Here is a 57671-nt window from a genome sequence, read left to right as displayed (position 1 = left end):
ACTGAAGTGATTACCGTATCTTTTTTTACCTCCTGTGCGTAAGCAAAGTTGCCTGCCAGTGACGATACTAAAGCCAACACTAAAAATTTGTACACTTTCTGCATCCGGATTCTATTTGTTCTTCAACTGGCTGATGTATTGTTACAGCAGTCTTTGCAATGGTTTTGGGTTATCTAAGCGGGGCAAATTAACGGGAATTATTAAAAGTCTTTGTTAAATCAACCAGCTTATTTTACTATTAAATGAGATTTGGATTGTTATTGAGCCAGTGTTGCCTCATTCTGTACCTGATTACCTGTTTTTCCAAACCTGCGTTCTCTGGATTGAAAATCGAGGATGGCTTCATATAAATGATCTTTTCTGAAGTCGGGCCAACGGGTATTGGTAAAATAGAGTTCGGCATAGGCCAATTGGTATAACAGGAAATTACTTATCCGATATTCACCACTAGTGCGGATCATTAGCTCTGGATCAGGGAATTTGCTGGTAGACAGGTATTGCTGTAAAGTGTCCTGGGTAATTGCCTCTGGGGCTATTTTACCGGACTGAATATCCATTCCAATCTGTTTAACGGCATTTACCAATTCCCACCTGCTACTATAACTCAATGCCATCACGAGGTTTAACCCGGTATTAGTTGATGTCATTTCAAGCGCCTCATCCAATGCTTTCTTTGCAAAATCGGGTAACATTTGCATGTCGCCGATTACATGGAGGCGGATATTATTTTTGTTAAGGGTGGGTACTTCTTTGCGAATGGTATCCACCAATAATGCCATCAAGCCCTCTACTTCCTGTTCGGGGCGGTCCCAGTTTTCGGTACTAAATGCATAAAGGGTTAGATAGCCAATGCCTAATTCAGCACAGCCTTCTACAATATTGCGTACACTTTCTACACCATGAAAATGGCCATATAATCTTTCCTGTCCTTTTTCTTCTGCCCAGCGCCCATTTCCATCCATAATAATGGCAATATGTTTTGGCAGGCGTTCTTTATTTATTTGTGCAATAAGTGCTGACTCCATGGTCGTTCCCTACGGTATTAAGGCTGCGAAATTAACAAAATCAATGGGTTGAGCAGATTTAATTACCAGGAAATCTGCCTGTTTACCCTTTTTTCGGCCCAAAATAGCTTATCGGGTGGTCGCAGTAGGACATTTATACGACTGTAAACTGAAGGAAACCCCTACTTTGAAGGTGGCGAATGCATCTTTTTGAGGGCTATTCCCCCTTTGTCTGCCCTTTATACCAATAGAACCCCCTGTTTCATAGCTTCTGTCTTGCAGCAGAAAAGCAGGTGAAGGAGAGCCATCGGGTAATGGTGGGAAGGCATCTGGGGCATATAAGCCACTAACATCATCCAGGTAGTCGGTATTGGTGAAACGGTAGGTAAATTCACCAAAAACGTTCATTTGCTCGTTCAAGGCATATTTAAAGCCAACAGTAAACGGTATACTGATAGCTATTGGATTGTATGGTTTAAGATTTGGGTACAAAGAACTACCCTGTCCTTCAGTGCCTAATGGCCTTAGCTGAATTTTTTCGCCATTCAGGTACGCATAGGGATCATAAGAGAATACGCCAACCCCTAATCCGACATATGGCGTATAATGATATCCTTTAAACCCTGGCTGAAAGCGAAAAAAGTTGAAGTCGCCAGCTACTGCCAGTTCCCAGACATTACTGTTAAAACTCAGGTTTCGCCTACGCTGAGCGGCATTATCACTATAAACGTCTGAATATCCGAGCATGGCATAATCTGCCGATACCCGAACACCTACATAGTTGTTGATTTGTTTACGAAAGAATATTCCTGCCGCTATTTTAGGTCGGTTAACCTTGATATTCGGGTTTAGGTCTCCAAAATAATGGGCGGCACCCACTGAAACACCCACTTCTCCCTGGTGCACAAAGCTTTCCATAAGCTGTGCATTTGCCTCGTGCAAACCAATAATTAACGCTGCTGTAATGATCGCTTTTTTAAACATAGGTCTATCGGGTGCTTACATCTCTGTAAAATAGCATCAAAAAATGTTACTATAAAAGTTAATTTCTCTCGATTTAGCTTAAAGATTTTACTACAAATAACCGGCCAAATCACCGTTTCTCCTAAAAGAATGGAAAAGATTGCCTCATTCAAATAGCAGATAATTAATTTAACTCTATTGCTGCCCACCCTCCGGACTTTCCGTTTTTCGGACTTCCAGACTCCCCTCAATTCCTCTTATCCAACCCCCAGGTCAACTTACTCCTCAAAGTAGATAAAAAGCTGTTTTCATTCAATCTGACAAGACTTACCGTAAATTTCTCTTTTCTTACTGCCAGTTGAACTGATTTTGACACAATTTCCCGTCTGGCATCAAGTGCACAGATAAAATGATCAGCCCTGCCTTCAATTTCAAAAGAGATCACGTTATTATCGGGTACAATAATGGGTCTTACATTCAGGTTATGTGGGGCTACAGGTGTAATTACAAAACTTGCCGATTCCGGAAACAATATTGGACCATTACAACTGAGGTTATAACCACTTGATCCGGTTGGTGTTGATACAATGAGTCCATCCGCCCAATAACTATTTAAAAATTCACCATTCAGGTAGGTATGAATTTTTATCATGGGAGATATATCGCGCTTATGAATAGCAAATTCATTGAGCGCGTAAGGCGCGTCACCAAAAAGTGATTCATTTGAGTCGAGGTGTATCAGGGTCCGTTTGTCGACAACAAAAGTTCGGTTTAAAAGAGCGTCTACAGCACTACCCAGCTCTTCCGGACTGATACTGGCCAGGAATCCCAGCCTTCCGAAGTTGATACCCAGAATCGGGATTCCTGTATCGCGCACCAGCGTAACAGCATCAAGAATGGTACCATCGCCTCCCAGGCTGATTAAACAATCTATTTCCTGGTTAAGATCTGAGGAACTATAGAAAGGAATCATTTTTTCTGCCAGGTTCAGCGGTATTTGCATACTGGCAATCAGGGGCTGGTAAATATATATTTTGGCATCATATCGTGCCAGTTCATCGAGTAATATCAATAAGGGGTTACCCATATCAGCATCGAGGCCACGACTGTAAATAGCAATTTTCATGATTGTCTGTTAAACGGGTATCCGATTTAAAAATCATTTCTGCTCTGTAAATATAAGCCATTGCGACCCAGTTGGTTGAAGCTGTATTCAATTTTAAATACAAAATCATAGATCGAAACAATATCCAGTCCAATACCCCAGGTTCGTAAGAGTTTATTGTTCAGGGTATTGGACATTACCGGGTTGGTATTATATCCATAACCAAGATCGCCGTATAGTTTTAAAAAGAAGCGAATAGGTATTTTATCATGTGTTTTACTTGGAAATGGGTTCCGAAGAATAAAACCATATATTTTTTTATGTAAACTGGTTTTTAATATACCGGCCGCAACCCCATCCACCACATTATATTCTAATCCACGCAGAGTACTAAAACCATATCCGATCAGTTTTTGGTTAAAATAAACATTATTAAATGGCAGTTTTAAAACACCAACACCTTCCATGTGGAGAAATCCATTTTTGCCGATAGGCTTGGCAAACACAGCCCTTGCACTTGTAAGCCATAAATTGCTTTGTTTATTTAATCCACGTTTATAAAGATTTCCTTCAAATTGAAAACCATTAGATGGATATGGGATGTAATCAACATTATAATATTTGTACTGGTAATTAAAATCTATGTATTTAAAACTAGCGCCTCCTCCAGGAAAATAATTAGCATTGAGTTTTAGAATTGTGTCTGCCAGTTGCTCATTATTATAAGATACTTTGAAATAATGTCTGTTGCGAACGTCTGGTCGGTAAGAATAGGTAAAATCTAATCGCGTATATTTTCTTACAATATATTCCTGACGGCTAAATAATTGCTTGTTATCTCCCGTTGCGTAATTCAGCTCTTTTTGAGTGCCTCGACTAAAGCCAATATTAAAACCCTTTTTTAGTTGCTTATCGATGAATGGCCTGTCGTAGCGAACCGCTAATTGTTGTGTGTAACCATTGATAAACCAGATATCGAGGTTATCGTTTCTTCCACTTAGATTGTTTTGAATGAATTTTAGTCCATAGTTTACACGTTCCAGGCTTCTCTTCTGATCAACCCACCACTGATTAAAGTTTCGGTCAACCAGTTTAAAATAGGGAAGCGGGAAAAAATACCAGCGTTCTTTTACCTCCACGTTGATGATTAATACATTCCCTCTTTTGGCAGCTACATATACGTTTACATCAACAAAAAGTAAGGTGTTCATAACTTGCTGTTTGGCCTGGACCAATAATTTTTCCAGATCGTCTGCAGCAATTTTATCTCCTTTCTTAAAGGGTATTTCACGTAGAATTATATACGCTTTCGTTTTTTTATTGCCCTGTACCTGTACTTCACCAATTGTTTGAAAAATACTTCTTGAAGCTACCAGTTCAGAAAGACTTCTTTGTGGAATAAATGCAGAATCCGTTTCCTGACCATACAGCGAATCGGTTATCAGTAATAAACAATAAAAGAAAATCAGCCTCATGTACATCACCGGGTATTACGGTCAGAATTTGTAAAAATAGGGGAATCGGTACTTACAAAGTAATACTGTGTATTGAGGTTGAAGTGGCAAATGGGTATTTCATTATAAATTTTAGCCACAGATTCACAGATTATTATTGTTTAATCTGTGAATCTGTGGCTAAATAATCAACTTTTAATTAAGCTATTTAATACAACTTAATCAGTCTAAACAAATGGCTGGCTGATAGATGGCGAAGGTTGTGAAAACCATTTAGGACCCGATTCAGTCATATAAACACAGTCTTCATGTCTAACACCAAATTCTCCCACAATAGAAATATTGGGTTCAATACTAAAACACATACCAGACTGCAACAGCAATTTATTTCCTTTTACCATATTACCCCATTCATGCCCATCCATGCCAATACCATGTCCTGTACGATGCGGTAAACCGGGTAGGTTATAACCCGGACCGAAGCCCGCGTCTGTAATAACTTTTCTAGCTGCTGCATCTACTTCCTCACAAGGTTTGCCTATTTGCGCAGCTTTGAAACCTGCACTTTGGGCTTTCTGTTCCAGATCCCAAATTTCCTGCTGACGTTTGGTAGGAGGTGCGCCGAACACGATGGTCCTGCTGATATCAGAGGAATATCCTTCTACCCTACAGCCACAATCCATCAATACAATATCTCCTTTTTTGAGTTGCTGTGGTTGCGTACTACCATGCGGAAAGGCGGATGCTTCTGCAAAATTTGCCATGGCAAAATCGCTGCTGCCACCCAGTTTATTCTGCGCCCTTGTTACAATTTCTGAAAATTCACCAGGTAACATTCCTTCATACAAACTGCTGATGCCAATTTTTATGGCAGCAACTGTTATATCTGTTGCTTTCTGCATTAAAGCAATTTCTGCCGGAGATTTTATGAGTCTGCACGGTATGGTAACCGGGTCGCCACTCACAAAATTAAATTGCGGTGCGAGCTTACGTACCCCATCCATGATAAAAAACCTTAGCGATTCTTCAACTGCCAGGTTACCACCTTTGATACCCGCAGATTGTAATGATTGGATGATTAATTGATAAGGGCTTTCATCCTCCTGCCACGCATATACCTGTTGCCCAATTTTTATCAGCTCCCGTAAACGGTTTTCTTCAAAACCCGGGCATATATAAAACACTTCACCTACAGCCGGAATTATTGCCACCATGGTACGTTCACTTCTTCCCCAGCGAATACCGGTATAATAAAGCATGGCAGTACCTGCATCAATGATCAATGCTTCCATTTTATTTGCTGCCAATAGTTTTTGCGCTTTTGCAATGCGCTGTTTTCGCTCTTCAACGGTAATTGGCTGGATATCTTTTGTCATGGGTTCCAGGTTCTCAAGCAGTTTACCCGGATCACTTTTGGTAGTTGAATTTGTTGAACAGGCGTTTAATCCTATTACTGCGCCAGTTCCGGCGGTTACTACAGACAGGTTAATAAAGGCTCTTCTTTTCATGTTGAAATTATGAGCAATCAAGTTACAGGAAGAATCTCTATCGACTGTACAGAATATTGATCGATGGTTCTTATATCTTAGCCTTTCCCTGACGGGGAATTGGGCTTCAAGCTACATGCCTCAAGCTACAAGCAATTATCCTCCAGGAAATCTAACTGCGAACTATAGTGTCTCGTATGATGGAACACGGATTTTCATGATTTTCAAGATCTATCATGATAAATCTTGAAAATCATGAAAATCCGTGTTCTATTAATAACAGTAGTGCAAGAACAGCAATCAAATATTTTTATTTAACCAGCTAATTTTAAATTATCTAATTCGAAGGCCCTCAGATTTATTTCATCAAAAGCAGAAAGTTAAATAAGCAACATCTCGCCCTTGGCGAGACTAGCAGCTAGAGGCTAAAAGCTAGAAGCTGGTTCTTAGCCATCTTAATCCATACAAGTAAAATCAGGAAAAGAAATCACATATTAAGGTAGGCCAATAAATGGTTGTAGTTTTCTTTCAGTTCATTGGCATATTGTTCTTCACCAAAATAATAACGCACTATATAATCATAGCGTTGGAAAGTGGCCACTATATCAGAAACCTCCACTTTATTAATCTTAATGGTAACAATTACAAGTCCCGTATCGCTTTCGGGATAGGTGTTGAGTTGTGTGATATAGGCGTCATTGGTTTCAACAAGGCGGCTGATTTCTCCAAAAGAAAAATGGCGCTTATCTGTTTCCAAAACAATTACACCACCTTTTTCTTCATTGCCCAGAAACTTTGAAGCATGCATCATCAAAGACTTAAGCGGAATAATACCAGCAAGTTCTTGTTGTTCTGTAATTACCGGAAGTATATTTAATTCGTTTTCTGCCACCAGTTTGAGGGCCACTAAGAAATGTTCTTCACCTTTTACAGATATTTTTTTCAGGGATTGCTCCAGTGAAGCCACCAGACTCTCTTCATCGGAATCGAGCAGATCATCTTTTTCAGCCAGACCAGCATATTTTTCTTCGCTTAATACGGGTATTTGCAGGAGGTCATAATCTTCCATTAACTGAAGTGCGAAAGACACTTTATCGAAAAGATTAACAGCCGGAAATCCAGTATTGATTAGTTGCGATGCGAGCATAAGAAATCCTCCTCTGACAATATATACGTTTCCTTACCTGTTAAGGTTGCGGAGCGGCACTTATTTTATGCAAAAATCCATCCAGTATCTGGTTAAATTCAGCCGGCACTTCCATCATTGGAGCATGACCACATTTATCTACAAAATGCAACTCGCTGTTTGGAATGAGTCTGTTGAATTCCTTTCCTACAAAAGGTGGTGTAATAGTATCGTTATTACCCCAAATTAATAATGTAGGTTGTTTGATCTGGTTTAACTCTTCACCAAGATTATTTCTTATTGCACTTTTAGCAAGTGCAATAATTTTAATGACTTTTATACGGTTATTGGTTATCTCAAACACTTCATCAACCAATTCTTTGGTGGCAGTATTTGGATCGTAGAAAGTAAGCTGGGTTTTCTTTTTAATATATTCGTAGTCACCCCTTTTTGGGTAGCTATCTCCCATACCGTTTTCAAAGAGTCCACTACTTCCCGTAAGAATTAACGATTTGATCTTTTCCGGATGCTTCAAAATATGCACCAATGCCACATGTCCGCCAAGAGAATTACCCAATAAATGAATACCGGTATACCCCCTCGCCTCAATAAATTTTTGGACATGCTTTTCAAGTCCGCCAACAGATGTATGAAAAATATCGAGGTCAAAAAGTGGCAACATAGGTACCACAACCTTGTATTTTGGTCTGAAATGTTCAATCAGATCCCTGAAATTACTCAGTGCGCCGAATAAGCCATGTAATAATAACAAGGGTTCTCCTTCCCCTTCTTCGATGAACTTAAATTTATCCTGATGTTTAATCTCGTAATTCATTGGGTTCGTTTCTTAAGCAAGCTTATGGCCAGCACAAATAAAAGAAAAAGCATTCACATATTGAGAAACGATCAAACCGGTTCTCAGATTGTCTTCCTTTCTCGCTAAAATACTGATTTAACAGTAAAAACGAATGTTTAAATAGTTGCAGATATTAAGGCGCTGCTTGATGCGCTTTACCTGCTGATTCAAAAAAGGAGGAAAGGCGCTCAAACATATCACTAAATAAGGGTATAAGTTTACCTATTCCATCTAATGTTTTTGGCCCCAAGGGTTGTATATAGGGATAGGTTTTTGATGCTGTGATGGTATTGGTATCGAGTAAATGCAATTTTTCAGCAAAAAACAACAAAACACTTAAAACCAGCATATATAAAACCCCATAAAGTGCTATCCCGGCCAGTTTATTTACCCATCCCAACAATACCAGTTCAGCCATTTTTTGTAAGGCTACAGCCCCTAATCTGATCAGTATAACCACTGTTATCATTACCAGAGCGAATGAAATAAACGGAAGCCAGGATTTCGAAACAGATATATGTTCTCCTAATCTCTCTGCAACAAATACCGATAATTTCATCGCCGCTGCCAGTCCCACAATAATAGCAACCAATGAAAATACAGCAACAATCAACCCATTGCGGTAGCCTTTGAAAATGGCAAATACCATACAGATGATGAAGAGAATGTCGATAATCATTGGTAAAGTTGTGAATTGTCTGTTGTGAATTGTGAATGGTGAATGTATGGTATTTAGTAGTGAATTAACTAATCAATAGATCAACCATTCACTATTCACCATTGACCATTCACGCCCCCTATCCCGCACTTAATAATTCCTTCACCACCGCAGAAATTGCTTTGCCGTCTGCTTGTCCGGCTAGTTGTTTGCTCGCTACTCCCATTACTTTGCCCATATCTTGCGGACCAGCAGCGCCAACGCTTGCGATGATTTCAGCTACTATTTTTTTCAGCGCTTCCGGTTCAAGTTGTTTGGGAAGGAATTGTTCTATTACAGTAATTTCTTCCTGTTCCTTCTGGGCGAGATCAGTTCTGTTTTGTTGCTGAAATATTTCCAGTGAATCTCTTCTTTGTTTTACCAGCTTCTGCAAAAGTTTCAATTCACCTTCTGCTGAAATCTGTCCATTGGCACCTGGCTCCGTTTTAGCCTTGATGATTTCTGCTTTTATAGCACGTAAGCCACGTAATAAAGCTTCATTCTTTGATTTCATGGCTTCTTTCATTCCCGCCATTACTTGTTCTTCTAAGCTCATATCGGTAAGTTTTATTTGTTTTCTTTCAGTTGACTATCACGGAATTTCTTATAGAAATCCTTGGCAAAATTTTTCATATCGTCTACCATATCCTGTTGTTGGGTAGCACGCAGGTAAGTATCTGCCATACCCATTAGGGTCTGGTAGTAAAAATCTGCCATTTCATCTACCATCATATCCTTGGTCCAAAGATCAATACGTAGTGCCGATTTATCTGTTGCGTCCCAAAAGGCAACCATCATTGCTCTTGCGGGTTGTGCAACGGCCGCTGTGCTGTCGGTAGCCTTCCATTCGATGTGCTGAGGTACTTTATCATCGTCTAAATGTACGTCGATGCTTATTGTTGATTGATGCATAAATATCTATATATAATGAGGCGCAAAAATAAGATTAATCAGGGAATAGCCTTGATACTGTCTGGGAAATTGGCTGCAAGCTGCAAGCCAGAACTGACCGGAGAAAATGAGCTGCGAGCTTCTAGCCTCTAGCCGCTAGCCTCGATTGGTGCTTGTTTTAGGCTATCTGCTACGATTTGAATAAATGACAGGGCTTGCGAATTTGTTTTGTAAAAACCCTACTTAAAATAAATATTCAACTACCATATTTACGCTTGTGCATGGTTAAATTAAAAGCAAAAAAAGGCTAGTAGCCAGCAGCTAGTGGCTAGAAGCTGTTTTTTTTCCCTGACAACAATGGAATAGCCTTGGTAATTACCTTGTTTGAGTTGCCATTTGCAGCTGCTGGTATATTTTAGTTGCAGTATCATTCCAGTTAAAATCTGCTGCCCTTTGTAAACCCTTTTCTATAAAAGCCGTTCTGAGGCCCTCATTCCGATAAATTGAAATCAATTCTTTCCCAATCGCATCAGGATCGGCCGGATTTACCAGTACGGCTGCTCCCCCTGCCACTTCCGGTAAACTACTTGTATCAGAACAAATAACAGGCACCCCTGCCTGCATGGCTTCCAAAACAGGCAAACCAAAACCTTCGAACCAGGATGGGTAAACCAGGGCATAGGCCCCGGCCATTAGTTTATATAATTGCGTTTCGGATAAATAATCTAGCAATACCACATCATCGCGGTATTTATATGTTTTTAATTTCTCAAGCAGATCATCATATTGCCATGCCAGTCTTCCGGCAACCAATAATTTCATATTACTATGTTGCCATTTTTTGAAATGAGAAAATCCTTTCAGCAAGTTCAGCAGGTTTTTGCGTGGGTGAATACCGCCTACAAATAAGAAATATTCTCTTCCATCAGCATAACCATCTTTAACGGCCATTTTTTCTTCCCAGCTTATGGGTACAAACCCTTCTCTTGCCGCTCCGGGAATTACGGTAATCTTTTCGGAAGCTGAAGGATAAGTTTGAATGATATCTTTTTTTGAAAATTCAGAAACAGTTACAAGTTTCTTTGCTTTCCGAATAAAGGAAGGAGTAAACCAACGGTAATACAAACGTTGATACCAGCTTATGTATTGAGGATAATGTTTAAAAGCCAGGTCATGAATCATTAATACCTGCGGAACACTGGTTGTTAAACTACAAAACCCATAAGGCTGAAACCAAACATCCGCCTTCCATCTTTTTACCGCTGCGGTAGCTTTTATATCGTACCAATATTTAAAGTTCAGTGGATGTCTGGCGGCTGGTGTTACCAGAATCCTGGTAACATTATCATTTATTAACCCATCATCTTCCCATGGTCTGTCGTACACCAATAAAAACGCATCTTCCGGGTGCGTTTCTATGATTCTCCTGATTACTTCAACGGTATAATGACCATACCCTTCCAAAGGATTATTTTGCAGGAATATGGCGTTAATAGCGATACGCATGTAGTCGCGAAATTATGTCTTAATTAGAATGAAATCTTACCTTCTATTTTTGAGCACTACTGTATACCAGCACTGGCAACTAAAATCCTAATCATTGCTTTGCTGCCCATTGTCCCATTTTCTTTTCCAACAGTTCAAGTGGTAAGGCGCCGTCTTTCAGCATAACATCATGAAAAGCATTTATCTTAAATCTGCTTCCCAATTGCGCTTCATATTTTGTTCTTAGCTCCCTGATCTTTAATGCACCTATTTTATAACCTAATGCCTGACCAGGAATGGCCATATATCTTTCAATTTCTGCAACGGCTCCTGCTTCACTGATTTGTTCATTTTCCATCATGTACTGTATGGCTTCTTCGCGGGTCATGCCCTTTTCATGCATTCCTACATCCACTACCAAGCGTATTGCACGATGCATTTCATCGCCTAATGCTCCAATGTACTGATAAGGATCTTTATAAAGCCCCAGTTCATTTCCAAGACTTTCACAATATAAAGCCCATCCTTCTTCATAAGCATTATTAACCGTAAAGCGTCTGAATTTGGGCAGCTTTGTATTTTCTTGTTGCAAGCTAATCTGGTAATGATGACCTGGAATAGCTTCATGCAAAAACAAGCTTTGCATTCCGCTGGTTGTATTAAAAGTAGTGGCATCCAGAATGGGCACATAAAAAATACCTGGTCTGCTGCCATCTGAAGTACCCTGTTGATATTCTGCACTTGCACTAGCAGCCCTGAATGCTTCAGTCTGTCTTATTTCAAAAGCAGTTTTTGGGGTTTTACCAAAATACTTAGGCAGATTGGGTTCTATAATTGCCTGAATCGAATGAAATGCTGCAATGATTTCTTCCGGTGTTTTATAAGGAGTAAACTGTTTATCCGTATTAATAAATGCAAAAAATGATTTCAGGTCGCCTTTAAAGCCAACTGCATCTTTTGTTTTTTCCATTTCAGCACGAATGCGTTTTACTTCTGATAAACCGGTCTGATAAATTTCATCCGGACTTAAACTGGTCGTAGTTTGTTGTTTTACTAAGAACCTGTAGTAGTTACTGCCATCAGGTATTGCAGCAATCCCTGTTGTTGCCCTGGATGCTGGTAGATATTCCTGTTGCAGGAAATCCGCCATTCTTTTAAAAGCAGGTGTTAACTGCTCTTTAATAAGTACATTAAATGCAGTTGCCAGCCTTTTTTTGTCAGCAATATCAAATGCTATAGGCATCAGGTTAACAGGCCCATAAAACAAACTGGCAGCAGGTGTGTCTGTAATGACTGAACGAAATTGGGGAATCATTCGCTCCACTAAAATTTTGGGTAACACATATCCAGTTGCTATCCCTTTTTTAAAATAAACAATCGCGCTATCCAGATAAGCGGGAATTACCGATGCACGCTTTAACCAGTTATCGTAATCAGTAACCGTTTTAAAGGGTTGATAAACCTGTCCACTTCCCATTTGCATCAAAACCAGGTGAGGACTGGAAAACTGATTCAGGGGCATGTAGTTGTCTTTAAAACCCAGAGCGGTAATATTTATTCCCAATTCTCTTTTTAATACATCATAACTCAATTGGTCATTGGTATTCAGTTTTTCGCGATCGAATTTGGATAAATAAATTAATTGTTCTGAATAAAACTGCTTTAACCTGGAACGATGACCATCGGTAAAGTCAATTAACAGTTGATCATTGTATGCTTCATTTCCATTAATGGTGGCCACAATCGGAAAAAACTGCAAACGGGTTTCATAATAATTATCCAGGAAAGCTGCCAGTTCCTTATTGTCTTCTCCGGTTACATTGCTGCTGCTAAGCTGACAGGAAGCAAGCAGTAGCAGCGCAGCGATTGAAGAAAGTAAATATTTCATACAAATTGTTTTTGAGATAATTGCGAATCAAGGTTGAAGGGGGCTGGCTTATAGACCATAGTCAATAGTCAATAGTCCATGGTCCATAGGAAAACAGATTAGTGTACTATATGCTATGATCTATAAGGAATAATCCATAAACCCTATATTGTTCTTCAACTTTTAATTCGCGCCAACAACCATGGTCTAAGCCCCATACCCATAAAAACCCTTACCTGTTTTCCGGCCCAGTTCTCCGGCTTCTACTTTAGCACGTTGTACAGGAGAGGGCGTTAATCTTTCCGGCTTGTTTAATGCTTCCCAAACTATTTGACTCACACCATAATTGATATCCATGCCTATCAGGTCCATCAGTTTAAAAGGCCCCATTTTAAAGCCACTAGCTTCCATAAGCTGGTCAATACTTTCAATATCGGCCTGTTCCTTTTCTATAAAACGCATGGCCTCAAGGTAAAAATGCCGGGCAACCCGGTTAACAATAAAACCGGGTGCATCCTTGCACAATACAGGTGTTTTTTGCATTTGTTTGGTGATGGCAATAGTTGCATCGATGGTTTCCTGTGAAGTCTGGTTTGCCTGAATAACTTCCACCAGTTTCATTAATGGAGCTGGATTAAAGAAATGCATCCCAACCACCCTTTCCGGATTTGGAATGCCTTCCGCTATGGCTGAAATTGAAATTGATGAGGTATTTGTAGCAAATATGGTATCCTGATTATTGATGTCTGCCAATTGCTGAAAAAGACCCAGTTTGGCTTCCTTTTTTTCAATTATGGCCTCAATTACCAGATCTGCCTTGCAGGTATTTATTGATGTAGTAAACTGCAATCGGCTCAGAATAGTCGTTTTTTCTTCTGCATCTATCCTTCCTTTATCAACCAGCTTACTCAGTGAAGCCATAATCGATTGCCGGCTTTTTTCAACTACAGCTTCATTTAAATCGAATTGTATGGTGTTGAACCCGGCCTGAGCAGCTACCTGTGCAATGCCGCTACCCATGGTTCCGGCCCCGCAAACACAAATTGTTTTAATTTCTTTCATAATATAATTCCTAAGCTAACTGCAAGATACTTACATCTTTTCCACTTTAACTAAGCTACATAAGTTCCTGCTTTACAGATGTATTACTTTTATACCATGCAAAAGCCTTTTCAACAACTCGATTTGTTTGGTATGCCCATTGAGCCGGCTCCGGTTAAGAAAAAGCCGGTTGTGAAAGAGAAAGCGGCGGAAACAGTTGTTCCTGTGATACAGGAACCCCAACCGGTTTATGAACCAGCACCTGTTACCGTTATTGAATCGGCTCCTAAGGTAGAAGAAGTAGTTGCTCCCAAAAACGATCCGGTAGTATTCGCAGATGAGCGGATTGTAGTTAAAATAAAGGTCAAACCTGCACCAAGCCCTGTTGCTGAAGAAACAAAACCCACAGCTCAGGTAACAGTTGCTGAAGCAAATAAAAGTCTACCGGCGAAAAGAGGAAGAAAATCATTTAGAGAAATAGATACTGAAGTTGACCTGATAGAAATACCCGATGAAGAAACCCTTAGTCAGAAATTATATTACCCAATTAGTGAAGTAGCTGGATGGTTTAAAGTGAATACTTCTTTATTGCGGTACTGGGAAAATGAATTCGATATTCTTCAACCGCGTAAAACACGCAAAGGAGACAGATTATTCAGGGTTGATGATATTAAAAACCTTCAGTTAATTTATTTTCTCTTGCGCCAGCGCAAATTCTCTATCGAAGGAGCCCGCAATTACCTGAAGCAAAATAAGGGTCAGGCAGACGTACAATTACAACTTGTGCAATCACTCACCCGATTCAAATCATTTTTACTGGAACTCAAGACCGGATTAAATAACTAGCACATCAAGCCTGTTTTACAACAACCGATGTGTTTGAGGCAGCCAATGCAACATTATGCTCTTCGAGCCATGTTATAATCTGCAGATTCACTTCCTGTCTTAAAAGGTTGAATGCATCTATCGGTTGTGCCACACTTGTAAAAAACTCAATCGTTACGACATGTGCATTCTTTCCCGTTTCACCGAGGAATACCACTTTATTTTCAATTTCCGGTTTGGTAAGTATTTGTTTGATAGCATCTGTTAATGCCTGTAATTCTGTTGATGTTGCAGCAAGGTCTATCTCAAGCCTTAGTTCCGCTTTTCGCTGGGTACGTAAACTCAGGTTGTCTACTATACTGTCTACCATCTGTTTATTGGGCACAGATATATAGGTTTTTTCTGTTGTTCTGATGCGCGTACTTCTCAACCCAATTTTTTCGATATTGCCGGTAAAGCCATTTACTTTTACCAGATCCCCCACTGCAAAGGGTCGATCAAAGAAAATGATGAAAGATGCAATCAGGTTTTCCATGCTCTCGCGGGTTGCCAATGCCACAGCCGCACCAACGATACTCAGTCCGGTTAATAAATTACCAATACTCTTATTAAAAGAAAACTTCATCATCAGTAATACCCCTATAATGACAAGTATTACTTTGAAAAAATCCTTGAAGAAAATGATTAGTTGATTGTCTGTTTGGTCTTGGGTAAGATTTGCTTTTTCTTCCAGTACCGTTGCAATAAAATCTATTATACGGATACATAATCGTATAAAAACAATGACCATAATGGCATTAGCAATCGATTCTAATAACTCTTTTGATGTTATCCGATATATCTTAAAATCCAGCACTCCCGGAAATTTTAATTTATCGATGGCGATGATTGAAATTGATAATAAAAGAAATAAACCAAGGGGTTGGACGACCAGATCAAGGAACGATTTCCGCGCTGTCTGGTTTTTTTTATTGGCAATCATCTTAAAAAGCTGATGTGCCAGGTAGCGCGACACAAAGCGCTTCAACACAAGCATTACCAGGATGGTGCCTATTACGTATAAATATGCCTCAACTGTATTGTCTAATATTTTTTGCTGTAAAAAACGATCCATAGTTACAAATTAAACGCATTAGGGTTTCCAATGCTGAAGGGACATAGTAGTTCCATCAAAACTTGCATAAGTAAAATTACGTATCCAGTCGCCAAGGTTAATGTAGCGGCTTTTATCTGTGAGTGCAAAATCGATGGGATAATGCCTATGACCAAATATCATATAATCGAAGTATTCCTGTTCTAACAGACTTTTACAATAGATGATTAGCCATTCCTTGTCTTCACCCATAAAATGCTCATCTGCACTACCTGTTTTCTCCCTGCTTTTTCTGCTGAAATAGTTGGCGAGACCTATGCCCCAGGTAGGATGAAGTTGGCCGAAAAGCCATTGACACAATGGGTTTCGGAATATTTTCTTCAGGAACTTATATCCATGATCACCAGGTCCAAGTCCGTCTCCATGACCGATATAAAACTGTTTACCGTTCCATTCAAAAACTTTTGGATGATGGTATACAGGTATATTCAGTTCCTGTTCAAAATATCCGCTCATCCACATATCGTGGTTGCCTGTAAATACACGAATATCGATACCGCTATCGCTAAGTTCTGCAAGTTTTCCGAGCAAGCGTACATACCCTTTGGGTACTACTTTTTTGTACTCATACCAAAAATCGAAGATGTCTCCTACGATAAATATAATCGCAGCATCTTTTCGAATTTCTTCGAGAAATGCAACTACTTTTTTTTCCCTTTCCAGGCTTGCCGCATAGTTGGGTGCCCCGAGGTGAAAATCGGATAGAAAATATATTTTCTTTTCTGGAGTAATCAATTGCATCCGTTGAATAACTAAAGCTTTAGGATTTTCTTTGTTGCTGAATATAAACCAGCAGATCGCCACACTCAATTTTTGGTCTTCCAGCTACCGACCCATTATACCAATATATCCAGGCCTCTATTTGTTGGTTGTTTAGGTGAACAATCGTTTTATCTCTTCTATAAAGTTGTGGTTCATCAGGTTCGCCATTAATTCCTTCGTAATCATCTAATTGCCCGATAGCCCAGGAAAATTCTTCTTCTTTTTGAATGGTATATAATTCACCAATAATCCAATCTTCCTTATCGGTAGGAACTGCCGCGGGGTATTCGCCCATATCAAACAGTTCGCCATTTACTTTTGCCGTTCCCTGCAAAGTAAAATAGCGACTTATATATGCATAAGCGGGGTGCTGAAAACCACTTCTTAATGAACCGTAAACAAATAAGGGTAATATTTCCGTAGGCATTGTTTATCCGTTTCGTTGTACTAAAAAACAAAATACTTCTTTTGGACCATGAACCCCAACAACTAAGGTTTTTTCGATATCTGCCGTACGGCTCGGTCCGGTGGCCAAGGTAATCATAGAAGGAAGTTGTTGACCATATTCTTCCTTTAAAGAAAAAAGGGCCTCTTCCACATCATATACTAATTGATCGGTATAGGCAATACATATATGTACTGGTGCATAAACGCTCACCGTTCTTCCGCTTTGCTGCGCACTTGACATTACCATACTGCCGGTTCTGGCAACCAGATATTCACATCCGGTAATAGATGCATCACAAGATTCAACATCTGTTGCTGTCATAGCAGTAAAACCTGCCGATTGTAATTGTTCCTTCAATTCCTCTTCCCTGCAATACAATGCTTTCCATTCTCTGCGAATAAATAGCATGTTCAATTGAGAGGCAAGTTCTTTTTCATTTTCACAAAAGGCAAAACGCCCTTGTAACTGGGTAAAGTTTTGCGCAAACAAAACTTCCAGGTCATCTGTTGCAGGCTGGAATACGGTAGTAGTTTCTTTTATCCTTTCAGAAAAGGGAACAGGCACTGGTTGAGTCAGTGCCTGTTTTATTTTTTTCAGGATATTATCTTTTGCATTTGTAGACATCAGGCAATAACCGTTGTATCTGTTGAAATATTATCATCGGAAGCAGGGCTTTCTGAGGGAGCCTGAGCAACAGGTGTTGTTTCTGTAGCTACAGTAGATTCCTCTTCCACTTCCAGGATTTTCTTTTCTTCGAATGGTCGTTTACCAATCAATTCTTCCACATCACTCTTATGTAATACCTCTTTTGATAAAAGTTCTTTCGCCAATTTTTCTACTTCTTCTTTTCTTTCCGTTAACAACTTAATGGTACGCTGGTATGCTTCATCAATGATACCACGAACTTCTTCATCAATTAATTTTCCTGTTTCTTCACTATAAGGTTTGGTAAAGGTATTTTCAGCAGCAGGGTCATAAAAGCTAACATTACCTACTTTATTATTCATACCATAAGCCGTTACCATGCTATAAGCGATGCGGGTAATCTGTTGAAGATCGTTTGCAGCACCTGTTGAAATTTTACCAAAAAATATTTGTTCAGCCGCACGTCCACCCAGGGTCATACATATCTGATCCATCAACTGATCTGTATTATAAAGATATTGTTCCGTTGGTGTGTACTGGGCATAACCAAGTGCAGCGGTACCTCTTGGTACGATGGTAACTTTCAATAAAGGATACGCATGTTCAAGGAACCATCCGCACACTGCATGACCAGCTTCATGATAAGCAATTACAGATTTTTCATGTGGTGCAATGATTTTATTTTTCTTTTCCAGTCCACCGATAACGCGATCAATAGCATCCTGGAAATCGCTCATATCAACCGCTTCTTTACCTTTCCTGGCCGCAATCAATGCTGCTTCATTACAAACGTTGGCAATATCGGCCCCTGCAAATCCTGGTGTTTGTTCAGCCAGTTTGTGCAGATCGAGGGTTTCAGATATTTTGATTGGCATGAGGTGCACTTTGAAAATCGCCTCACGTCCTTTTACATCCGGACGGTCAATAGAAATTTGTCTGTCGAAACGACCCGGACGCAACAGTGCACTATCCAATACATCTGGTCGGTTGGTAGCAGCAAGAATGATAATTCCTGTATCGCCACCAAATCCATCCATTTCTACCAGTAGCTGGTTAAGGGTATTCTCTCTTTCATCATTGCTCATAATGGCATTTCTTCCGCGTGCGCGGCCGATCGCATCAATTTCATCGATGAAAATGATACAAGGCGCTTTTTCACGGGCCTGTTTAAAAAGGTCACGAACACGACTTGCACCTACACCCACAAACATTTCTACGAAATCGCTACCACTCAGACTAAAGAAAGGCACTTGTGCCTCACCGGCCATTGCTTTTGCCAGCAATGTTTTACCGGTTCCCGGAGGACCAACCAACAAAGCTCCTTTTGGTATTTTACCACCTAATGAAGTATATTTTTTAGGGTTTTTCAGGAAATCCACGATTTCCATTACTTCCACTTTTGCTTCATCCAAACCAGCTACATCGGCAAATGTGATGTTCACTTTTGCGCCCTTATCAAATAAAGTTGCTTTTGATTTGCCGATATTGAAGATACCGCCCGGACCACCACCACTCGATGGGCCGCCCATTTTGCGCATGAGTAATACCCAGGCAATCACAATGATGAACAGTGTAAATATGGTGTTGAATAAAGGCCCAAACCATTCAGGGGCTTCTACTACCGTGGTATCAACTTCGGCAATATTATTTTCCTTGGAGAATTGATCAAGCCTTTCTTCAAATGCTTTCCAGTCTACCACTTTGAAAGAAAAAATAGGCACATTACCAATTTTCTTAGGGTCGAGCTTTCCTTTGAATTGTTTTACGTAAAAATCTTTGTTCAATCGATCTTTCTTTACGTAAACATGTACCTGCTCTTTGTTCTTTACAAGATCAAGTTTCTGTACATCGCCCTGTAATAGGATATTGTCCCTGAATTGCTTCTCTGAAATTTCTTTCAAATCGGGAGCGAAATTGAAGATCTGGGCCGATACCAGCACTATGATAATAATAGCGTAAATCCAGTAAATATTAAATTTGGGGCCTTTACGTTGCCCATCACCTTTTTCCATGTTTGATTTAAATTGCTTGTTTTCCTGTGACATATTCCTCTCAGTATAATGACGTTTCAGCTTCCCGAATATTCAGTGAAACTGTATTTTTTTTATTCATGCATTTGTGAGGCTGCATCGCTCCACATGTCTTCCAACTTGTAAAACTTACGTGCATCCGGATGCATTACATGAACAACAATGTTTACATAATCTATCAAAACCCACTGTAATGCCTGTCTGCCCTCATGTTTGTAAGGAGCTTCTCCGCAAACATTTTTCACCTCTGCCTCTACCGAATCGCAAATGGCTTTGATCTGGGTAGTACTCGATGCCTGACAAACCACAAAAAAATCAGCGGCCGCTTCAGGTATTTTCCTAAGGTCAAGGCTAATAATTTCTTCTGCTTTTTTATCCTGTACAGCCTTAATAATCGTTTTGAAAATTTTAGAATTCCGGGTAAGCCTCGTTACCGAGCTTTTAGTGCGGCTTTGTAAAACAGAAAGCGGTTCCAATAATAGATCTTATTTAAAATTTAATAATACTCCAGACAACCAGTCCTTAGATAAACTTATCAGGTTTAAAGGGCTTGTTGGCTTAACGGTGGTAACTTCGTCAAAAATAGTAATTCTTTGGCATCAGTGAACGTTAAAGCAGCAATTGGACAGCCGTTCGTGGAATTATCTGAAACAGATAGTACCAACATCTATGCCATGACCCATATTCAACACAATTTGGCATCGCATGGTTCGGTTTTCTTTGCACATAAACAATGGGCAGGCAAAGGTCAGCATGGGAAAAGCTGGATAACCGAATCCGGGCAAAATATCATCATGTCCGTGGTTATAGACCCCAACCCCCTGATACACACCCAACAATTCCACCTAAGTATTGCCATAGCACTGGCATGCTATGATTTTTTTAGTCGCTATGCCGGTGATGAAACTGCTATCAAATGGCCGAATGATATTTATTGGCGTGACAGAAAGGCAGGGGGCATTTTAATCGAAAACCAACTAAGGGGTCAGAAATGGCAGTGGTCTGTATGTGGAATGGGTATCAATATTAACCAGGTTATGTTTAATCCGGAACTTATAAATCCGGTATCACTTAAACAAATTACGGGCAAAACATTTGAGCCAGTTACATTAGCCAAAGAACTGTGTAAGGATATTGATAAACGTATGACCCAATTATTCGAACTCCCTTTTGCAAATTTACTTGCAGACTATAACCAGCATTTATATAAGAAAGGATCAACCATTCAACTCAAAAAAGACAATAGTCGCTTTTCCTGTACTTTATCAGGTGTAAATGAACACGGCGAATTAATGGTAACAGATGGCCCTTCAGATCGTTTCCAGTTTGGAGAAGTAATGTGGGTTATTTCAAAATAATTACCCTTTTATGGAAAATATAAAACTCACCCAATATTCTCATGGCGCAGGTTGCGGTTGCAAAATAGCACCGGTAGTACTCGACAGTATGTTGAAAACCAATAGCCCTGGCCCTGATTTTCCCGCTTTACTCGTGGGCAATGCCAGCAAGGATGACGCAGCAGCCTACGATTTGGGTAATGGTCAGGCACTCATCAGCACCACCGATTTTTTTATGCCTATCGTTGATGATGCTTTTGCTTTTGGAAAAATTGCAGGCGCCAATGCCATCAGCGATGTATATGCCATGGGAGGAACGCCTATTATGGCTCTTGCAATACTGGGCTGGCCAGTAGATAAACTACCAGCCGAGCTTGCTCAACAGGTAATTGAAGGTGCGAGAAGTATTTGTGCAGAAGCGGGTATTCCTCTCGCCGGCGGACATAGCATCGATTCTCCTGAACCTATATTTGGTTTATCGGTAAATGGCTTGGTCGATATTTCCAATCTTAAACAAAATAATACCGCTAAAGAAAATGACCTTCTCTTACTTACTAAACCCCTTGGAGTAGGTATACTTTCTACTGCACAGAAAAAAGAATTACTGACATCAGATGATCAGGCCCTTCTGTTAAGTTTATTGATGCAATTGAATAAAGCAGGGGCGGCACTGGGAAAAATAAACGGAGTTCATGCCATGACAGATGTAACCGGTTTCGGCTTACTTGGTCATCTTATAGAAATGGCAGAGGGCAGCGGGTTATCTGCAGAAATTAATTATTCGAAACTCCCCATCATAGAAGCTGCAAAAACTTATCTCGCACAAAGAATTGTACCTGATGCTACTTATAGAAACTGGAACAGCTACAGTAATAAAACCGGCTTTGGCACAGGCGTTAATGTAATGGAAGCCTTTAATGTATTACCAGATCCTCAAACCAATGGTGGATTATTAATAGCCGTTGCACCCGACCAACTCCAAGCAGTTCAAACCGTTTTAAAGGAATATCAGTTGGAAAAATTCATCGAACCCGTGGGAAGGTTAACTGCAAAGCAGGAGAAAACAGTATTGGTGAATCTCTGATCAGTTATTTGGGTTGAAGCCATACAGGCACAAGCATCGCATTCAAACCGGCATCGCCCGGTTTCTCTATTGCTTCCAGCGGTACGGGAATTATTTTTACCTGTTTCCCGAATAATTTTTTTTGTTCCCTGGTTAAAGATGCCATCGCAGCTTCTCCCATGAATATTAATTGGTCGCCCTTGTTGTTTTTACAGGAAAAACTGTTCCCCATAAATAATGCCAACTGATCGAGCTGAAAAGGAATGATCCGGTAACCGGTAGAAAGAAGTAATTGCTTTATGGCTATTAATTCAAAATCATCCGTAAATGCTTCTTCACAAAGCAGCACATAATCTTCTCCAAAATGCATGAGCATGTTGGTATGTAACGGTGTTTTCCCCATTACATCTCTTGCACTGAATGTAATGGCTTTGTATTTATGTGCTGAAGCAAATTTTTCAAGAATAGCGGGATGGGTTCTTGGTGATAAGGCCGCATAAATGAGTTTGTGTTTGTGATCCATTACCATACTGGCCGTTCCCTCCAGAAAAAAACCTTCTACCTCATATTCACTCCAGTCTTCCACATCTTTCAATAAATATTTTTGTTGTAGTAGTTCAAGAATATCATCTCTTTTCTCTTCCCTGCGTTCTCTTCTGTGTATGGGCAATACCAATACAATTCCTTCGGGCAAGGTAGTGAGCCAACAAGCAGGATACAAGGCTCCAATGGTAGAATCAGCGGTCTGGTTAAACGATATTGTTGTTACACCATGCTTCTGTAATAACTCATATAAGGATTGAAATGCCCTGGTTACGGGCTTTCCCATTTTTGCATTGGGTTTTATCAGGATAACTGTTGTTGGTAGTGTTGCCATACTATAACAGTTTATCGATTCTTTTTGCAAGCTGGTGATCAAGATCGGTTACAATATCACCTGCATCATGCGTGCTGAGCCATATTTCTACTGTATTCCAAACATTGCTCCAATATGGATGGTGGTTCATTTTTTCAGCTTCAATAGCTACCCTTGTCATGAAGGCAAATGCTTCGGAAAAATTTCCAAATTGAAACTTCCGGTATAGCTTGTTGTTTTCTTCTGTCCACATAGTCGAGTGTTTAATGTGAATGGTCAATGGTGAATAGTGAATAGTGAGTAGTAATTGGTGAGTGATGAACTCTCTGTTCACTATTCACCATTGACCATTCACAACTCACCCCTATTATCAGAACACCATATTGCCTTTATTCTTAATCTGCTCGTTGGTAAGTTCTGCGACCAACTGTACTCCTGCCAGGTTTTTTACGGATTGTTTGATCCAGTTACATTTATCATCATCTACCAAATCACCTTTCATGAGCCATAAAAAATCCATGTGCTTGAATTCAGGCAATAAATATTCTCCATCAAACTGATTATGGTAGAGGTAATGAACCAAAAAACTATTGGGTTCTTTTGATTCATAAATACTGAAATAATAACTTCTCTCCTTACGTCTTAAATGTATCTCCAACCCGGGATTGAGCCTGAACTGATACCCCAACAAATTATTCAACTGAAGACAGAACTGGTAATTCTTTACCGGCGCTGTAATACCGAGCAACCGCGTATCATCGAAGAAATCTTCGTTCAACTCCTCAATGTTAAGTCTCAGCTTAGTTGTTGCCATAATATTGGGGGTAGTCCATGGACCATGGTCTATGGACTATGGTCTAAAATTCAACATCAAATACCATCTCTTCATTACCACGTTTAATCCTTAGTTGTGTCTTATCTCCTTTCTTAAAGTTACCTATTGCCTGCATATAACTCATCACATCTACAAATTTATATTCACCTAGCTGTAGCAATATATCACCTGCTTTCAAACCAATTTTTTCACCCTGCTTCCCCGGAGTGGCTCCATCTATACGCATTCCTGTTCCGGTATATCCATAATCTGGAATAACACCGAGAGATACAGTAAGTTTACGGGCTGATCCTGTCTGTGGCTCTGCCGTTTTTAAAAAAGTCAGTTTACCTTTTGTGTCAACCTGACCAATGAGTTCATAAATCAGTTTTACAATATCGCGCTGTGCTGTATAATTAATCTTATCAGCATCATCTGTTATTTTATGGTAATCCGGGTGACTTCCCGTAAAGAAGAATTGTACCGGAATATTTGCCCTGTAAAAGCTGGCATGGTCGCTAGGTCCGCCACCTGTACTATCGAATTTAGTTAATAAGGTAGTTTTTAATCCCTTCCATACTTCTGCCCAAACTGGTGAAGTGCCATATCCTCCTACATTCAATTTATGCGAGGTATCATATCTTCCCACCATATCCATATTAATCATATAGTTGGGGGTTATGGATACCGTAGGATTTTCAAGCCAATATTTACTTCCCAATAAACCCAGTTCTTCTCCTGAAAAGTGGATGAACAGGTAATTATTATTGGAAGGTGCTTTTTCTTTCAGTAAACGGGCCAGTTCGAGTAAAGCTGCTGTTCCGCTGGCATTATCATCGGCACCATTATGTATGGCATGAAAAGTATCGAGGGCTGTTTTATCTTCCCCATAACCCAGGTGATCGTAATGCGCACCTAATATTACTGTGTTAGCGGCTTTATTGTCGATATATGCGAGGATATTCTTACCCTTTCTTTTCTTTTCTGACATCGCCACATTTACTGAAACATTGATGCTTGCTGCTTCATCAGAAAAATAATGTTTCATACCCTCTTTGGTAATATATACAACGGGTATAGAAAGAACATCAGATTTATCGTTTTTATTGAATTGGATATTATCTATTATAGAAGAACTATTGTATACAAATAATGCAGTTGCTCCCTTTGATAATACCAGCTCAACCTGTTTTTTTATTGCCGCTTCCACATCGAAATGCGGATTGTTTTTTTGTTCTTCTAAAATCTCTTTAAGATCAAAAAACCATGGCTGGCCTTTTTCACTCAATATCATGGCAGGTTTGCCCTTTACTTGCTTATTTGGACTAAACGCGAGTGGGAAATAATCTTTTTGTATTTGAAGAGGCTTTTCATCCGCAATAAAACTAGTTGCAGGATCTATTTGCTTTCCTTCGTTGATTTCAAAGGATTGTTCATAACCTTTAGATCCTTTTGGGGATATACCAATCAGTTCATATTGTTTGATGATGTATTGAGCAGCCAGTTCTTCTCCTTTACTGCCGGTTAATCGTCCTTCCAGTTGATCGTCGGCCAGGTAAGACACATGTTTTTTCAGGTTGTCGACCATCACTGCATTTGCCTTTTCTTCGGCAATTCTTTTCTTTCTTTTGCTCTGCGACCAGGAAAGAACGGGTACCAACAATAACAAAATCAAAATTTTCTTCATAATAACTACTTAGCTGATGCAAAAGTACGTTGCGGATGAGGAGTATAATAACCCGATTGGTAAATAATGTTTAATTTTATACAATATAGTAGTACCTAACGCTCAATTCTGTTCCCGATCTCGTAACTACACCCTAAGGTTTGCCATTACTTTTGCACTCATCATTTGAGTAATAAGAATTTACATATTGCCCTGGTAGGTAACCCCAATAGCGGGAAGAGCTCTCTGTTTAACAGCCTTACAGGCCTTAACCAGAAAGTAGGAAATTTTCCGGGAGTAACAGTTGATAAGAAAACAGGCACACTTACACTCGATGATCGCACAACTGCTTCTTTGATAGATTTACCCGGTACCTATAGCCTTTACCCCCGCCGTGCAGACGAGTGGGTAGCTTACAAAGTGCTGATGGGTGCCGATGCTGAAGTAAAGGCAGATGTGGTATTACTGGTAGCAGATGCAAGTAACCTGAAACGCAACCTGCTGTTCTGCAGTCAGATCATCGATCTTAAGATTCCGGTGGTAATGGCACTTACCATGAATGATATTGCAGCTAAGAAAAATATCAAAATAGATATCAGTGGACTGGAAGCGGATCTTGGGATACCAGTAGTAGCGGTTAATCCACGTAAAAACCGGGGATTAACTGAACTGAAGAAAGTATTGGCCCAGGTTGCCAGGATGGGAGCTCAGGCACCTGCGAGAGATTTTATTGAGAACAGAAAGCTTGCACCGTTGGCAATTCCGGCCATACAAACAGTTGATGATCAACTGAGCGATTATGCCGCTGTGCATTATCTGATAAACCATGAACATTTTCCATTAAGTAATAGTGTACAGGAGAAGATTGGACAGATTGAAAAGGAGCATAATTTCAACCCTACCAAGACCCAGGCAGAAGAAATCATGCAGCGATACACCCGTATCAGGCAGTTGATGCAACAAAATGTTATTGAGCCCGGTCCATTAGAGAAAAAATTATTTACCGATAAACTTGATAACCTGCTGCTTCACCATGTTTGGGGTTATGTAATTTTATTGTCGGTATTATTCCTCTTGTTTCAAAGTATTTTCTGGCTGGCTGTTTTCCCGATGGATGCCATTGAATGGGGTTTTGCTTCCGTAAGCGGATGGCTTGGCGCCCATTTACCGGAAATATGGTGGAGCGATCTTATTATTAATGGTCTTGTTGCCGGATTAAGTGGCATACTGGTATTTGTACCCCAGATCATGATTCTTTTTGGTTTAATAACCATTTTAGAAGATACAGGCTATATGGCCCGTATTAGTTTTTTAAGCGACCGGCTCATGCGGAAGGTAGGCCTGAATGGCAAAAGTGTAATGCCCATGGTTAGTGGTTTTGCCTGTGCCGTACCAGCCATTATGAGCGCAAGAAATATCGAAAACAGGAAAGAAAGATTACTCACGATACTGGTTACACCTTTAATGAGTTGTAGCGCACGTCTCCCTGTTTTCACCATCCTGATTTCTTTGGTGATAGATGATAAATATTACTTTGGTTTCCTCAGCTTGCAAGGACTGGTAATGATGGCCCTTTATTTACTGGGCACTGTGATGGCACTTATAGTGAGCTATGTAATGAAATGGTTCATTAAAATCAGTGAGAAAAGTTTCTTTATCCTCGAACTACCCATTTACCGTGCCCCCCGCTGGAAAAATGTAGCCATCACCATGGTAGAAAAAGCAAGGATATTTGTTACCGATGCAGGTAAGGTAATCATGATCATCAGTTTACTACTTTGGTTTTTGAGTAATTATGGACCTGGTGATCGTATTGAGCAAACAGAGGCTAAATATGCAACACTGGTTCAGCAAATACCGGAAAAAACAGATTCACTGCAAAGACTTGCTTCTACCGAAAAATTACAGCATTCCTATGCTGGCGTATTGGGTAAATGGATTGAACCTACGATACAACCGCTTGGCTACGACTGGAAAATTGGTATCGCTTTGATTACTTCTTTTGCAGCAAGGGAAGTATTTGTAGGCACGATGGCAACTTTATATAGTGTTGAAGAAAGTGATGATAGCTCACTACGCGAAAAACTACAGTCTGCTAAACACGCCGATGGCTCTAAAGTTTATACGCTGGCCGCTGCTTTATCATTAATGGTATTCTATGTACTTGCCATGCAATGTATGAGCACACTTGCCGTTGTTAAGCGCGAAACCAAAAGCTGGAAATGGCCTATATTTCAGCTCGTGTACATGACTATCCTTGCCTATACTATGAGTTGGGTAACCTATATTATTTTCAGTTAGTACACGGCAGACCATGGTCGATAGTCCATAGTCCATGGTCTATATTTCCTTTGTACAAGATATATTGACTATGGTTTAGCTATGCAGGGTTTTTACCGTATAGCCTTAGGTGTTTTTACGGTGTTTAGTCTAATACTGAAAAAACTCTTCCCATGGACTATGGACTATGGACCATGGACTAGGCCCGCCGCCCCCCTTACTTCAACCCTTGATTCGCTTAAATTGTCTACTTATAGTATTCCCATAATAATGCAGACAATTTTCTTGTTAATTCCCAGGCCTCATTACTTCTGCCCCAGCTTTGGTCTTTATTGTTTTTAGTGCAGATACAAAATACATATCGGGCTCCATTACCATTTACATAAATAACTTCACTTCTACTCGCATTAACCGCTCCATTTTTACTGGCTACAAAAACGCCTGCAGGTATTACAGACAAGCCTTCTTCATCCCAATAATTTCTTCCCAATAGGCGCAACATTTTATCGTTGGTTGAATCAGCTAATAAATTTCTCAAAGCAATTCGTTCGAACAGGGTAGCCATTTCTTTTGGTGTGGTTTGTCCCCAGCCATACAGTGTTCTATTCGATTCTCTTCCCGGTGTGCGGCTGTTTACCCTGGTATCTTTAAATCCCAAACTATCCATAATGGTATTAATGCGCGTACCTGTACCTGCAAGACTTTGCAGCCAAAGACTGGCCGTATTATCACTTGTAGTGAGCATGAGCATCATTACTTTGCTCAATTCAATTTTTTCATTGGTTTTAAATGAACCTAATATATCAACACCTTCGTACAGCAGAGAATCTTTATAAGTCAGACTTTGGTGGTAATCCAATTCACCTTTTGATATTTTATCCATAATGCCAATCAATATGGGCACTTTAACCATACTGGCTGTTGGAAAAATGGAGTCTGCATTTATCGCAGCTGTTTTGTTTTTCTTCAGATCGTGCACATAGATGCCGATATCACCTTTAAAATCCTGTATGAGGTGCGCTATTTTTTGTTGTAGTTTTTTATCTGTACGTTGTGCGATTGACTGGTAGCAACAAAAAAGTAAACAGAGAAGCAGTACTCTATGCATAATTGGATATTGATGTAACAAGATATAAATTTTCTATCCGCAACAAACTATAGATTTAAATCTTTATTCACCCCAGGCAGCAATGATTTCTTCCGCATGTTTTTTGGATACTGGCTTACGTATTATTTTTCTAACCTTACCTTTTTCATCTATCAGGAATGTGGTGCGGATGGTGCCCATGAATTCTCTTCCCATGAATTTCTTCAATTGCCATACACCATACTGCTCATGAATTTTGAGCTTTTCATCTGCTATCAGAGGAAAAGGGAGCTGGTATTTGGTTTCGAACTTTTTATGTGATTTTACGTCATCGCTGCTTACCCCGATCACCTGAATCCCGTGTTTTTTTAATAACAAATAATTGTCCCGTAGATTACATGCCTGATCGGTACAGGTAGGTGTATTATCGTGTGGGTAGAAATACAACACGATTTTTTGTCCCTTGAAATCATTCAGCGAAACTTTATTCCCGTTCTGATCAACTCCCTTAAATACCGGAGCTTTTTTGCCTTCCTCAGGTAATGCCATCACTACAAATTTTGCGCAAAGTTAGGGAAGTGGATGGCAGATCGCAGAAGGGGGATTTTTGATTTTTGAATTTTGAATTTTGATTTGATTACCGCTTGTAGCTTGCGGCTTGAAGCTCTATTTCCCTGGACACAGATGGTTTTTAGCTAACCCACTCAGACTAACACCCATTCGTAAGATCGAAAAATAATACCCATCATAACCTTTGCTTCCTTACATTTGCACAATTTATTTTTTCGTCCCTATGCCTAAAGATCAATCCATCAAATCCGTACTCATTGTAGGTTCAGGCCCCATTATTATCGGACAGGCCTGCGAATTCGATTATTCAGGTTCCCAGGCTGCCAGGAGCTTACGTGAAGAAGGTATTAAAGTTATTCTGATTAATAGTAATCCGGCCACTATCATGACCGACCCCATGATGGCCGATAAGGTTTACCTCCTGCCTCTTACAGTAGAAAGTATAGAACAGATATTAGAAGAAAACCAGATAGATGCCGTTTTACCTACCATGGGTGGTCAAACAGCCCTCAACCTCTGTAAAGAAGCGGATGAACTGGGTGTTTGGGAAAAATATGGTGTTCGTATGATTGGTGTAGATGTGGCAGCCATTGATACCGCTGAAGACAGGGAGAAATTCCGTCAACTGATGGTAAAAATCGGAATGGCCGTTGCACCTAGTAGAGTAGCCAATAGTTTTCTTGAAGGAAAAGAGTTTGCACAGGAAATTGGATTTCCCCTGGTTATCCGCCCTTCTTTTACCCTTGGTGGTACAGGAGGTGGATTTGTACATAGCAAAGATGATTTAGATGCTGCTTTGGAACGCGGTTTAAAAGCATCTCCAATACATGAAGTACTGGTTGAAAAAGCCGTATTAGGCTGGAAAGAATATGAGCTGGAACTCCTGCGCGATCAAAAGGATAATGTAGTAATCATTTGTACTGTTGAAAACGTTGATCCAATGGGTGTGCATACCGGTGATTCAATTACTGTTGCACCTGCCATGACACTCAGCGATACTGCCTTCCAGGAAATGCGTAATAAAGCTATGCTGATGATGCGCTCACTGGGTAATTTTGCAGGTGGATGTAACGTACAGTTTGCTTTGAATCCCGAAACAGAAGAATTAATTGCGGTGGAAATCAACCCGCGCGTAAGCCGTTCTTCAGCCCTGGCTTCAAAAGCTACCGGTTATCCTATTGCTAAAATTGCTGCAAAACTGGCCATCGGTTATTCACTGGATGAACTGGAAAACCAGATCACCAAAACCACTTCTGCCTATTTTGAACCAGCACTCGACTACGTAATTGTAAAAGTACCACGCTGGAACTTTGATAAATTCAAAGGCGCTAATGATACCCTAGGTTTACAAATGAAAAGTGTAGGTGAAGTAATGGCCATTGGCCGCAGTTTCACCGAAGCTATTCAGAAAGCCTGCCAGAGTTTGGAAAATGAAGCCGTAGGATTGGGATATTATGGTAAAAGCCTCATGAAGAGCGAAGAACTGGTAGAATATATTAAAACCCCGAAATGGGATCGCATTTTCCGCATTAAAGATGCTTTGATGCAGGGATCTACCGTTAAGTCTATTTCACAGGCAACCGGTATCGATCGCTGGTTCATCTATCAGATTCAACAGATTTGTGTGATGGAAAAAGAAATCGCCAACTATAGCATTGATACTATTCCGGAAGAATTATTAAAAGAAGCCAAGAAAAACGGCTTTAGTGATGCTCAGATTGCAAATATCCTCCATGGCGACTGCACGGATGAGCAGGTATATGAAAAAAGAAAAGCCCTCGGCATTACCCGCGTTTACAAAATGGTAGACACTTGTAGTGCAGAGTTTGAAGCTAAGACACCTTATTTCTATAGCACGTTTGAAGGATAGTTTCGTGAATTGTCAATGGTGAATGGTTAATAAATTATTGTTTAATTGACCATTCACCATTGACAATTCACACCTCACTAATTGCTCAATATCCCTTTTCTTTGCAAAGACTTACAAAACAATACACAAGTATGAAACTTAAAGACATCCAGGTGCTCAATGAAAAAGAAACCCGTGGTGGTTTTGGTGAGGGCATCCATGAACTGGCAAAAGAGAATGAAAATGTGGTAGTATTAACTGCTGACCTTGCAGGTTCTTTTAAACTTGGTCCGTTTATCAAGGATTTTCCTAATCGTTTTATACAGTGTGGTATTGCAGAAGCCAATATGATCGGTATTGCAGCCGGTTTAACCATTGGTGGTAAAATACCTTATACTACAACCTTTGCAAATTTCAGCACGGGACGTGTTTACGATCAGATTCGTCAGAGCATAGCTTATAGCGATAAGAACGTAAAAATCTGTGCCTCTCATGCAGGCCTTACCCTGGGTGAAGATGGCGCTACACACCAGATACTGGAAGATATTGGATTGATGAAAATGCTGCCTGGTATGACCGTAGTTGTGCCTTGCGATTTCAACCAGACCAAAGCTGCTACTAAAGCTATAGCTGATCACCACGGACCAGTATATCTTCGCTTTGGTCGTCCAAAATGGCCCAATTTTACTAAAGAAGACGGAAGTGATTTCGTTATTGGTAAAGCGCAGAAAATGAGTGAAGGATCTGACATCTCTATTTTCGCCTGTGGTCACATGGTATGGAAAGCGATTGAAGCGGGAAAAATACTGGAAGAAAAAGGAATCAGTGTTGAACTCATCAACCTGCATACGATCAAGCCTTTAGATGAAGCGGCAATTATTGCCTCTATCAGTAAAACCAAATGCGCCGTAACTGTTGAAGAACACAATATCATCGGTGGTATGGGTGACGCTGTTGCGCAAGTAGCAGCTAAACATTGCCCGGTTCCAATTGAATACATCGGCACCAATGATACTTTTGGTGAAAGTGGTAAGCCTAATGAACTGCTGGCTAAATATGGTTTAGATACACCTTTTATAGTTGCTGCTGCAGAAAAAGTAATGAGCAGAAAATAAAATACTTTCAAACTCACAAAAAAAGGCACTCTAAAAAAGTGCCTTTTTTTTGTGTAACTAAAATTACATTACTTTTTTTTATATTTGATTATGAGATTAATATTCCTGTTTACAACCATACTCACCTTCCTTTCCGGATATTCCCAAAATAAAATTGAATTGTCAGAAGGAACCCTATTGATAAACAACAAGCCAATTAGTAACCCAGCCAATAAAGCAATGATAGATGATGCTATTGGAGCAAAGGGAAAGTACCGGTTTCTGATAAGAACACATGAGCAAGGAAAAAAACTGGAAAACGATACCAAACATCACATGTTGATATATAAGGAAGAAGCAGTAAGTGTTTCATTATCCGCCCCAGGATACCAGGTTGAAGAAGTACTGATTCAAATGAGCATAGAGCCCAAACATGATTTACCGAATCGTTTAAGGAATAAAAAACATGTATTATACCAGGGGGTGGTACAAATAGGAGATGCAAAATTAACCCCTGAGCTTACTTATGATAATATTGATAGACTGTTCAATCCAGCAGATATTATCATGAAAGGGAATAGAGTTGTTAATAAAAAAACTGTGCCCTATGCCATCATTAAACAAAATGACTGGCTGATTGAACTGATGTTTAGTTATGAAAGTAACCTCATTAAATTCATATCTGTAAAACACTGAGTTTATCAGGGTGCTAATCGGTTACGCAACCATTGCGTATTTTCTTTTTTATACTGAAACCGATCGTGTAACCTGCTACTTCTTCCTTGCCAAAATTCAAATGAAGTTGGAATAACCCTATATCCTCCCCAATGGTCTGGCCGCGGTATTTCATGACCTTCAAACCGCTTGGTGTATTGAGTTACATTGGTTTCAATAATTGTTCTGTTGGCAATAATTGCGCTTTGTGGCGATGACCATGCACCAATTCTACTTCCTTCGGGTCTGGATAGGAAATATTCGTCGCTTTCCTCAGCACTAACTTTTTCAACCCTTCCTTCAATTCTTACCTGCCGCTCCAATTCCTTCCAGAAAAAAACAAGTGCAGCATGAGGATTGTCCAACAATGCTTTCCCTTTATTGCTTTCATAATTGGTAAAAAACACAAAACCATGCTTATCATACCCCTTCAATAAAACGATTCGTGCAGATGGAATACCTTCTTTAGATGCAGTAGCCAATGTCATGGCATTTACTTCTTCTACTTCCGCAGCAATAGCATCATTCCACCATTTATCAAACTGCTCAAATGGATCTGCCGCAACATCGGCCTCATCAAGTGAGTGTTGCTTATAATCTTTCCTGATATCTGCAATTGCGCTTTTCATAATATTATGTTTCTACTGCAAAAATACGACAGGATGGGGAGAAAGATGCTAGCCATTAGCTATTGTTGTACAGGGAGATTGGCTTCAAGCTGCAAGCTACAAGCCTTGACGGTCGCTTGCGAATTAGAAAATTTAAAGTCAGTTGCTTAAAGAAATATGTGATTGCTGTAAATGCACTATCTCCTATTAATAGAACACAGATCTTCATGATTTTCAAGATCTATCATGATAAATCTTGAAAATCATGAAGATCTGTGTTCCATCATACGCGACACCTACAGCTCGCAGTTTAATTTCTCGGGACAGCAATGGCTACTACCTGCTAGCAATTATTCTTAAATAGTTGATTTCTATGTTAGTGAAAATATACTATCAAGAATCACCTGCTTTTCCAAAAAAGAAAAGGGTATTTACCAAGTTTTGGTAAATACCCCAATCGCTAGCAGCCAGAAGCTAGCGGCTAGCAGCTAATCTGCTATATCAATCTTCTTAGCCTCATGCTTACCCGAGATAAACGTGTAAACGGCCGGAATAACGAAGAGGGTTAATACAAGGGAGAACATGATTCCACCCACAATAACAATACCCAGTGGCATTCGGCTGGTAGCGGCTGCACCTATACTCATTGCAATAGGTAGTGCCCCTAAGGCTGTTGCCAAACTTGTCATCAGGATAGGACGCAAACGTTGAGCCGATGCTTCAATTACCGCCTCCCGTTTCTTTAATCCAAACTCTCTTTTCTGGTTGGCAAACTCCACGATCAAAATACCGTTTTTGGTTACCAGCCCTATCAACATAATCATACCAATTTGAGAGAAAATATTCAGTGTCTGATCAAACAACCATAAACTGAGCAAAGCACCTGCTAATGCTAATGGAACCGTTAACATGATCGTGAAAGGATCTTTGAAGCTTTCAAACTGTGCAGCAAGTACAAGATATATGAGCACCAATGCCAGTCCGAATGCAAAGGAAGTATTTGAAGAACTCTCGGCATAATCGCGGGAAGCACCACCTAGTGCTGTTTGAAAACTTTCATCCAGCAACTTATCACCGATTGCCTGCATTGCTTTTACACCGTCACCAATTGTTTTACCCTCGGCCAGTGATGCTGAAATTGTTGCGGCTTTAAATCTGTTGTAATGATAGAGGGTTGGTGGATTTGAATTCTCTTCCAGCTTAACCACAGAAGTAAGTGGTATATTTTCTCCGCGGTTATTTCTAACATATAAATTTGAAATATCACCCGGCTCCTGTCTGTCTTTTAGCTCCACCTGAGAAATTACCTGGTATTGTTTACCATTCATGATAAAATAAGCAAGCCTTCTTCCACTGAATGCACTCGATACTACATCCGCCACATCGGAAATGGAAAGTCCAAGGTCCTTTGCTTTAATCCGGTCGATGGTGAGCTGTAATTCAGGTTTATTGAATTTCAGGTTTACATCAACGTTGGCAAATGTTTTATCTTTTTTGGCTTCATCCAAAAACTTCGGGATTACTTCTTTGATCTTCTCAAAATCAAGGTTCTGCAAAATAAACTGAACAGGTAATGATCCGCGTGAGCCTAATCCAACAGATATTGTCTGTTCCTCCACTGGAAAAATTCTGGCATTATTGAATTGAGGAAGTTTTTTACTGATGGCTTTTACAATATCACTCTGGCTTCTTTTTCTCTTATCTGGATCAACAAAAGAAATCCGTGCAGTACCACTGTTGATACCCCCATTACCAAAACCAGGAACAGCAGCAAAAACAAAACTTTTCTCGGGTATAGAATCAGAGAGATAATCAATCAGCTTATTCCCTACATCTACCATATAACTATAACTGGCGCCTTCCGGACCCGACATTTGGAATCGTATACTGCTCCTATCTTCCAAGGGAGCCAATTCACTTTGGAGATTAGAACCTATCACATAAATTCCTCCCAAACAAACGAAAACAATTACCCATGCCATCCATCGAACCTTAAGAAATGCGGTAAGCATTCTTTTATACCCATTTTCCATGCCACGGAAAAAGGGTTCGGTTTTTTCATAAAACTTACCATGACCAGCATCTTTCTTATTCAGGTAAACATTCAGTACGGGTGTAATGGTTAAGGACACGAACGCAGATACCAATACCGCTGCAGCTACAGTAATACCAAATTCACGGAACAGGCTTCCTACAAAGCCTTCCAGGAATATTACCGGCAAGAATACCACTGCCAGCGTTATGGATGTTGAGATTACCGCAAAGAAAATTTCCTTACTGCCTTCCAATGCTGCCTTACGAATCGGTAAGCCGCTTTCAAGTTTTCGGAATATATTCTCGGTTACTACAATACCATCATCCACCACCAGACCCGTTGCAAGCACAATACCCAACAGTGTTAATACATTCACAGAAAAGCCTGCGATATACATGATGAAAAAAGTAGCCACCAGTGAAATTGGAATATCGATAAGCGGGCGTATAGCTATCAGCCAGTTTCTAAAGAAGAAAAAGATTACCAATACTACAAGGCTGAAAGAAATCAACAATGTTTCTTCTACTTCTTTAATTGACCGGCGTACATTTTTTGTCTGGTCAATCAAAGTCGTTAATTCAAAATCTCCTTTCTGGCTTTTCTGAATATCTGCTATACGTTTATAAAACTCATCAGCAATCTTAATATAGTTTGCCCCTGGTTGTGGAATAATGGCTAGTCCAACAGCATTTACCCCATTTAATCGCCAACTGAATTCTTCTGATTCGGGGCCTATTTCAACTTTTGCCAGATCACTCAAACGAATAATTCCTCTTGCATCTTCAAAAATAATCAGGTCGCGAAAATCTTTTTCTGATTGAAGTCTACCGAGCGCCCTTATGGTCATCTCTGTATTCTCTCCATAAATTTTTCCGGATGGAATTTCTACGTTTTCTCTGTTTAATGCATTGCGAATGTCTGCAAACGAAATATTATAGGCATTCAGTTTATCAGGATCTATCCATATTCTCATTGCCGGACGTTTCTGTCCGAATATATTTACCGCACTTACTTCCGGAATAGTTTGTAATCTTTCCACCAGTACATTCTCTGCATAATCGCTTAGTTCTAATAAACCTTTTGTACGACTTTGCACGGCCATTAAAACGATAAAATCACTGTTGGCATCTGCTTTACTTACCACTGGTGGCGCATCAATATCTTGTGGCAGGTTACGGGCGGCCTGACTCACTTTATCCCTCACATCATTGGCTGCAGCTTCGAGGTCCTCTGTAATATTGAATTCTACCGTGATATTACTCGATCCATTGGAACTTGAAGAAGTAATGGTTCGGATACCCGGAATACCATTGATTGATTTTTCCAATGGCTCGGTAATCTGGCTCTCAACAATATCTGAATTGGCCCCGGCATAAGCAGTACGTACGTTTACAATGGGAGGATCAATTGCAGGATATTCACGTACCGATAAGAAAGTATAACCAACCACACCAAACAACACGATGAGGATATTCATCACCGTTGCCAGAATGGGGCGCTTTAAGGATAGTTCTGAAATATTCATGGTTTAGCCACGTTAATGAGTGAAAGAAAAGATGTTTGCTGCATCAACCACTATGGTTGATTACCCGCAAACTCTTCAATCTGTTTTACACTCCTTACTTTTAATGATGAATTAGGGCGAACAAATAGTACACCAGATACCGCAATACTATCACCTACCTGTAATCCACTTAACACTTCTGCCAGTCCATTTACACGTAAGCCAGTTACAATATCTGTAAGTTTTCCTTTGCCATTTTTTACAACCACCACTTTTTTGGCTTTAGCATCTGGAATAATTGCATTTGTTGGAACCAGGATACTGTTGTTTTGTCCACCGGTTTCCAATAAAACTTTTACGAATCCACCAGGATTAATATTTGCTCCATCAAGCTGTGCCCTTACTTTAAGGTTCCGTGTGGTAGCATCTATTTGAGGTTCTGTTGCAATAATCACTGCTTTCTTTAATACATCTTTTCCAGTAGTTTTTATGTTGACAGTTTTGCCTTTTCCTATCAGGTCTGTATAAGCTTCGGGAATGGTAAAGTCAATTTTTACCCGATCGGTTTGCTGTAGTGTAGCCAGAACAGTGGCAGGTGTTACATAGGTACCCGGACTTACCATTCGCAAACCCAGTACGCCGGTAAACGGCGCCTTCAAAACGGTTTTATCAATTTGTGCCTTGAGGATATCCAGGTCAGCTTTGAATGTATTTACCTGATTGAGCACTGCATCGTAATCAGCCTGGTTAATACCGCCGATAGATAATAGTTTGCGAAGACGTTCTTCATTTTTTTGTGCAAGCTCTAACTGAACTTTTACTTTTTGGGTACTGGCTTGTAAGTCTGCGTCGTTTATGCGAGCCAAAACAGTTCCCTCCGTAACCTTTGCCCCTTCCGGAATATTGAGGTAGGTTAACCTACCGCTAACTTCAGGCTGAAGATTGGTTGATTCATTGGCTACTACTGAACCATTCACTTCCACAATATTTGAAATATTGTTTTTACCTGCAATGATAACATCTACTATGACAGATTGGGGACCGCTATTCTGTTGACGAGGTTCTTCTTTTTTGCTTTTGCAGGATATCACAAAAAACCCGGCAAGCAGCAAAGGATACATTCTTTTCAAGGCATAAGATTTAAAGCGGTTAAAGATAAAACTAATTGGACTCTGTTGTTGCTTCCTGGGATGAATGGATGGGAAGAAATTAGAAGCTGTAAGCCATAAGCCTCAGGCTGCAAGCATTAGCCATTGGCAAGAATCATTTGCAATAATACACAACATCATATCATTACGTTATCTGCCGATATGGATTCGACTTTCACCGAATTTTGCGTCTGATGACCCAATCAGACTGCTGGTACTGGTAAAGAGCAAGATTATATTTCAGTTGTTGTTCTCCGAATTTCAGATTGAGGTGAACACCGGCACCTTTTTCCTTTCCTTCACTTTTACATCGAATGGTGATATGGTTCCATTCTTCCTGTCCCAGGTTAATCCTGAAATGATATGGCTTTTTGCCGGGTACTATATCATCTTCAATAAGCTTACCATTTAACCAGATACTCAAAGTATCCTGATCTGTCAATCCATTCTCTACCAGGTTACCATACACGGCAATTTCTTCGGTTACAAGGGTATCTAAAATGGGGTTCGGTTTATAATGTAATCCAGGTGATAATTTAGATTCATCCGTTTGGGCATTTTTCTTCAGAAATTTATGCCACAATTCTGGATTTATACCAAGGAACTCTTCGGATGCAGAAAAGTAAAAAGTGCCATACCTTTTTCTGCCAAAAGGATCTTCCCAAATCCCATAAAAAATATATCCGGAATCGGTTTGTTTAAAATTGCCACGCAAATCAAAGAGATCTGCTTTTCGTATGGTTTCATTTACCAGGACCGATTTAGCCTGCAAGTGGTATTTATAATATTCTTTGGGAGTCGGACGAACATAAAACTCATACATCGTTATCAGACTGTTGTCCTCACTATAAGAAGTAAGCTGCGCAAGCATCCGTTCGTCTAGCTGAGCAATCTCGAGCTTGGCCTTGGTTTCAAATTCAGGATTCCCGTTAATGTACTGTCGTCCAGACCGGGTACTTTCGTTTAATACTTTTCCGTTTCTTAAAGTATTATTGATTGAGGGCAAAAAAGTTTGAGTAGCACTGAACCCATTTTGACCGAATATAACAACCCCTCTCCAAACGCCTGTTCTATCTTGCGTTACACCTTTTAATGCAATTAGCATGATTGCAGAGAGAAAAAGTTGTTTCATATTTATAGCTTAATAAAAAGGCTATTCATCTCTCCTTCGCAAAGCACCTCTCCAGTTATACCTTAATGATTTATACTGCTCATAACATTTTCCAATATAATAACCCAATTCCAGATCATTCATCTGGGTTAGTAATTCATAATCCGGGCGATACCTTTTCATAAAACTATCAATTTCCGGAGAATTAAGGAAGGTTATTTCCCGCACGAATTTTTTACTAAAACGCCTGTCTATATACTTAGACTGTTCCTGTTCCAATAGCCTATTCTGCAAAAATTCCATATTGCGGTTTCGGCGGGTACGGAACATATTGATCAGCTCTACTAGATCAAAACCAACCGTTAACCCTCCTGGATTATAATTGGGATTATTACTCAGGCGTAAAGTGGGTTTTTTAAAATCAAAAGCTTTGGCATAATCGCGCCGGTTCTGGATTGAATCGAGTTTATAATAATTATTACGCACTTTAACTTCAGGTAATTCATTGGCACGTACATGAATCATTACATTGAAGTTATCCGTATTGACGATTGTATCAACTGGATATTTCATGGTTGATTTACCAATCAAAGAAAACCATATAGAGTCAGTTGTAGGAACAACAATGAGATAGTGACCCATTGAATCAGTAATTGTTCCGCGCCCTGAAGTACTCAATACAGCTACTGCTTCGAGTGGCCTTCTGGCACTTAAGTCATAAACATTACCCGATATAGTGATAAACTGCGCATATAGTTGACGGCTACTAAAAACCATGCATGCAGTAAAACAAAAGAGTAGAATTAGTAGCTTTTTCTTCAAACCCAACAATTGAACTGTAATATTAAAACAGGAATAGCAGATTGCCACAAATTGAGCAGGAATTAACGAGGTTTTTGCAGGTATGGGGGAGGACCATAGTCGATAGTCCATGGACCATAGAAGGAAGTTTTTCTATGGACTATCGACCATGGTCCATGGACTATCTTCAAAACTTCACATCAATAATATAAGGCAACATCGTGCGCCAGGTAGGCCAGTCGTGGTTGATGTCGGCTCCCCAAACATCAAGATCGTACCAGATACCTTTATTGTAGAGAATGCCTGCAAATCTTTTTGAAGCATTGGGATCTTCATAGGAACCACTGCCGGTATAGATATGTATATGATGGCTGGCTTTTATTTTTTCGAGGTACCAGGGATCATTTAGTGTGGGAAGATAATGTTCTGGACTATTATAAAAAACCTGTTCATCCCAAAAACCTTTGGTATATTCTGTAAGATCATATACACCACTCATGCTAATAGCACCATTGATAATATCTGGTCTTTTTAGAAAAAGATTCATAGCGTGCAAAGCACCAAAAGATGCTCCACAGGTATAAACCATGGTTTCATTACTTGTATTGGTTCGGATAAAAGGAACTACTTCATTAAAAACATATTCATTAAACTGGTTATGTCGAATGGCTTTATGTGATGGTTCCATTTCATTATTCATCCAGCTCTCCTTATTCATGCTGTCTATGCTGAATACACGTAGTTTACCGCTATTGATATAAGGAGCCAGCGCATCAATCAGTTGGAAACGTTCGTATTCAAGATAATCAGCGGCTGCAGTAGGTATAAGTAAAAGCGCAAATCCATAATGTCCATAAGATGCAATTGGCATTTCTTTGCCCAGAGCCGGGCTGTACCACGACGAAAGATGTCTTTCCATATACCAGGGTTAATTTAGTAGATAAGGGTATTAAATACCATCAATCGTTATTCAATACAGGTTTTCCTTATTTCTTTCCATAAATCGCGATAACATTGAGCCGCATAACTACTGGCCGCAAATGTTTCCAGTGGCGCAGCATGTACGCCCATTTTTTCTACATCGCTCAGGTATGGTATATAGCTTTTCAGGAAAAACTTGTCTTTATAAAATTCATTCATCACTTCATGATGCAGGTTTTTCCGGTGGTCGACCATGCTGAAAAAGCATTTGATCTTACCACGTTCAAGGTCGTTTTCCTTGAAATAATTATCTACTGTTTCATATGACCTGATCGACAAAGTAGTCGGAATATTAGGCATCAGCACCCAATCGGCCGCTACAAATATTGCATCATGTAATACGGAAATGCCTGGTGGACTATCCAATATCACAATCGCATACTCTTTTTTTAGTGGGGCAAGAAGGGATTGAACTTTTCTGCGCGACTGCTTCATTTCATTCAATAGAATGTCTGCATGTCTTGCAGAGATATCTGCAGGAATGATATCGAGGTTTTCATATGTAGTGGGCTGAATGGCATCTGCCAGTTCCATCTCACTGTTGAGCAGTTTTTTCGACTCGTTTTTTACCGTTGCACTGGCACCCAGATAAAAGGAAGAGGAACCCTGTGGATCAAGATCCCATACCAATGTCTTATATCCTTCTTTGGCAAATAAATATGCCAGATTGATGGAAGCAGCCGTTTTGCCTACCCCACCTTTCAGGTTGTAGATTGCTAATGTGACCATCCTCTAATATACGTTTTTTTACAAATTGGGCCGGTAAAATGCCACGAATAGTAGGTTTTGGGCTTGCAAATGCACCAAATAAGCCGTGTGGTATATTAGTGAATAAGGTAACCAAGCAACAAACAACCCGCCACTATAAAGGGTGCCGGTATCCGTTTTAGTTGTAGCAGGAAGAACGTAAGCGCTATGATTAGTATATCGAGTATGGCTATATATCGGCCCTCAAAAATGGATATTAGAAAGGTATCTTTCATCAGGTAAAAAGTGGCGCCCGTCATAATACCCACAACAGCCGCATTTATCCCTTCCAATGACCTAAAAATTACCACATAGCGTTTGAGGTTATGCCAGACAGGGAAAAAAAAGAGCACCAACAAAGCACTGGGCAGGAAAATAGCAATGGCTCCAATGAAACAGCCCATCAGTTGCCACCAATTACCTTGCTCCTTTAATACCATGCCTCCTGTAAAAGCACCGATAGAAAATACCGGACCGGGAATAGCACGAACCATACCCGAACCTGTTAAAAAATCTTCTTTCGACATCTTCAATACATCCCTTTTTGTTTCCTGTATCCTCTTTGTTTCCGGACGGGTTACATATTGTTCATACATCAATGGCATCATTACATCACCACCGCCAAAAACGAGACTACCAAAACGATAAGCATTTTCAAAAAGGTTGATGGCTTTTCTATTCTCCCAGTTTTGTCTGGTTGCTGTTTCTGATACATAACCTGCAATACCAAAAAGTAAAAAGAAGATAAGGATATTGCCCCATTTTATTTTCTTGGGGGGTGTATCTTTTTCTGGTATTCGTTTATCACTAAAATTTGTTGCAATACCTGCTGCAACAATCAATGCAGGAAATATCCATGGCGTTTTGAAAAACAGAAAAGTAGCCAAGGATCCAAGTGCCATAATAACCCTGGTGATGGTATTATGCACGGCCAACCCGAAAATGCGATAAGTTGAATAGGCAATAAACCCAATGGCCATTGGTTGAATAAAGACAAAGAATCCGGGCTTAATTGCATTATTGCTGAAATACTCCAGGAGAAATGAAAGTCCACCCATTAAAATACAAGCCGGTGTGATCCAGATCAATAAGGTAAGCACTGCCAGTGGAACACCTCCCCTTTTATATCCGATTAGCGTAAGTGTTTGGGTTGAGGAAGCTCCGGGAAGTAATTGACAGAAGGCATTGTATTCCATCAATTCGGTTTCAGTAACATCCCTGCGCTGGTGCACGAAAGTTTTCATCATCATACCCATATGCCCCTGCGGCCCACCAAAAGCCGTAAGACTATGCCAGAGTACTGCACGCAAAAATGGGATATGGCGTAGTAGTATCAAGTATAAAGCGGGGAGTTAATGAACCTGAAAAATAGCAAAAAAATAAGGAATAAGAAACAGGAAACAGCAAATGAGAAAGTTATGTAAACTGCTATTCTCTTATTCTTTATTTCTTATTCCTTATTCCTTATTTCTTAAGCCCTATCTCCCTCAACCTTTCATCCAAATACTCACCGGCTGTTGCATCGGGATAGGCTTTTGGGTGGGTATCATCAATACAGCTTTCCAAACAAGCCAGACTCATTTCACTTCTTGGGTGAAGGAAAAATGGCATGGAGAATCTGCTGGTATGCCAATGTTCTCTTGGTGGATTTACAACCCGATGGGTAGTACTACGTAGTTTATTATTGGTTAATCGCTGAAGCATATCTCCTACGTTCACCACAATCTGTTCCGGTAAAGAAGTTACGTTTACCCAGTCGCCCTGTTTGGTAAGAATTTGTAAGCCATCTGCTGAAGCGCCTACCAGCAAGGTTATCAGGTTAATATCTTCATGCTGCTCAGCCCTTATGGCACTTTTGGGTTCCTGTGTAATGGGTGGGTAATGAATACAACGTAGAATGGAATTACCATTTGCTATATGTGTGTCGAAATAATTTTCATCAAGACCAAGGTACAATGCTATGGCTTGCAACAAAGCACGACCACTTTTTTCAAAACTTCGATACGCATCAAAAAGTGTTTTATTCAATGGCTCAACCTCTTTAACTACCACATTATCCGGGTATTCACTTTTAATCGGATCATCATTTTCAACTGTCTGACCATACTGAAAAAATTCTTTCAGATCCGGTGCCTCACTGCCTTTGGCATGTTCGCGTCCAAAACTGGTATAGCCTCTTTGTCCGGCTAAGCCCGGTATTTCATATTGTAATTTTTTCTCGAGTGGCAGGGAGAAAAACTGCTGAACATATTCATATTGATGTGCAATCAGTTCATCAGGAATTCCATGGTTTTTTACTGCAACAAAACCTACTTCTTCATACGCTTTACCAAGTTCTTCTACAAAAGCTGCTTTACGCTGAGGGTCGCCACTCAAAAACGCTGCTAAATCTACTACGGGTATAGCCATAACACTTATTTTAGGGTGAATAATAATGGTCCGTTTTCAACCGTCTGGAAAAATACAAAACTAGTTCGATTTATGGTAGTATGTAGACAAAGCCTATGTTTCAGGTATTTTTATCAACTTTAGCGTATGAAATACTCCGTGCTTTTATACTGCATGATATTATTATGTGCATGTAGCAATAAATACCACAAATACGCAACCAGGTATACAATACCTGATTCACCCAATGCACCCGATTATAGTAAGCTCGATTATTGGGCGGCACACCCTTATAAAAAAGACCCATCAGACAGCGTTCCCAAGCCATTACGTAAGCATTATAGCGCAGATACCAGTATCGACGTATTTTTTATTCACCCTACCACTTACACGGATGAAACCAGACCATTAGGGTGGAATGCGCCTATTAATAATACCGAACTGGCTGCTAAAACCGATTACAGTACCATTTTATACCAGGCCAGTATTTTTAATGAAGTAGGAAGAATATTTGCCCCAAGGTACCGGCAGGCTAATCTTAGTGCCTATTTCCCCGTAACAGCAGCAGATACAACAGAGGCATTACGTGCATTCGACCTGGCCTATGCCGACATTAAAGCTGCTTTTGAATATTATCTCCAATATTATAATAATGGCAGGCCCGTTATTATTGCGGCCCACAGTCAGGGAACAACCCATGGTAAGCAACTGGTAAAAACATTTTTTGATGGAACGAGTATCCAGCAAAAATTAGTGGCCGCCTATCTGGTAGGCATTCCTGTTGAAGAAAATTGGTTCTCTTCCCTTAAACCATGCGAAAGTCCGGCACAAACAGGCTGTATATTAAGCTGGCGAACTTTTAAGGAAGGATATAAACCTGATTATGTATTAAAAGAAACCAATAAAGCCATTGTAACCAATCCGCTTACCTGGAGTATCAATGATACTACTGCATCAAGGCAAACAAATAAGGGTGGAATTGTAACTAATTTTAATCAACTGGTAAAGAAAATTGCTGGTGCCAATAACGCAGATGGTGTTATCTGGACCGCCAAACCGAGGTTCTTTGGAAATATTTTTTTCACCACCAAGAACTATCATGTCGGAGATTACAACCTGTATTATTTAAGTGTGCGGGATAATGTTAAAGAAAGGGTAAACGCCTATAAATTGCAGAATCGGTAACGTCGAGGCTAAAAATAATAACCACTATTTCTTACTGAAACGAATGGCTTTGATAAACACATCGCCACTGAATGCATTCAAGATATAATTGCCACTAGCCAGATCGCCAAGGTTAATAACCAGTTGCTGTAACCCCTCGCTTACATCTTCTACAATAGTCTTGGCCATATGTCCGTCAACATCCAACACTTTGAGTACCAGGTTACCGGTACGCTCAGACATTACAGTTAAGTAACTGTCTTCATTGATGATATTTGGTTGTAAATGCTGGATATACATAACCCTCCTTTTTTTACAATTACGGAATAATGGCTCAGGGGGATGTATAATTATGACACCAAATTTGGTGCCATTGCTGCATTAAATTGGGACTTTGGGGTGAATTTTATGGTAAAAAGGCTGAGTGGGTTTTGGGCGGTTCGTTTTTTGGATGAATACGTAGGATTTTCACCGCAGAGGCACGAAGGGATGGAGATTTCGCAGAGCTGTGTGAAAGTTACTGGTGAGTTTGTTTTTGGTGATCTAATAGCATATACTTTTTCACACCATTAATCATCATTTCATCCAGCACATTTACCAGGTTACCATAGCTTGATGCTGCTAAAGGTTTGATGAGTACGATAGGTTCTGCGTCGATACCAAATTCCATTTTTACCTGTCTGATTTTAGACAGCAAAACAGCCCTTAATCCTTTACTGCTATAGTCTGTCTGATGTAAATCTTTGTCATTATTTCCTTCATAATATAGTATGCTATTGTCGCCATCCAGTAATAATGAAATGGTTTTTCTTTCACCTGCAAGTGAAGGATGTTTTGTATCATTTTCATCCGGCAAAGGCATCACAATACTTGAAGGTTCACTCATAGTTGTTGTGAAGATGAAAAAGGTAATCAGTAGAAAACCAAGATCAACCATCGGGGTAAGATCAACACGGGTAGATAGTTTCTTATTGCGGTGCAGTCCTTTACGGTTCCTGCTTTCCGCGCTTTGTATTTCTGCCATAATCAGTCTTTTTTAATAAGATGATTATACCAATAGTTTCCATAAAACTAAAACTTCAACTCAACCAGCAGTGGCCGATGATCTGATGCGACCGGCTCTTCAAGTACTTCGGTTTTAATCACCGGTATTTTTGATTGACCATGGGCCAGGATATAGTCTATACAACGGTCCGGGTTATTGGAAGGAAAAGTAAAAGCATCACCGCTTAACAATTGAAAAGACTGTTGCAGCAACTGCATTGTATTGCTGGCAGGTGTGTCATTCAAATCGCCTAACAACAGTACAGGCTTTTTACTGGCCAATAATTCCTCTTCAATAATTTTTATGGAACTGATTCTGTCTTTCTCTGTTAAGGAAAAATGCGTGCAAAAGACCCGGTAAGATTTAAACTCAACAACCAGTAATACCCTTGCTTCTTCTGTACCAGGCAGTGGGATTGTTTTTTGCGCCAAAGGTTTTTCTTTCGATAATACTCCTACCCCATATTTACCACCCTGAAATGCAATTGCTGCTCCATAGGTTCCATACATACTAGTTGTTTCAGCCAATTTTTTCAGTACGTCTACTCCCCGGCTTCTCCTGGTAACACTATCCAGTTCCTGCAAAGCAATAATGGAAGCTTTTGATTTTGTAATGATATCGGCGATGCGCTGGTAATCGGTAATATTATCCATGCCTTTTGCATTGCGGATATTATAACTGAGTAAGCGTAGAGGTTCAGCGGGGGAGAATGAAAACAGAATAATAGTTAATAATCCGAACAGGCACTTAAACATAAAATGGAGATTTTTTTACTCCCCTTATTTCAGTGCCATTCTGTGCTTTCAGTGGCAATTATTAATGCCAATGAAAGCACAGAATGGCACTGAAGGAACAGAGGTTTTAATTTCCGTAAACACTCAGGAACTTAATGCGCATAATTTTTAGCTGTTCCCAGGAATAATCATTGTCACTTAATTCCTGCTGTGCAATCTGCAAGGACGATGTTTCACAGTTTTTGAAATATTCGATGATTTCTTCCTGATCGTATTCATCCAACCACTCGTCGATAGCGTAGTCGAGGTTTAGTTTGGTACCGCTGGCCGCGATAGTTTCCATTTCTTCAAGGAGCTCATCGAGGCGCAGGCTTTTATTGCGGGCGATTGTTTCCAATGGAATTTTTTTATCGACATTCTGGATGATATAAATTTTGTTGTTGCCTTTGTTGGCTACGCTTTTCATGACAAAATCATCCGGCTTTTCGATATCATTTTCCTCTACATATTTAGCAACCATTTCTACAAATGGTTTACCATATTTAAGGGCTTTACCTTTACTAACACCCTGACATTTATCCAGCTCTTCAAGGGTAGTGGGATAAAGTGTTGCCATATCCTGCAAAGAGGTTTCCAGGAATATAACAAAGGGAGGAAGATTTTTGCGTTTTGCTTCTTTCTGACGCAGTTCTTTAAGCATTTCGAAAAGCTTATCGTCTGCAGCTGCTCCTGTTTGCGTGCCATTTTCACCTTCTTCGTCATCAGCATTGGCGTCTTCGAAAAGGTTATTCAGCACAATTTTAAAGGAAGCCGGTTTCTTTAAATATTTCTCCCCTTTTTCAGTAAGCTTTAACAGGCCATATTCTTCAATATCTTTTCTGATCAGGTTCTCCAGCATCATCTGTCGAACAAGGCTGTTCCATAAATGCAGTTCTTTATCTTTCCCAATACCAAACACATCCAGTTTATCATGACGGAACATGCTGATTTGGGGTGTAAGTTTTCCTGTTAATACACTGATTACATAATCTGCAATAAATCTTTCATCAAGTGCCTTAATCGTTTTGAGCACCTGAACTACTTCTTCTTTTACTTCAATTTTTTCTTTCGGATTACGACAGTTATCGCAGTTGCCACAGTTTTTTTCTTCCCAGGTTTCTCCGAAATAATGCAGCAGTATTTTTCTGCGGCATACTGAGCTTTCTGCGTAGGCCACTGTTTCATCTATTAGCTGACCGCCTACTTCTCTTTCACTCAAAGGTTTATCGCGCATCAGGTGTTCCAGCTTGGCAACATCTTTATGCGAATAATATAATACACAGATTCCTTCTAATCCGTCTCGGCCTGCTCTACCCGTTTCCTGGTAATAGTTTTCAATAGATTTAGGGATATTAAAGTGAATCACAAAACGGATATCCGGTTTATCAATACCCATTCCAAAAGCAATGGTAGCAACGATCACTTGTACATCTTCGTTCAAAAACTGGTCTTGCCTGTCGGCCCTTACTTTTTGATCGAGACCTGCATGATAAGCTACGGCTTTAATATTATTGGCTACCAGTAATTCAGCCAGTTCTTCAGTCGTTTTCCGGTTAAGTGTGTAAATAATTCCACTCTTCCCTTTATGTTGACTAATGAATTTGACGATATGTTTAACCGTTTGGTCTTTCTTTATCTTGGGCTGTATTTCATAATACAGGTTGGTACGGTTAAAGGAAGAGATAAAAATATTGGGTTCACGAAGACCCAGGTTTTTCACGATATCACTTTGCACTTTGGGTGTAGCAGTTGCCGTTAGGGCTATAACTGGTACATCCGGATTAATGATATCCATCATCTCTCTCAGTCTGCGGTATTCCGGTCTGAAATCATGACCCCATTCAGAAATACAATGGGCTTCATCTACTGCAAAAAAAGATATTTTGAGGTCGGCGAAATATTCGAGGTTTTCCTGTTTGGTTAAAGTTTCAGGTGCAACATAGAGTAGCTTGGTTTTGCCACTGTCAAGATCTTCTTTTACTGCTTTAATCTGACCTTTATTAAGTGAAGAGTTCAGAAAATGTGCCACATCATCTTTTTCACTGTAACCACGAACAAGGTCTACCTGGTTTTTCATCAAAGCAATCAGGGGAGAAACTATGATCGCGCATCCCTCTAAGATCATAGCGGGAAGCTGGTAACAAAGACTTTTACCGCCACCGGTAGGCATAATAACAAAAGTATCCTGCCCGCTTAATAAGCTTCGGATCGATTTTTCCTGTGTTCCCTTAAACTCTCTGAATCCAAAATAGGTTTCCAATGCCTCATGGATATTAAAACCGGCATCTGCCAGTTGTTTAGAGGCTATCTTTTTGCCAGATGTGGCAGATTTAGTTTTTGTGCCCTTTTTAGCGGGGGCTTTCTTTGTACTTGTTGCCATGTATATCAAATCAGTTTACCGCACCGGGGAGAACCCTTTATAACCATATAAGTTACTGATTTTACCGGAATTTTCACTTAATATTTGCCAATCGGCTCAAGAGGAAGTGTTTCCGGCGGAACGGCCCTTCTGAGGAAGCGACCAGCTTTTTTCGAAAGGATGGCGAAGTTAACAAAGAAAAGCCTGATTACACACACTTAGCTGTTAAAGTTTACCTTTGTTCCGCATGAAAAAAACGATTGTTCAGACAGCATTAGAAACTATTGCATTAGAAGCGGCATCCATAACCGGGCTTTCTGCTTTTATTGATGCGCAATTTGATAAAATCATCCAACAACTGGCTGCTTGTAAAGGTCGTTTGGTGGTTAGCGGCATTGGCAAAAGTGCCATTGTTGCTCAGAAAATTGTGGCTACTTTAAATTCGACCGGTACACCAGCATTGTTTATGCATGCAGCAGACGCCATTCATGGCGATTTAGGGATGGTACAGCAGGATGATATTGTTTTGTTGATTAGCAAAAGTGGAGAGAGTCCGGAAATTAAAGTGCTGGTTCCGCTTATTAAAAATTTCGGCAACCTGCTTATTGGTATGGTTGGTAATACAGATAGTTTCCTGGCCCGGTCTTCTGATTTTGTTTTAAACACCACCGTTAGTCAGGAAGCATGCCCCAATAACCTGGCGCCAACAAGCAGCACAACTGCTCAAATGGTAATGGGCGATGTTATCGCTGTTTGCCTCATGCAGTTAAATGGCTTTACCGATCACGATTTTGCACGCTATCATCCGGGAGGTAATTTGGGTAAACGCTTATACCTCCGTGTTTCAGATCTCTGCAGTCAAAATGAACGCCCTCAGGTATTACCACAAACTGGTTTAAAAGAAGTAATCGTTGAAATAACCGAAAAAAGATTGGGAGTAACTGCTGTTGTTAACGAGCAGAATGAAGTGCTGGGTATTATTACAGATGGTGACCTGCGAAGAATGCTCGAGAAATCAAACGACCTGACAAAAATTACTGCTGCAGATATTTTCTCTCCAAATCCCAAGACAGTTGAGTTGGATATGCTTGCCGTTGAAGCGTTAGAGGTACTTCGAAAAAACGATATTAGTCAGTTAGTAGTTACTGTCAATAAACAATACATGGGAATTTTACATATTCATGACCTTATCAGAGAAGGCATAATATAATAACATACACATTAACCAAAACTATTTCACCCGATTGCCCATAAGCCTGTAATATTGCATGGCCTAAGAGGCAACAAACTTGGAAGGAATGAACAAACATCATAATGTGGCTATCATGGCTGGAGGAATAGGTAGCCGTTTCTGGCCAATGAGCCGTACTGCTTATCCAAAACAATTCCTGGACATTTTACATACCGGAAAATCGCTTTTGCAATGGACTTTTGAGCGATATAAAACTTTTATCCCGGAAGAAAATATATTCATTGTTACTTCAGAAGAATATGTATCTATTGTTCAGAAACAACTTCCAACTCTTCCTATTCAAAATATAGTAGCAGAGCCCAGCCGAAAAAATACCGCTCCTTGTATTGCCTATATTTCTTTTAAACTATTACAAAAAGATCCGGAAGCCACCTTAATTGTAGCACCCAGTGATCACATGATATTAGACAATGAAGCTTTCAAAGCCGTGGCACTTAAGGCATTGGATTTTGTGAGCCATATTAAATCACTGGTTACTTTAGGTATTACTCCTACCCATCCCAATACTGGTTATGGGTATATACAGCACGATAGCATGACTGTAGCCGATGGCATTTATAAAGTAAAAACCTTTACTGAAAAACCCAACCTTGAGTTGGCAAAAACATTTATCAGCAGCGGCGATTTTCTTTGGAATGCAGGCATTTTCGTTTGGCAGGCAAAAAATGTGGTCAAAGCTTTTGAAAACCATCAGCCTGAAATGTTTGAACTATTTGAAGGAATAAAGGATAGTTATAATACCGATCAGGAAAAAGCAGCCATCGACCGTATCTATCCATTATGTACAAATATTTCCATAGATGTTGCCATCATGGAAAAAGCAGAAAATGTTTATGTCATCCCTTCTTCTTTCGGCTGGAGCGATTTAGGAACCTGGAACAGTGCTTATGATAACCTTGAAAAAGATTATCTCGGCAATGCCGTTGCAAGCGACAACGTAATAGTAATCGATGCCACAAAATGCATGGTGTCGGCCCCCAAGGAAAAATTACTGGTATTGCAGGGTCTGGATGATTTTATTGTGGTAGACTCTAAAGATGTACTACTCATCTGCAAAAAAGAAAAAGAACAGTCAATTAAGGAATACGTGGCAGAGGTTAAAAGAAATAAGGGCGATAAGTATTTATAATTTTTAAGCCACAGATTCACAGATTAATCGATCATAATCTGTGAATCTGTGGCTTAAACATTCTCCTCTGAAAAAATTTTAAAACTCCTTGAAATTCACTGATAATCATTAGATTTGGCATTACCCCTCATTCTAATAGCAATGCCAGAAAAGAAAACAGTTATCACAGGAACCGGGTCTTATATTCCTCCTCATATTAAGACCAACAGAGATTTTACGATCCAGGATTTTTATACGGAAGATCATGAAAAAATTGTGGCAACCCCTAATGATATCATTGAAAAATTCCGTGATATTACCGGCATTGAAGAAAGAAGATATGTAGGAACAGAATTCAATGCCTCAGATATGGCCGTTATTGCAGCCAAACATGCTATTGAAGATGCAGGTATTGATCCGGAAACCCTCGACCAGATAATCGTAGCGCATAATTTCGGCAATGTGGTAAAACATACTATTCAAACCGATGTTTTACCAGCACTAGCATCCCGTGTTAAACAGGCGCTACAAATACGCAATCCTTCCTGCGTTGCTTATGATATTTTGTTTGGTTGTCCGGGCTGGATTCAAGGCGTTATCCAGGCTGATGCATATATTAAAGCTGGCATTGCCAAAAAATGTATGGTTATCGGAACAGAAACCCTCAGCCGTGTAATTGATCATTACGATCGCGACAGCATGATTTTCAGTGATGGTGCAGGTGCCTGCATCATTGAATCAAAAGAGGGAGAAAGTGGTATTCTTGCAGCAAGTGTTCAAAGTCATTGTGTAGATGAAGCTTTCTATCTCTATATGGGCAAATCTAATTTCCCTGAATCAGATCCCCGTATCCGTTATATCAAAATGAAGGGCAGAAAAGTATATGAATACGCTATAAAAAATGTACCCGCTGCCATGAAAGATTGTCTTGATAAATGCGGCGTTCATGTAACCGAAGTAAAAAAATTCTTTCTGCATCAGGCCAATGAAAAAATGGATGAAGGCTTTATCAAAGTATTGTACAAACTCTATGGTTTAAAAGAAGTGCCTTCTCATATCATGCCGATGAGTATTCATAAATTGGGAAACAGCTCCGTGGCAACTATTCCTACTTTATACGATCTGGTGAAAAGAGGTGTACTCGACGATCACTCCTTACAAACCGGCGATATTGTTATGTTTGCTTCTGTTGGAGCGGGAATGAATATCAACGCAGTTTGTTACAGGGTATAAAAAATTATTCTTTGTATTGATATGGATCGAACGGAATAAAATATAAATCCTCATACATTCTGCCTGCTCCTTTCTTTTGACGGGAAAAATACAGTCGTTTTTCTTTTACATGGTAAAAAGGACAAAACTCTGCTAACTCGCTATTAACCGACGTTCCAATATTTTTAGGTTGCGGCCATTCCCCATGCTTTTTAAAACTGATATAAAGATCTACTTCACCTAAACCTGTTGTATCTGAGGAAAAATAAATGATGAAATCTTCCTCTGGTGAAATAAAGGGATTGGACTCCCTGAATTTTTTTGTATTAACAGGCGAACCAATATTTTCTGGTTCTTGGTATACCCCATTAACTTTTCTGGCAACATAAATATCAGCATTACCAGCCTGGGCTGGGTTGTCTTTCATAAAATAAACATCTCCTTTGTTGGTAACTGAAGCATAAGATTCGGAAGCATCTGTATTAATCGTATTTCCCAGATGATAAGGAGCCGACCAACCTACAGCCGTTTTATCAACCGCCCAGATATCAAAACCTGTTCTATTTGGCCGATCAGGTACCTGGCGTGTGGATTGAAACAAAACCGTTTTACCATCCGGACTAAAAATCGGATCAATATCTTTCCATTGGGCACTTGCTGATGAGAAAGATGCAGGAATCGGCTTTGACCATTGACCATTTATTTTATTGGATTGAAGTATAACCAATGTATCTCTTCTTCCATTCGACTTCACCCATAAAGCAGTATTGCCATCAGGAGATATGGTGAGTCCAAAAACACCGCCATCAGAAATTAATCCAGGTTCAAACAATTGAGCCTGTTGTGAATTTCCATAAAAACCAACCAGGATACCCATCATTATTAATCCAGATTTTAGCATAGAAATTATTATTTATTCTTTTGAAAAATAATAACCGCACAACTGAAAAAAATGATAAATAGGGTTAACTGGTTAAATAATTATTTAACCGATGCTACAAGTGTATTGATAAACTGGGGACAGGTCATTTATAACTTATCAAAATTGAAATAAGTTTTCCATTTTTCATATTTCGATTTTCCATTAAGCTGTTGTTCATAAATACTGTGATTGCCAGAGATAAAATAGGCAACCAAACAAGCAACGGCTGCAAAAACAGCTATATCAATTCCGAATAATTCAACTGCCATTATTGTACAGGCAATGGGGGTGTTTGTTGCACCAGCAAATACTGCAACAAAACCAATACCGGTTAGAACAGATAATGGCATTGGTATTACAAGCGATAAAGCATTTCCCAACAGTGCACCAATAAAAAATAAAGGAGTTACTTCCCCTCCTTTAAATCCTGCAGACAAGGTAACCACGGTAAACAATATTTTTATAGCGAAATCATATGCAGGCAATGCATTTTCAAATGACTCAACTATAGTAGGTATTCCCAATCCTATATATTTTGTTGTGCCGGTTAACCAAATAGCTCCAGCAACAATTAAACCACCCAGTACCGGTCTTAATGGAGGATAAGGTATTATGCTTTTAAACAAATTACTGCAACTATGCATCCCCCTGCAAAAGATCATAGCTGTAAGTCCGAATGCAATTCCTGCAAGAAGGGTGTACAATAAATTCATTGCAGTGATGTCCGGAGCTGTAGTTACTATATAGTGCGTGTGAGATGTTTGCCATAATAGCGTAACCTGGTCTGCAAGTAATGCTGATGCTGCGGCAGGTAAAAAAGCAGTGTACCTTAGTTTACCAATACGTAATAACTCCAAACTAAAAAGTATACCTGCAAAGGGTGTTCCAAATACAGCACCAAAACCGGCAGCAATAGCAGAGATAACGAGTATTTTCCTTTCTTCCTCCGACAAATGAAATGGTTTACTCAACTGATCTGCAATAGAACCAGACATCTGTAAAGCTGTACCTTCTCTACCAGCGGAGCCTCCCAATAAATGGGTAACAATGGTACCGATATATACAAAGGGTGCCATGCGGATAGGAATTATTTTATCAGGTTTGTGAATAGTATCAATCAGCAGATTATTGCCTGCTGAAACCTCTTTTCCATAATAATAGTATAATAAACCAATCAGCAAACCACCTATGGGCAAGAAGGCTATAATCCATTTATGTGCTTCGCGGAAATTGGTTACCCAATCAAGGGATTGTAGAAAAAAGGCAGAAGCAGTACCGGCAGATAATCCAATGATACAACATATAAGAACCCATCTGAAAAAAACACGAATGATATGGGTGGGGAATTTCATCTCTGCTATAAAGGTAGAACATAATCAGGAGGATTGTTTAGCCACAGATGCACAGATTAATACAATGTGCTCATCTGTGGCTAAAAATTATTTCAACCTCTCCAATACCCCTTTGCGTTTCACAATATTTTTATAATCCCACTGAATCTCACGCGCTTTTTTGAGCCATCTTTTCAGGTCCTTTTTATTGATTTGTCCAGCTTCCGTATATCGTTTCTCAGCAGCCATAAATTTGCCCTCCTTTTCAAGACCTTCTTCTTCAAAACTTCCGCCACTCCAAAATAATAAGCGTACACAATTTTTAAGCTTATCATATCCCACTATCGGATTCCCCTCAAGAAACCAAACAGGATGCCCATGCCAGATTTTATTTTCAGCGTCTTCTAATTGCTCACTGATTATCTCATACAAAGCATCACAGATCGATTTGTCATCTGCCGCAAGCGCTTTGTGGTAAAGTTGAATGTCTTTTTGCATGGTTTTCATTTATGTACCAACCGGTTTTGCTTTTCTTTTCAAAACCAATGAGCTGATAAAAGCTACTACCAGTCCGATGGGTAATACTTCAAAATAGGTAATCAAGATAACGAAAAAAGGACTTTTATACATTTCCTTAAACTGCTCCATTTCTGCTTTTTTAGCGGCTAAATCTCCGCCCTCTCTGGTACATACATTCAGAACATGTGCGGTATAGACTTCTATAAAATCAGGTACAAAGAGATAGTAATAGCCTAACCATACCAACACATACATGGTTGATCCCAACAGGGCAATTAAAGCACCCGTTTTAAATGCTTTCCCTAGACTAATTACACCTCCGAGTTCCTTATTTCTGTAATTCCTGATACCAAAGAAGGTAAGGGAGAATACCACAATCATGGCCGCATAACCTACTACATCATTGGTTTTGAGATCAGGTTTTGTGTAGAGCAGGTTTACCATATAAAGCATATGGCCCACGAGGATTGTGCCTAAAATGAGACCGAAAATAAAAATGTTCCTTTTCATCGTGTATAATTTTACACAAATCTATCTGCAACTGCAAGCTTTGGCCTCATACTAAAGTACCAAAATAGATCGAGAGGGGGTGTTTCATACTAAAGTAGGAGTATGGAGTCTATAAAAACACTTTACTCATTATAAATTGAGGTTTTTATTTACCGCAGAGAACGGGAGGGTTAAGAGTTTACGCAGAGGGATTTCTTATGGTGTTAGTTTGAGGCGTTTGGCTTTTTCGATGGCCTGGGTGCGGTTTTTCACTTCCATTTTAAAGAAGAGATTTGAAACATGGGTCTTTACCGTACTTAACGATAAAAACAACTGTTCTCCTATTTCCGCATTACTTAACCCTTTAGATAATTGTTGCAATACTTCATATTCACGGTTGGTGAGGTTGAGCTTCCTTAGCTCCACCTCATTCAATACAAATGATTCTGGGGGTACAACATAAACTTCTTTTTCAACCACTACCGTCTCAATTTTGGGTTTGGCTAATTGGGAAGCCACCCAAATGCCCAGCAGGGTGAAAAACACAGCTATCAGTCCTACATAAATATCTATCGAATGATCAACGATCAGGTATTTCCATTGCATCCATTTTAAGGCAAAAACCAGTACTGCCATTATTCCGGCGTACAAAAAAACAGATTTACCCGGTTTCCATAAACGACTGATCAGTGACATTGTTGAATTAACTTATTTCTTTCCTTTCGAAGGTAAATAATTCTCCAAAAGAGATCATCATTCTGTAGCAATCTCCAATAAAATCTCGCACAACGCTGCGGGTTGGCTGAAAAAGGGGGAGTGACTGGTTGCCATCTTGTACACTTTTTTGCAGGTAGTTTCTGTATACATTTTTTGTTGAATAAAGGGCGTAACGGCCCTGTCTTCTGTACATTCAATATAATAACGGGGTACCGATCCGAAATTTTCCTCACTCAATGCCAAAGGAGTAATACCTGTTGCTACACTTTCATGACTTAGTAAAAGTTT

56 protein-coding genes (2 of these 56 running past the window's edge) are annotated in these 57671 nt (G+C 39.8%); 11 read left to right on the top strand and 45 right to left on the bottom strand.

All coding sequences use genetic code 11. The annotated features are described in order from the left end of the window. The 14 genes from ACH30E_RS03160 to ACH30E_RS03095 form a co-directional block, all read right to left on the bottom strand. On the bottom strand, positions 1-104 hold the beginning of the coding sequence (locus tag ACH30E_RS03160) for a BamA/OMP85 family outer membrane protein (protein WP_490847323.1). The gene continues 2635 nt to the left of window position 1, outside the view; 104 of the gene's 2739 nt are visible here — the first part of the coding sequence; the start codon lies at positions 102-104; its stop codon lies off the left edge, out of view. Positions 105-257: 153 nt separating this feature from the next. Next, the gene (uppS, locus tag ACH30E_RS03155) at positions 258-1025 is read right to left on the bottom strand and encodes an undecaprenyl pyrophosphate synthase (RefSeq protein WP_294988621.1); all 768 of its coding nucleotides are present in this window, start codon (positions 1023-1025) and stop codon (positions 258-260) included. A gap of 108 nt (positions 1026-1133) precedes the next feature. Then, positions 1134-1988: a type IX secretion system protein PorG gene (porG, locus tag ACH30E_RS03150; protein ID WP_294988625.1), complete on the bottom strand. Its 855-nt coding sequence runs from the start codon at positions 1986-1988 to the stop codon at positions 1134-1136. 226 nt (positions 1989-2214) lie between these two features. Then, a complete protein-coding gene (locus tag ACH30E_RS03145; protein ID WP_294988627.1) occupies positions 2215-3093 on the bottom strand; it encodes an NAD kinase in 879 nt (292 codons plus the stop codon). A gap of 26 nt (positions 3094-3119) precedes the next feature. Further along, positions 3120-4553 carry a POTRA domain-containing protein gene (locus tag ACH30E_RS03140; RefSeq protein WP_490823626.1) on the bottom strand — a complete coding sequence of 478 codons (1434 nt, stop codon included), beginning with the start codon at positions 4551-4553 and terminating at the stop codon, positions 3120-3122. A 200-nt stretch (positions 4554-4753) separates the two neighbouring features. Further along, entirely contained in the window at positions 4754-6034 is a 1281-nt protein-coding gene (locus ACH30E_RS03135) for a M24 family metallopeptidase (protein WP_490823625.1), read from the bottom strand. Between the two features lie 466 nt (positions 6035-6500). Beyond that, the gene (locus tag ACH30E_RS03130) at positions 6501-7160 is read right to left on the bottom strand and encodes a CBS domain-containing protein (protein ID WP_294988632.1); all 660 of its coding nucleotides are present in this window, start codon (positions 7158-7160) and stop codon (positions 6501-6503) included. 40 nt (positions 7161-7200) lie between these two features. Further along, positions 7201-7974 (bottom strand): alpha/beta fold hydrolase, encoded by a 774-nt coding sequence (locus tag ACH30E_RS03125; RefSeq protein WP_490823624.1) that lies wholly within the window; start codon positions 7972-7974, stop codon positions 7201-7203. 154 nt (positions 7975-8128) lie between these two features. After that, positions 8129-8674, bottom strand: a complete 546-nt coding sequence (locus ACH30E_RS03120) for a CvpA family protein (protein WP_490823623.1) — start codon at positions 8672-8674, stop codon at positions 8129-8131. Positions 8675-8792: 118 nt separating this feature from the next. Then, complete coding sequence (locus tag ACH30E_RS03115) at positions 8793-9248, bottom strand: GatB/YqeY domain-containing protein (RefSeq protein WP_294988643.1); 456 nt, start codon at positions 9246-9248, stop codon at positions 8793-8795. 11 nt (positions 9249-9259) lie between these two features. Next, complete coding sequence (gene gldC, locus ACH30E_RS03110) at positions 9260-9604, bottom strand: gliding motility protein GldC (protein ID WP_294988646.1); 345 nt, start codon at positions 9602-9604, stop codon at positions 9260-9262. Between the two features lie 354 nt (positions 9605-9958). After that, positions 9959-11089, bottom strand: a complete 1131-nt coding sequence (locus ACH30E_RS03105) for a glycosyltransferase family 4 protein (RefSeq protein WP_490823622.1) — start codon at positions 11087-11089, stop codon at positions 9959-9961. 91 nt (positions 11090-11180) lie between these two features. Further along, positions 11181-12956: a DUF885 domain-containing protein gene (locus ACH30E_RS03100; protein WP_490823621.1), complete on the bottom strand. Its 1776-nt coding sequence runs from the start codon at positions 12954-12956 to the stop codon at positions 11181-11183. Between the two features lie 186 nt (positions 12957-13142). Continuing rightward, positions 13143-13997 carry a 3-hydroxyacyl-CoA dehydrogenase family protein gene (locus ACH30E_RS03095; RefSeq protein WP_490823620.1) on the bottom strand — a complete coding sequence of 285 codons (855 nt, stop codon included), beginning with the start codon at positions 13995-13997 and terminating at the stop codon, positions 13143-13145. Positions 13998-14093: 96 nt separating this feature from the next. Here ACH30E_RS03095 and ACH30E_RS03090 point away from each other — a divergent pair, with 96 nt between their 5' ends. Next, a complete protein-coding gene (locus tag ACH30E_RS03090) occupies positions 14094-14822 on the top strand; it encodes a MerR family transcriptional regulator (protein WP_490823619.1) in 729 nt (242 codons plus the stop codon). A gap of 4 nt (positions 14823-14826) precedes the next feature. On the opposite strand, the gene ACH30E_RS03085 is transcribed toward ACH30E_RS03090, so the two are convergent. The 6 genes from ACH30E_RS03085 to rsfS are packed head-to-tail and all read right to left on the bottom strand — an operon-like array spanning position 14827 to position 20315. Then, entirely contained in the window at positions 14827-15915 is a 1089-nt protein-coding gene (locus tag ACH30E_RS03085; RefSeq protein ID WP_490823618.1) for a mechanosensitive ion channel family protein, read from the bottom strand. A gap of 18 nt (positions 15916-15933) precedes the next feature. Then, positions 15934-16695 (bottom strand): UDP-2,3-diacylglucosamine diphosphatase, encoded by a 762-nt coding sequence (locus tag ACH30E_RS03080; RefSeq protein WP_490823617.1) that lies wholly within the window; start codon positions 16693-16695, stop codon positions 15934-15936. Positions 16696-16714: 19 nt separating this feature from the next. Then, a complete protein-coding gene (locus tag ACH30E_RS03075) occupies positions 16715-17143 on the bottom strand; it encodes a gamma-glutamylcyclotransferase family protein (RefSeq protein WP_490823616.1) in 429 nt (142 codons plus the stop codon). 3 nt (positions 17144-17146) lie between these two features. Then, positions 17147-17788, bottom strand: coding sequence for a LutC/YkgG family protein (locus ACH30E_RS03070; RefSeq protein ID WP_490823615.1), 642 nt, complete (start codon positions 17786-17788; stop codon positions 17147-17149). Further along, positions 17788-19854, bottom strand: a complete 2067-nt coding sequence (gene ftsH / locus ACH30E_RS03065; protein ID WP_294988673.1) for an ATP-dependent zinc metalloprotease FtsH — start codon at positions 19852-19854, stop codon at positions 17788-17790. Before ftsH ends, ACH30E_RS03070 begins: the two co-directional genes overlap by 1 nt. Positions 19855-19913: 59 nt before the next feature. Then, positions 19914-20315: a ribosome silencing factor gene (gene rsfS, locus ACH30E_RS03060; RefSeq protein WP_294988676.1), complete on the bottom strand. Its 402-nt coding sequence runs from the start codon at positions 20313-20315 to the stop codon at positions 19914-19916. Between the two features lie 126 nt (positions 20316-20441). Between rsfS and ACH30E_RS03055 the strand changes: the two genes are divergently transcribed. Together ACH30E_RS03055 and selD are read left to right on the top strand one after the other, a co-directional pair. Further along, positions 20442-21197 carry a biotin--[acetyl-CoA-carboxylase] ligase gene (locus ACH30E_RS03055; protein WP_490823933.1) on the top strand — a complete coding sequence of 252 codons (756 nt, stop codon included), beginning with the start codon at positions 20442-20444 and terminating at the stop codon, positions 21195-21197. A 10-nt stretch (positions 21198-21207) separates the two neighbouring features. Beyond that, the gene (gene selD / locus ACH30E_RS03050; protein ID WP_490823614.1) at positions 21208-22260 is read left to right on the top strand and encodes a selenide, water dikinase SelD; all 1053 of its coding nucleotides are present in this window, start codon (positions 21208-21210) and stop codon (positions 22258-22260) included. A 4-nt stretch (positions 22261-22264) separates the two neighbouring features. Here the strand turns inward: selD and ACH30E_RS03045 are convergent, their stop codons facing one another. The 4 genes from ACH30E_RS03045 to ACH30E_RS03030 form a co-directional block, all read right to left on the bottom strand. Continuing rightward, on the bottom strand, positions 22265-23116 hold the full coding sequence (locus ACH30E_RS03045) for an arginine deiminase-related protein (RefSeq protein WP_490823613.1): 852 nt from the start codon (positions 23114-23116) through the stop codon (positions 22265-22267). A gap of 1 nt (position 23117) precedes the next feature. Continuing rightward, positions 23118-23348 carry a 4a-hydroxytetrahydrobiopterin dehydratase gene (locus tag ACH30E_RS03040; RefSeq protein ID WP_294988686.1) on the bottom strand — a complete coding sequence of 77 codons (231 nt, stop codon included), beginning with the start codon at positions 23346-23348 and terminating at the stop codon, positions 23118-23120. Positions 23349-23465: 117 nt separating this feature from the next. Then, a complete protein-coding gene (locus ACH30E_RS03035; RefSeq protein WP_294988689.1) occupies positions 23466-23909 on the bottom strand; it encodes an IPExxxVDY family protein in 444 nt (147 codons plus the stop codon). Positions 23910-23952: 43 nt separating this feature from the next. Further along, on the bottom strand, positions 23953-25596 hold the full coding sequence (locus ACH30E_RS03030; RefSeq protein ID WP_490823612.1) for a M28 family peptidase: 1644 nt from the start codon (positions 25594-25596) through the stop codon (positions 23953-23955). Between the two features lie 165 nt (positions 25597-25761). On the opposite strand from ACH30E_RS03030, the gene feoB reads away from it, so the two are divergent. Beyond that, positions 25762-27876 (top strand): ferrous iron transport protein B, encoded by a 2115-nt coding sequence (gene feoB / locus ACH30E_RS03025; protein ID WP_490823611.1) that lies wholly within the window; start codon positions 25762-25764, stop codon positions 27874-27876. 226 nt (positions 27877-28102) lie between these two features. On the opposite strand, the gene ACH30E_RS03020 is transcribed toward feoB, so the two are convergent. Then, positions 28103-28963 (bottom strand): serine hydrolase, encoded by an 861-nt coding sequence (locus ACH30E_RS03020; protein WP_490823610.1) that lies wholly within the window; start codon positions 28961-28963, stop codon positions 28103-28105. A 63-nt stretch (positions 28964-29026) separates the two neighbouring features. Further along, entirely contained in the window at positions 29027-29491 is a 465-nt protein-coding gene (gene bcp / locus ACH30E_RS03015) for a thioredoxin-dependent thiol peroxidase (protein WP_294988702.1), read from the bottom strand. A gap of 244 nt (positions 29492-29735) precedes the next feature. Between bcp and carB the strand changes: the two genes are divergently transcribed. From carB to ACH30E_RS03000, 3 genes are all read left to right on the top strand, one after another. Then, a complete protein-coding gene (carB, locus tag ACH30E_RS03010; RefSeq protein ID WP_294988705.1) occupies positions 29736-31382 on the top strand; it encodes a carbamoyl-phosphate synthase large subunit in 1647 nt (548 codons plus the stop codon). A gap of 131 nt (positions 31383-31513) precedes the next feature. After that, positions 31514-32476 carry a transketolase family protein gene (locus ACH30E_RS03005; RefSeq protein ID WP_294988708.1) on the top strand — a complete coding sequence of 321 codons (963 nt, stop codon included), beginning with the start codon at positions 31514-31516 and terminating at the stop codon, positions 32474-32476. A 90-nt stretch (positions 32477-32566) separates the two neighbouring features. Then, a complete protein-coding gene (locus ACH30E_RS03000; protein WP_490823609.1) occupies positions 32567-33151 on the top strand; it encodes a hypothetical protein in 585 nt (194 codons plus the stop codon). 5 nt (positions 33152-33156) lie between these two features. Here ACH30E_RS03000 and pdxH read toward each other — a convergent pair whose 3' ends face one another. The 9 genes from pdxH to ACH30E_RS02955 form a co-directional block, all read right to left on the bottom strand. Beyond that, positions 33157-33798: a pyridoxamine 5'-phosphate oxidase gene (gene pdxH / locus ACH30E_RS02995; RefSeq protein ID WP_294988714.1), complete on the bottom strand. Its 642-nt coding sequence runs from the start codon at positions 33796-33798 to the stop codon at positions 33157-33159. Positions 33799-34265: 467 nt separating this feature from the next. Next, positions 34266-37337, bottom strand: a complete 3072-nt coding sequence (locus tag ACH30E_RS02990) for an efflux RND transporter permease subunit (protein ID WP_294988717.1) — start codon at positions 37335-37337, stop codon at positions 34266-34268. Between the two features lie 50 nt (positions 37338-37387). Then, complete coding sequence (locus ACH30E_RS02985) at positions 37388-38437, bottom strand: efflux RND transporter periplasmic adaptor subunit (protein ID WP_294989076.1); 1050 nt, start codon at positions 38435-38437, stop codon at positions 37388-37390. 202 nt (positions 38438-38639) lie between these two features. Beyond that, entirely contained in the window at positions 38640-39596 is a 957-nt protein-coding gene (locus ACH30E_RS02980; RefSeq protein WP_490823608.1) for a hypothetical protein, read from the bottom strand. A 21-nt stretch (positions 39597-39617) separates the two neighbouring features. Beyond that, positions 39618-40352, bottom strand: coding sequence for a peptidase associated/transthyretin-like domain-containing protein (locus tag ACH30E_RS02975; protein WP_490823607.1), 735 nt, complete (start codon positions 40350-40352; stop codon positions 39618-39620). 211 nt (positions 40353-40563) lie between these two features. After that, positions 40564-41295, bottom strand: a complete 732-nt coding sequence (locus ACH30E_RS02970) for an esterase family protein (protein ID WP_294988726.1) — start codon at positions 41293-41295, stop codon at positions 40564-40566. A gap of 47 nt (positions 41296-41342) precedes the next feature. Beyond that, entirely contained in the window at positions 41343-42086 is a 744-nt protein-coding gene (locus ACH30E_RS02965; protein ID WP_490823606.1) for a ParA family protein, read from the bottom strand. 95 nt (positions 42087-42181) lie between these two features. Then, positions 42182-43414, bottom strand: coding sequence for a chromate transporter (locus tag ACH30E_RS02960; protein WP_294988732.1), 1233 nt, complete (start codon positions 43412-43414; stop codon positions 42182-42184). Between the two features lie 154 nt (positions 43415-43568). Beyond that, a complete protein-coding gene (locus tag ACH30E_RS02955; protein ID WP_294988734.1) occupies positions 43569-44513 on the bottom strand; it encodes an isopenicillin N synthase family dioxygenase in 945 nt (314 codons plus the stop codon). A gap of 126 nt (positions 44514-44639) precedes the next feature. Here ACH30E_RS02955 and ACH30E_RS02950 point away from each other — a divergent pair, with 126 nt between their 5' ends. Then, positions 44640-45677, top strand: coding sequence for a DUF3089 domain-containing protein (locus ACH30E_RS02950; RefSeq protein WP_490823605.1), 1038 nt, complete (start codon positions 44640-44642; stop codon positions 45675-45677). Positions 45678-45701: 24 nt separating this feature from the next. Here ACH30E_RS02950 and ACH30E_RS02945 read toward each other — a convergent pair whose 3' ends face one another. The 4 genes from ACH30E_RS02945 to recQ form a co-directional block, all read right to left on the bottom strand. Beyond that, positions 45702-45956: a hypothetical protein gene (locus ACH30E_RS02945; RefSeq protein WP_294988739.1), complete on the bottom strand. Its 255-nt coding sequence runs from the start codon at positions 45954-45956 to the stop codon at positions 45702-45704. 217 nt (positions 45957-46173) lie between these two features. After that, positions 46174-46680 carry an ExbD/TolR family protein gene (locus tag ACH30E_RS02940; RefSeq protein ID WP_294988742.1) on the bottom strand — a complete coding sequence of 169 codons (507 nt, stop codon included), beginning with the start codon at positions 46678-46680 and terminating at the stop codon, positions 46174-46176. 47 nt (positions 46681-46727) lie between these two features. Then, positions 46728-47456, bottom strand: coding sequence for an endonuclease/exonuclease/phosphatase family protein (locus tag ACH30E_RS02935; RefSeq protein ID WP_490823604.1), 729 nt, complete (start codon positions 47454-47456; stop codon positions 46728-46730). Positions 47457-47562: 106 nt separating this feature from the next. Beyond that, positions 47563-49854 (bottom strand): DNA helicase RecQ, encoded by a 2292-nt coding sequence (gene recQ / locus ACH30E_RS02930; RefSeq protein ID WP_294988748.1) that lies wholly within the window; start codon positions 49852-49854, stop codon positions 47563-47565. 226 nt (positions 49855-50080) lie between these two features. On the opposite strand from recQ, the gene ACH30E_RS02925 reads away from it, so the two are divergent. The 3 genes from ACH30E_RS02925 (at position 50081) to ACH30E_RS02915 (ending at position 53426) form a co-directional block, all read left to right on the top strand. Further along, the gene (locus ACH30E_RS02925; RefSeq protein ID WP_490823603.1) at positions 50081-51043 is read left to right on the top strand and encodes a KpsF/GutQ family sugar-phosphate isomerase; all 963 of its coding nucleotides are present in this window, start codon (positions 50081-50083) and stop codon (positions 51041-51043) included. 88 nt (positions 51044-51131) lie between these two features. Continuing rightward, the gene (locus ACH30E_RS02920) at positions 51132-52214 is read left to right on the top strand and encodes a mannose-1-phosphate guanylyltransferase (RefSeq protein WP_294988752.1); all 1083 of its coding nucleotides are present in this window, start codon (positions 51132-51134) and stop codon (positions 52212-52214) included. A gap of 114 nt (positions 52215-52328) precedes the next feature. Continuing rightward, positions 52329-53426, top strand: coding sequence for a 3-oxoacyl-ACP synthase III family protein (locus tag ACH30E_RS02915; protein WP_490823602.1), 1098 nt, complete (start codon positions 52329-52331; stop codon positions 53424-53426). A gap of 4 nt (positions 53427-53430) precedes the next feature. Here ACH30E_RS02915 and ACH30E_RS02910 read toward each other — a convergent pair whose 3' ends face one another. The 6 genes from ACH30E_RS02910 to ACH30E_RS02885 all read right to left on the bottom strand — a co-directional run. Further along, positions 53431-54306: a TolB-like translocation protein gene (locus ACH30E_RS02910; RefSeq protein ID WP_490823601.1), complete on the bottom strand. Its 876-nt coding sequence runs from the start codon at positions 54304-54306 to the stop codon at positions 53431-53433. A 128-nt stretch (positions 54307-54434) separates the two neighbouring features. Continuing rightward, a complete protein-coding gene (locus ACH30E_RS02905) occupies positions 54435-55679 on the bottom strand; it encodes a chloride channel protein (RefSeq protein WP_490823600.1) in 1245 nt (414 codons plus the stop codon). Positions 55680-55766: 87 nt separating this feature from the next. Beyond that, positions 55767-56156 (bottom strand): DUF1801 domain-containing protein, encoded by a 390-nt coding sequence (locus tag ACH30E_RS02900; protein WP_490823599.1) that lies wholly within the window; start codon positions 56154-56156, stop codon positions 55767-55769. A 9-nt stretch (positions 56157-56165) separates the two neighbouring features. Continuing rightward, complete coding sequence (locus ACH30E_RS02895; protein ID WP_294988766.1) at positions 56166-56687, bottom strand: DUF4199 domain-containing protein; 522 nt, start codon at positions 56685-56687, stop codon at positions 56166-56168. 195 nt (positions 56688-56882) lie between these two features. Continuing rightward, on the bottom strand, positions 56883-57362 hold the full coding sequence (locus tag ACH30E_RS02890) for a response regulator transcription factor (RefSeq protein ID WP_490823598.1): 480 nt from the start codon (positions 57360-57362) through the stop codon (positions 56883-56885). A 57-nt stretch (positions 57363-57419) separates the two neighbouring features. Beyond that, positions 57420-57671, bottom strand: the 3' portion of a protein-coding gene (locus tag ACH30E_RS02885) for an alpha/beta fold hydrolase (protein ID WP_490823597.1). Its footprint extends 471 nt past the window's final position; only the last 252 of its 723 coding nucleotides appear in the window; its start codon lies beyond the right edge, outside the window; its stop codon occupies positions 57420-57422.

The sequence above is a fragment of the Sediminibacterium sp. FW305-C-61 genome (assembly GCF_058231065.1).
Note: the sequence above shows the minus strand (reverse complement) of the source record. Positions and strands in the feature narration are given on the sequence as shown.

Bases quoted from the DNA above. Each gene is read 5' to 3' on its own strand.
- ACH30E_RS03000 (WP_490823609.1), top strand. From the start codon at position 32,567: ATGAGATTAATATTCCTGTTTACAACCATACTCACCTTCCTTTCCGGA.
- ACH30E_RS03135 (WP_490823625.1), bottom strand. From the start codon at position 6,034: ATGAAAAGAAGAGCCTTTATTAACCTGTCTGTAGTAACCGCCGGAACT.
- ACH30E_RS03085 (WP_490823618.1), bottom strand. From the start codon at position 15,915: ATGGATCGTTTTTTACAGCAAAAAATATTAGACAATACAGTTGAGGCA.
- recQ (WP_294988748.1), bottom strand. From the start codon at position 49,854: ATGGCAACAAGTACAAAGAAAGCCCCCGCTAAAAAGGGCACAAAAACT.
- ACH30E_RS03100 (WP_490823621.1), bottom strand. From the start codon at position 12,956: ATGAAATATTTACTTTCTTCAATCGCTGCGCTGCTACTGCTTGCTTCC.
- ACH30E_RS02905 (WP_490823600.1), bottom strand. From the start codon at position 55,679: ATGAAATTCCCCACCCATATCATTCGTGTTTTTTTCAGATGGGTTCTT.
- carB (WP_294988705.1), top strand. From the start codon at position 29,736: ATGCCTAAAGATCAATCCATCAAATCCGTACTCATTGTAGGTTCAGGC.
- ACH30E_RS03130 (WP_294988632.1), bottom strand. From the start codon at position 7,160: ATGCTCGCATCGCAACTAATCAATACTGGATTTCCGGCTGTTAATCTT.
- ACH30E_RS02935 (WP_490823604.1), bottom strand. From the start codon at position 47,456: ATGTTTAAGTGCCTGTTCGGATTATTAACTATTATTCTGTTTTCATTC.
- porG (WP_294988625.1), bottom strand. From the start codon at position 1,988: ATGTTTAAAAAAGCGATCATTACAGCAGCGTTAATTATTGGTTTGCAC.
- ACH30E_RS02920 (WP_294988752.1), top strand. From the start codon at position 51,132: ATGAACAAACATCATAATGTGGCTATCATGGCTGGAGGAATAGGTAGC.
- ACH30E_RS03070 (WP_490823615.1), bottom strand. From the start codon at position 17,788: ATGTCTACAAATGCAAAAGATAATATCCTGAAAAAAATAAAACAGGCA.
- ACH30E_RS02955 (WP_294988734.1), bottom strand. From the start codon at position 44,513: ATGGCTATACCCGTAGTAGATTTAGCAGCGTTTTTGAGTGGCGACCCT.
- ACH30E_RS02925 (WP_490823603.1), top strand. From the start codon at position 50,081: ATGAAAAAAACGATTGTTCAGACAGCATTAGAAACTATTGCATTAGAA.
- ACH30E_RS03040 (WP_294988686.1), bottom strand. From the start codon at position 23,348: ATGTGGACAGAAGAAAACAACAAGCTATACCGGAAGTTTCAATTTGGA.
- ACH30E_RS03115 (WP_294988643.1), bottom strand. From the start codon at position 9,248: ATGAGCTTAGAAGAACAAGTAATGGCGGGAATGAAAGAAGCCATGAAA.
- ACH30E_RS02975 (WP_490823607.1), bottom strand. From the start codon at position 40,352: ATGGTTTTTAGTAGCCGTCAACTATATGCGCAGTTTATCACTATATCG.
- selD (WP_490823614.1), top strand. From the start codon at position 21,208: ATGGAAAATATAAAACTCACCCAATATTCTCATGGCGCAGGTTGCGGT.
- ftsH (WP_294988673.1), bottom strand. From the start codon at position 19,854: ATGTCACAGGAAAACAAGCAATTTAAATCAAACATGGAAAAAGGTGAT.
- ACH30E_RS03075 (WP_490823616.1), bottom strand. From the start codon at position 17,143: ATGCCTACGGAAATATTACCCTTATTTGTTTACGGTTCATTAAGAAGT.
- ACH30E_RS03080 (WP_490823617.1), bottom strand. From the start codon at position 16,695: ATGCAATTGATTACTCCAGAAAAGAAAATATATTTTCTATCCGATTTT.
- ACH30E_RS03105 (WP_490823622.1), bottom strand. From the start codon at position 11,089: ATGCGTATCGCTATTAACGCCATATTCCTGCAAAATAATCCTTTGGAA.
- ACH30E_RS02970 (WP_294988726.1), bottom strand. From the start codon at position 41,295: ATGGAAAGACATCTTTCGTCGTGGTACAGCCCGGCTCTGGGCAAAGAA.
- ACH30E_RS02910 (WP_490823601.1), bottom strand. From the start codon at position 54,306: ATGCTAAAATCTGGATTAATAATGATGGGTATCCTGGTTGGTTTTTAT.
- ACH30E_RS02940 (WP_294988742.1), bottom strand. From the start codon at position 46,680: ATGGCAGAAATACAAAGCGCGGAAAGCAGGAACCGTAAAGGACTGCAC.
- ACH30E_RS02900 (WP_490823599.1), bottom strand. From the start codon at position 56,156: ATGCAAAAAGACATTCAACTTTACCACAAAGCGCTTGCGGCAGATGAC.
- uppS (WP_294988621.1), bottom strand. From the start codon at position 1,025: ATGGAGTCAGCACTTATTGCACAAATAAATAAAGAACGCCTGCCAAAA.
- ACH30E_RS03090 (WP_490823619.1), top strand. From the start codon at position 14,094: ATGCAAAAGCCTTTTCAACAACTCGATTTGTTTGGTATGCCCATTGAG.
- ACH30E_RS02890 (WP_490823598.1), bottom strand. From the start codon at position 57,362: ATGTCACTGATCAGTCGTTTATGGAAACCGGGTAAATCTGTTTTTTTG.
- ACH30E_RS02980 (WP_490823608.1), bottom strand. From the start codon at position 39,596: ATGAAACAACTTTTTCTCTCTGCAATCATGCTAATTGCATTAAAAGGT.
- ACH30E_RS03125 (WP_490823624.1), bottom strand. From the start codon at position 7,974: ATGAATTACGAGATTAAACATCAGGATAAATTTAAGTTCATCGAAGAA.
- ACH30E_RS02945 (WP_294988739.1), bottom strand. From the start codon at position 45,956: ATGTATATCCAGCATTTACAACCAAATATCATCAATGAAGACAGTTAC.
- gldC (WP_294988646.1), bottom strand. From the start codon at position 9,604: ATGCATCAATCAACAATAAGCATCGACGTACATTTAGACGATGATAAA.
- ACH30E_RS02895 (WP_294988766.1), bottom strand. From the start codon at position 56,687: ATGAAAAGGAACATTTTTATTTTCGGTCTCATTTTAGGCACAATCCTC.
- ACH30E_RS02990 (WP_294988717.1), bottom strand. From the start codon at position 37,337: ATGAATATTTCAGAACTATCCTTAAAGCGCCCCATTCTGGCAACGGTG.
- pdxH (WP_294988714.1), bottom strand. From the start codon at position 33,798: ATGAAAAGCGCAATTGCAGATATCAGGAAAGATTATAAGCAACACTCA.
- ACH30E_RS03120 (WP_490823623.1), bottom strand. From the start codon at position 8,674: ATGATTATCGACATTCTCTTCATCATCTGTATGGTATTTGCCATTTTC.
- ACH30E_RS02950 (WP_490823605.1), top strand. From the start codon at position 44,640: ATGAAATACTCCGTGCTTTTATACTGCATGATATTATTATGTGCATGT.
- ACH30E_RS03030 (WP_490823612.1), bottom strand. From the start codon at position 25,596: ATGAAGAAAATTTTGATTTTGTTATTGTTGGTACCCGTTCTTTCCTGG.
- bcp (WP_294988702.1), bottom strand. From the start codon at position 29,491: ATGGCATTACCTGAGGAAGGCAAAAAAGCTCCGGTATTTAAGGGAGTT.
- ACH30E_RS03140 (WP_490823626.1), bottom strand. From the start codon at position 4,553: ATGTACATGAGGCTGATTTTCTTTTATTGTTTATTACTGATAACCGAT.
- ACH30E_RS03035 (WP_294988689.1), bottom strand. From the start codon at position 23,909: ATGGCAACAACTAAGCTGAGACTTAACATTGAGGAGTTGAACGAAGAT.
- ACH30E_RS03005 (WP_294988708.1), top strand. From the start codon at position 31,514: ATGAAACTTAAAGACATCCAGGTGCTCAATGAAAAAGAAACCCGTGGT.
- ACH30E_RS03020 (WP_490823610.1), bottom strand. From the start codon at position 28,963: ATGCATAGAGTACTGCTTCTCTGTTTACTTTTTTGTTGCTACCAGTCA.
- ACH30E_RS02985 (WP_294989076.1), bottom strand. From the start codon at position 38,437: ATGTATCCTTTGCTGCTTGCCGGGTTTTTTGTGATATCCTGCAAAAGC.
- ACH30E_RS03145 (WP_294988627.1), bottom strand. From the start codon at position 3,093: ATGAAAATTGCTATTTACAGTCGTGGCCTCGATGCTGATATGGGTAAC.
- ACH30E_RS02965 (WP_490823606.1), bottom strand. From the start codon at position 42,086: ATGGTCACATTAGCAATCTACAACCTGAAAGGTGGGGTAGGCAAAACG.
- ACH30E_RS03095 (WP_490823620.1), bottom strand. From the start codon at position 13,997: ATGAAAGAAATTAAAACAATTTGTGTTTGCGGGGCCGGAACCATGGGT.
- ACH30E_RS03045 (WP_490823613.1), bottom strand. From the start codon at position 23,116: ATGGCAACACTACCAACAACAGTTATCCTGATAAAACCCAATGCAAAA.